This window comes from Halomonas sp. ALS9 (genome assembly GCF_001651035.1).
Taxonomy (GTDB): domain Bacteria; phylum Pseudomonadota; class Gammaproteobacteria; order Pseudomonadales; family Halomonadaceae; genus Vreelandella.
Map to the genome: position 1 here is coordinate 396302 of NZ_LXRG01000110.1, position 57671 is coordinate 453972.

A 57671-nucleotide genomic window follows, 5' to 3' on the forward strand; every position below is an offset into this window, starting at 1 on the left:
CATTCTGGTGCACAGTGCGGTGGGGAAATAGCGCGAAGTTTTGAAACACCATAGAGAAGTGGCGGCGGCGACACTCCAGCAGCGCTTTCTCCTTCAGCGTGGGAATGTTTTCACCGTCGATAATGATCTCACCTTCGGTGGTCTCAATCAGACGGTTCAGGCAGCGGATCAAGGTCGATTTGCCCGACCCCGATAGCCCCATGATAACCAGCAGTTCGCCTTCATAGACATCAAACGAAATATTGGATAGCCCCAGCGTCTGGCCGGTTTTCTCCAGAATTTCGGGGCGTTTCATTCCCTGGTTACGTAGTTCAATGGCTTTTTGTGGTTGCTTGCCAAAAACTTTGCTTAAGCCGCGCACTTTAATTTTGACGGGTCGTGTCTCGTCCATCGGCGATGCCTTTTTTTTCAGTAAAAACGTGTTGAGCTGAATGGGCGTGTGTCGTTGCCATGCCATTCATAAAGAAATAAGAGCTTGAGTCGGATAATTTATTAAAAATTATTATACATAGGTAGGGCCAGTGTGTCACAACGGCTCGCTCAACGGGGCAATTAACGCTACATGTGTCATTTTTTACCCACCCAGGGTGTTTTGTTTAATGCTTATTCTGGCACATTGTTTTGTTTTTAAGATGTTGATTATATTTAATAAAATTAATTATTTTTATTTTTGGCACGTAAAATGAATAGGTTGGGTGTAGGCAACATATTTATATGTATAAGGCTGGTTTGCGATTATCCAGTGAGACATTTAGAAACATACGGTGTTAGCAATGGAGGTGGGTATTATGGACAAGCAGCATGACCACATTGAGAGTAAGCAATTTTCCAATCGCCCACGCTGGTTAACGCTGTGCATGATGGCGACAGCAGCAAGTGTTCTTGTATTAGCCGGTTGCGGTGACAACGAAGAGACAGCACCGCCTGCAGATGAGACCGTGCCATTAGAGCAAGACGCGACTACTCAGCCAGAACCCAGTACGAATGATGAGAGCATGAATGAAGAGCCTATGATGGAACAGGATCCAGGTTTGAATAACGATCCCGCATCAGAAGGCGCGATGTCTGATGACACCATGCCAGATAACACCATGGATGAGCCTGTAGAAGGCACCATGAATCCAGCTGAGGATGAGCCTGGTTTTGGTGAAGGCACAGATCCTATGCCGGGTGCTGAAGATGATGAAAATTCAACCAGCAATTAAAGAGTTAACCGTTATCAGGTAGCTGTTTTTAAAAAATTTTTAAGCAACTGTTTTTAAGCGATTTTTTTAGTAAGTATTTTTGTAAGTGTACCGCTCCCTACGATGGTAAATCGCCTCAGCTGTTTGTTCCCTGCGGCTGCTCCACACGGTTTACCATCCTTTCTGCCCCCGCGCCCGCGGGGGTTTTTTTTGGCTGCCTTTTAGCGCTTCCTTCTAGATCTTACTTCTAGTTACTCTTCATTATTTTCCAGGCGACGATAGAGCGTCCGGCGCGCAATTCCCAATACCTCTGCGGTGCGCCGCTTGTTGCCACCCGTTGCTTCTAATACTTTGTTAATATAGCGCTTTTCAACTTCTTCTAGGCTAGGCCAGCGGATCGGCGGTGGCGTTGGCAACTGGCCTCCTGCCAGCACTTCGCCGCTGACGGCGGGCACCAGGGGCTTGCCGGTTTCCACCGTTGACTGTTCGCGCAGCCGCTCGGGCAGATCTTTATAGCTGAGCGAGCCATCTTCGCTTAGGGTGACGGCCCGCATAATGGCGTTTTCCAATTCGCGGACGTTGCCGGGGTAAGCATAGTTGAGCAGGTTATTAAACGCTTCGGGTTCAATTTGCTCTATTTGTTTACCCTGCGCTTCGGAGTGCTTGTCAATGAGCGCAAACACAAGATTTTCAATATCGGTACCACGTTCGCGCAGTGGGGGAATGCGCAGCGAGAAGGTCTCCAGGCGATAAAATAAATCGCTGCGGAAGTTCTCTTGCTCGATCTCTTTCTCGAGGTTGCGGTGGGTCGCGGCAATGATACGTACGTCCACCGGCTCTTCTCGCTCCCCGCCTACTGGGCGCACGGTTTTTTCCTGCAGAGCGCGCAGCAATTTTGCCTGCAGATTAATCGGCATTTCACCAATTTCATCTAAAAACAGGCTGCCACCCTGGGCACTATGAAATAACCCTCGGCGCGCTTCGTTAGCACCGGTAAAGGCACCTTTGACGTGGCCGAAGAACTCGCTCTCCATCAAATCCGCAGGAATACTCGCACAGTTAACCGGTACAAATGGTTGGTCATGGCGCGGGCTTTCCTGATGAATAGCGCGGGCAAGTAGCTCTTTGCCAGTGCCGCTTTCACCTAAGATCAGAATGGGGGCATCGCTTTTGGCAAGTCGGGAAGCGTCATGAAATAGCGTCTGCATGACCTGACTTTTACCCACAATGCCATGGAAATGACTGATATCCGTGTCGTGGAAAACCGCCAGGCGTTGGCGTTCCAACACACGAAATACAGCTTCGCGGATGGCATCAAGGTCTAACGGCTTGGTTAAAAAGTCGTCAGCTCCAAGTTTTAGTGCTTCAACCGCCTGATCAATAGTGCCAAACGCGGTAATCACAATGATGCCCAGCTCGCTGCCTGCTTGGCGGAGCTGCTGAAGTAACTGAATGCCGGTCATGCCTGGCAAGCGCACATCGGTAATCACCAGTGAGACGGTGGTGTGGCTCAATAAGGCAATCGCCTCTTCAGCACTAGATACGCCGAGCGTTGTGTAGCCTGCATCCTGCAGCTCTTCTTCCAATAACTCACGTATAGCGGCGTCATCTTCCACCACCAACAAAGGTAAAAGGGGTTCCTGTTGGGTCACAAATGTTGTCCTCACGCGGATGCGGTTTCACTAATAGGTAGCGTAATTTCAAATCCAGCGCCGCCTAGGGCGCTGTCAAACACGCCGATCGTACCGCCGTGGTCATTAATAATGCGATGTACCATAGAGAGTCCCAAACCGCTGCCTTGGCCGACCGGTTTGGTGGTAAAAAATGGGTCGAATACTTTATGGTGATGGGCGGTGGGAATCCCCGGGCCATCATCTTCCACCCACAGTGTCAATTCGTGCTCTTGCTGCTGAGCGCGCACCCGAATTCTGCTCACTTCGGGGGCTTGCGCTGCATTGCGCAGCAAATTGGTCAGCACCTGCACAATTTGTTGGCCGTTGGCCAGTAAGTTGGGTGTCGGCGTCGGTAATTCAATGTCTAAACGGATATTGCGTGGTTCTAGCTCATCTTCCACTAGGTCTTTGGCACTTATAACTAGCTGATCGAGCGCCTGTTCGTCTTTTTCTACGTTATGTTGACGGCCTAACTCCATCAGTTGGCGAACAATTTCAACGATGCGCTCCACTTCGCCGCGTATGCGTCCCAATCGTGCACGTTCGTCGTCGCCAATCACATCGCGTCGAGCCAAGCGCTGAGCCTGGCCGTTAATCACCGTTAGCGGCGCGCCTATTTCGTGGGCTACCCCCGCCGCCAGTACGCCCAGTTCAGCCAATTTCTTTGATTTACGCAGGCGCTTTTCAAGCTCAATTTCGCGCCGCTGGCGATTTTCGATCTCTTGGTCTTTCTCGGCCATCGCATCTAGCATGCCATTCAAACCGGAGGCGAGGTGGCGATATTCGATAGGGCCGTCTTCGGTGGCGCGTTGGCTACGATCACCTTCCTCAACCAACTGCATCACGTGCACCAACCGATTCAGCGGGCGCTCAATATGGCGGCGAAACCCCCACCAAATACTAAATACGATCCCGGCCGCGCCAATCACAAACACCAGAACGGCCACAATACTGATAAAACCCGTGTAGTTCTCGATCCCGGTATTTAACCGATTTACCTGCAGCACGCCATAGACAGTGCCATCCTGTGAGCGCAAAGGTGTCAACGCAGAGTAGTAATTCCAACCCTCGTGTTGTCGGTAATTACTGTATAAGTCATCGCGTTCAATGACTTGCTGAATTTCTTCGCGGCTGAAAATATCTTTGCCAAGGCCTAGTCCGTAAATATCACGACCCTGGGTATCGAAGACATAAGCACCGTAAATTCGATGGAAGGAGAACGCCGACTGCAGCGCTTCTTCAAGCGGTGTGTTGCTATCCGGCGTAACCGCGTAGCTGAGTGATGAGCTCAGCGTGCGGGTAATAATCTCAACTTCCGTTTGTAGCTTCGAGCGTACGTTATCTTCAAGCGACTTGATCGCCACTAAGCTAAACACCACCAGGATGACAAACAGCGGCACAATCACCGTTAAAATAATTAAATTGCGTAATCGCATGGGGCATCCATGGTGGTTTTGATACGTTTAGCTAGCGGCGAGTGAGTGAAACGCTATTGGTTTGTTGGCGCCAGGCGATACAAGCTGCCTTGAGGGTCGTCAGTGAGTAAGTAAATGGAGCCATCAGCACCTTGACGAACATCGCGAATACGGCCTACTTCGCCTTGTAAAATCAGCTCTTCTTCGGCGACACGGCCCTCTTCTAAGCGCAGACGCAGTAGCTTCTCGCTACCTAGCCCGCCCGCCAATAAATTGCCCTGCCACTCGCCGAAAGCATCGCTGGTCACTTCAGCAAGCCCGGCAGGCGCAAAACGGCCTTCAAAAACGTACACCGGGTCAACCATCCCTGGTAGTGAATCTTCGCCAATCGGCTCATTAGTCGCGTAATCATTGCCCTGGCTGACGGTTGGCCAGCCATAATTGTTGCCTGCTTGGATATGATTCAGCTCGTCGCCGGTGCGGGGGCCGTGTTCTGACGCCCAGGCCTCGCCGTTACTGAGTACGGTCATACCCTGAATGTTGCGATTCCCCATGGAGTAAATTTCATCCAGAGTGGCGTCATCGTCAACGAAGGGGTTGTCGTCAGGAACGTCGCCCGTGGCGGTAAGGCGCAGGGTAGACCCCGCATGGTCATCGCTGGCCTGGGCGCGGGGTGGTTCGCTGCCGCGGTCACCAATACTCATTAGGAGCGTGCCGTCGGGCAGCCACGCCAACCGGGAGCCGTAGTGGCGGCCAGGCCCAGAAGCACGATCCTGCTCGAATAAGTGTTCGACTTCGCCCAGCTCATCGCCCTGCCATTTTACCCGTGAGAGTGCTGAACGGCTGTCATTACCATCGGGTTTGCTCCAGGTGAAGTAGACCCAATCGTTGTCGCCTTCGCCGTCTCCTCCTTCAAAATCGGGGTGCAACACTACGTCTAACAGCCCGCCCTGGCCCCGAGGACTCACTTCTGGCATGCCTTCCAGCGTACTGGTGTCCCCATTCGTGGGGTCGACGAGCTTCAACTGCCCGCTGCGTTCGCTCACCAAGTAGCGGCCATCGGGTAGAAATGCCACTGACCAGGGGTGTTCAAAACCCTCAGCAACTCGTTCAATGGAAAGCGTTAGGTGGTCGGTTTCCAGTGATTCGTGGACGACCTCTGCTTTTGCCGTACTGATAGCGCTCGCTAGCACTACCCCACTGATCCCCGCCAAAACCGCAGGGGTCAGCCGGGGGTGAGTATGATTGCTCTTGTTGATAGACAGCATAGCGTGCCCTCTGGTGATATTAATCATTGGCATCCTTGTCAGTAGTCTAGCAGTGACCTTTTAGCTATGTTGGGGTTCCACTACTTCATGATGAGCAGGGCAATTAACTACATGAGCAGGGCGAGTAGCACGGGCAGGTAAAACAGCGCTAATAACGTAGAGCAGAAGACCAAACTGGCCACATAGACAGGTTCGCGCTGGGCGCGCTGAGCAAAGAGATAGTTGAATACCGCCACCGGCATGCACATCTGCACCACTAAAATACTTTGAGCCAGGGGCGGCAGGCCTACCCAGCCTGCAATCAACCAGGCGACCCCAGCGGCGAGGGGCACGCGCACTAAGCTAAACCCAAGCCCGGAACGCAGGTTCTTCACCTGAATGCTGGCCAGCGATACGCCTAGGGTAATCAGCATCAGCGGTACCGTGAACCCCGACATTAAATCTACCGTATTCGCCAGCCACGGCGGCAGGGAAGTGTCCGTCAGCAGCAGTGCCATGGAAATCGCGATGGCGTAGACCGTGGGCGTTTTAGCGAGGGTTTTGAGCGGGTTGCCTTGGCTGCTAAGCACGGCGCCTAAGGTGAACTGAAACAGTGAGACGGTCACCATTACGGTAATGCCATAGGCAAAACCGGCACTACCAAAGGCGTAAAGCACCACGGGTAAGCCCATGTTGCCGGTATTAGGGTACATCATGGGGGCAAGCAGCACCCGCCAACTGCGGCGCAACAGTTTTGCTACCACAAAGGTAGCCGCCCCCATGGTGAGAATCACCAACGCAGCGGCTAGCATCGTCTGGCCAAAAGTGTTGGCATCAATATCAGCGCCCGCCAGAGACGCCAACACCAGCGATGGGGTGCCAATGTTAAACACCAGTCGGGTAATGAAGTCGACCGGGTAGGGATGGCCTAGGCGTACCCACAAGTAGCCGAGCCCTGCACCCGCCAGCACGGGCGCCATGACAGCAAAGAGTTCGGCGAGCATTTACAGTCCTTGGCTAATCGTTAGCCGCCTATTGTCGTTAATAAGCGGGCTAACTGGCAAGGTAAACACTCGAATTAACTTACACAGTGGCGGGTGATGCGCGCCACGGAGCGGGCACCTGGCTACGTAAAAACTCTAAGAGCGCGTGGGTGCGGCGGGATTGATGGCCGTAGGCGTAGAGCAGCGTAATCGGTAGCGGCACCGGTTCCCAGCCGGGTAGGCAGTTGATCAGCTCGCCCGGATGATGCTGCTCGCGCTTGGCGGTTAACCAGTGGGAAAGCAAGCCTATCCCCTGGCTGCGCGCGATGGCGTCAATGTGCAGCGTGGTGATATCTACTCGCAGCCGTGAACGGGGTGGATTAAAGGTGTATTGGCCATGCTCTGGGTGAGTGAGCAGCAGCCCATCAGAGGAGGTGCCCAGCAGGTCGATCCAGGCGTGCTGGTTCAACTCATCAGGGTGCTGAGGCGTGCCTGCAGAAGCTAAATAACGTGGGCTAGCATACAGTCCACGGGCTAAGTGTCCCAAACGCTCCTGGTTTAACCCACACTCGTGAGTCGGCCCCAACCAGACATGCACGCTATTGCTGTGCATTTTGGTGGGTGGTGACTCTCGGGTATGCAGTGTCAACTCAACCTTTGGGTGGCGTTGTAAAAATGCCTCAATAGCACTCGCCAGCCAACTGCGCGCCAGGGCACCGTGCACCTCAAGGGTAATCTCGCCGCTAATTTCTTCACGCAGTTCTGCCAGTGCCTCCTGGCTATGCGCCGCCATCGACAGAAGCTCGGTGCAGTAGTTATGAAACAGCAGTCCCGCTTCGGTGGGAATTAAGCGGTTGGCCTGGCGCCGCAGCAGCGGCTGGTTAAGCCGGGTTTCAAGCTGGCTGATGCGGCGACTCAGGGTCGATTTGGCTAACCCAAGCTTTTGCGCGCTGCGTGTCAAACTGCCCGTGGTCATCACATCGGCAAAGGCGGTCAGTTCGTCAAAGTCATACATGGTCAGGCCCACGGGAAAAGGGTGAACGCTAATTGTGCCACTGTTTGGTACGAATGAAAATAATAGGCATTTGTGTTCCGGTATGCTGAACGTACCGTCTCACCCCAATGTGCAAAGAGTGTGTAAAAATATTAATGCTAATAATTCGCATTTGATAGAGCGGATACTTATCCACATTGCTCACACACTTCTCAAACACTATGAAGGACGAAGTTATGTCTCCCTGTTTGCGCCGTACGCTGCTGGCCAGCGCTATCTCTTCGCTTGCCAGTAGTGCTCTTTGGGCACAAGACGCGCCCCGCTTAGACGATATGGTGGTAACCGCGTCAGGCTTTGAACAGCAGATTACCAATGCACCCGCGTCTATCAGCGTGGTTTCCCGCGAAGAGTTGGAACAAGGCCACTATCAGAGTGTTACTGATGCGCTGCGCGATGTGCCCGGTGTGATTGTCACCGGTGGCGGGAGAGGGGATAACGGCCAAGACATTTCTATTCGCGGAATGCCCTCCCAGTACACACTGATATTGGTCGATGGTCGCCCGCAGAATTCCCGCGAGTCTCGCCCTAATGGCGATGCGGGTTTTGAGCAAGACTGGCTGCCGCCGCTACAGGCTATTGAGCGTATTGAAGTAGTGCGTGGGCCAATGTCGACGCTTTACGGCTCTGATGCGATTGGTGGCGTGATCAACGTGATAACCCGTAAAGTCGCCCAGCAGTGGCACGGCAATCTCCAACTCGACACCGTGCTGCAGGAAGACAGCGACTCCGGCGATAGCCGCCAAGCTAACTTTTATCTCAGTGGCCCGCTGGTGGGGGAGCGCTTAGGGCTTCAGCTCTACGGACGCACCTCTCAGCGTGACGAAGACAACATCGTTAACGGCTACGAAGATAAAAGCCTGCAAAGCCTGACTGCGCGGTTGAGTTTTGCGGCGACTGATAACCATGACTTTACGGTTGAGGCCGGTATTACCGAGCAAGACCGCGAATCGCTGATGGGGCGCTCAGCACCCGCTGAAGGCTGTAAAGGGGGCTGCTCCGATAGCTTTAATGAATTCACTAACCAGCATGTTGCTGTGACCCACAGCGGGCGTTTTGACTGGGGCACCAGCGAAACCTATCTGCAGCGAGAAAGTAGCGAAAACAAATCGCGGGATATTGAAATCACCAACACCACCGCCAAAACCAGCGCGGTCATTCCGCTAGGGATGCATATGCTGACGATAGGCGCGAGCTACGAGGAAGAGGCGCTTGACGACAGTACGACGAATCAATTGCCTGGCTCTGATCGTAGTGAAATTGAGAATAGCCAGTGGGCAATTTTTGTAGAAGATGAGTGGATGCTCACCGATGCTTGGGCATTGACCGGCGGTTTACGTGTCGATGACGACGATAACTACGGCAGCCACCTCAGCCCGCGCCTTTACAGCGTATGGAATATGACCCCTGACTGGACGTTGAAAGGCGGTGTCTCTACCGGCTACCGTGCGCCCAACCTGCGCGAGATCACCCCCGACTGGGGGCAGGTCAGCCGTGGCGGCAATATCTACGGGAACCCTGATCTTGAGCCAGAAACCTCGCTCAATAAAGAGCTGGCCCTGCTTTACGCCAATGAAAATGGCTTAAATGGCGGCGTCACGGTGTTCCATAACGACTTTGACGATAAAATTACCCGCATCGCTTGCCCCATCGATATCTGTACGGATGGCGCCAATCAGTTTGGCAGTGATCCCACCTATCGTATTAACGTTGATGAAGCGGTGACCCAGGGCGTCGAGGCGAGTGTGGCTGCGCCGCTAAGCGATACCGTTGAGCTAACGGCCAGCTACACCTATACCGATAGCGAGCAAAAAAGCGGTGAGTATGCAGGCGAGCCGTTAACACAGCTGCCTAAGCACCAGGTATCCGCCTCGTTAGATTGGCAAGTCTCTGCCAAGTTGAGCCAATGGACAAAAGTCACCTACCGCGGCGAAGAGAGCCAGCCGACTACCGGCCCTTCAAGCAGTGCCATTGTGGCTCCTTCCTACACCTTTGTAGATGCAGGCGTTGGCTATCAGTTGAACGAAAGTACTCAACTGAACGCGGGTATCTACAACCTGTTCGACGAAACGATCAACTATGACGAGTACGGCTATGTAGAAGATGGTCGTCGGGTTTGGTTAGGTCTCAACGTTGCCTTCTAAGCGCTAAGTTCCCGCTATAAACGCAACACCGAAGCGGCTATCCAGCGATAGCCGCTTTTTTTGGCGGCTTTTTTTAAGAGCGTGGGAAAAGGGAGGGGGTAAGGAATAAGGGAAAAGGAGAGGGGGGGCGGAAACAAAAAAGCCCCAGCGCATGGCCGGGGCAGAAGGAGAACATCGAAACAGAACATCGAAACAGTAGCGAGCTGAAACCGATTAGAACTCGTAGCGAGCGGAGAGCCACAGGCGGCGGCCTTCTTCGCTATTGGCGTAAACGTTGCCAAAGCTGGTGCCATCGCCGTAGGCGCGGTAGTCGACAAAATCTTTGTCAAACAGGTTGTAGATGGTCGCGCTCAGATTAAGCTGATTGGTAACTGCGTAATTACCGCCCAAGTGAAACAGTGAGTAGGCTTTAAAGTCGCCCAGGTCATCAAACGAGGGTGCACCACGCACGCCGACACGATTACGGTAGCGCTCGCTGCGGTATTCTGCTGAGAGCCAGGTATCAAGCTTTGCTGTTGCCTGCCAGCGCAGCGTGGCGTTAATGGCGTGTTCCGGGGTGTCCGTCAGCGGTTCGCCCTTGTTATCGCCACTCTTCTGTTCGCTATCGGTGTAGGTGTAATTGGCATTGACGCGCCAATCGGGGGCGAACTGGTAGCTGGTAGAGAGCTCAACCCCCTGTGTGATTGCCTCGTCGACATTGACCTGTTGGCTGTAAGTGCCGTCAGGAATTAGCGGGTCATTTTCCACTAGGATATCGCTGCCGCTGGCAATCTTATCGTCAAACTGGTTGTGGAACAGCGTGGCGCTGGCAGTGAAACCCTGTTGGTTATCGTAATGGGCGCCGATCTCGCTGCTGGTGCTGGTTTCAGGCTCAAGACCGGGGTTACCAATAGTGAGTATCGTGCCCTGGCCCGTTACACCGTTAATGCCGTCATGCAGATCATTAAGCGACGGTGTTTTGTAGCCGCGGCTCACACCACCTTTCAATGTCCAGTTAGGCGTTGTGTTCCACACCAAGTAGCCGCGCGGGCTGAACTGGCTGCCAAAGGCGTCATGGTGATCGTAGCGTCCGCCCAGGGTTAGCGCTAAATCGTCGCGCAGCAGCCACTCATCTTCGGCAAACAGCGACCAGGTGGTCTGCTCAAAGGTCTCACCGGCCAAGCCATCGTCAAGCTCTGCCTCCCACCATTGCATACCCACGGTGGCCATATGATTGTCTAACGGCATGATGAATTTGCTGTCGAGCACGGTATTGGTGGTTTCCAACTCCCGCGGGGCTCCGCCGACAATGCTAGGAAAACCTTCATAAGCGACGCCCATATCGCCAGGGATCGTGCGGCCCTTGGTTTCGGTAGTGTTGCGCATCAGGCTAGACTCCAAGGTGCCCGAGGCAAAGCGTCCGGTGTGGCCAATGGCGATTTGTTCGCGCTCAAAACGTAGTTCGTTAGAATAGCCAGTGGCGCTACCAGGGGCCGGCGCGCAGCTACGGGTACGGCCATCCAGGGTGCCTAGCTGGCACTCGTCGTTGTCGTAGCGCTGACGGCTGACTTCACCATCGAGCCATAGGTCGTGGTCGTTGCTAGGCGTCCAGGTCAGTTTGCCGCCCAAACTATAGGTATCGCCTTCCACTGGGCTGGGGCCGCGCTGGTCGACTTCAATCGGGTCGCCGTTGTTGTCGGTATAGGTAAGCGCGGAAGCGTCGCGCTCATACATCCGCCCACGCAGTTGAATGCCCAGCGTATCTTCAATTAGCGGGCCACTGGTGTAGAGGTTAATCTCGCGGCGATCACCGAAGTCGCGATCTTCGTTAAAGGTACTTTCGACCCCAACAGAGCCTGTCCACTCACGGCCCACCCGACGGGTAATAATATTGATGACACCGCCCATGGCATCAGAGCCATACAGCGTCGACATCGGCCCGCGAATCACCTCAATGCGCTCAATGCTGGAAACGGGGGGAAAGAAGCTGGTCGAGGTTTCGCCAAAGCCATTGGGTGTCACGCTGCCCGCTGCATTCTGGCGACGGCCGTCGATCAGAATCAGCGTATAGTCGCTGGGCATGCCACGGATGCTAATGTTACTACCGCCGGTTTTGCCCACCGCGCCGCCTACATCCACCCCTTCAACGTTGCGCAGTGCGTCGGCGATGCTCGTCACCCGCGAACGCTCCAACTCTTCACGAGAGATCACCGAGATGCTGGCAGGCGCGTCGACCATTGCCTGCTCAAACCCACTGGCCGAGACAACGATGTTGTCCAGTTGCTGATTTTCTTGGGCGGAAGCGGTGCCTGCAGAAACAGCGAGCGTAACGGCGCTAGCAAGAACAGAGCGGGTAAAGCGTGGCATATTATTCCCCTTGATGACGATAACTGTTAGCTAATGATACTAATTATCAAATAAGGGCGAGAGTCTAAAAAGAAAAGTTCCCAAATACGAGGCGGTAGCGAGGAACATTGCGTTGCGTAAAGTGAAACGCCGGTGAGGTGTCTGGTTGTACAAATGCGGTTGCACAAAATGGAACACGCTATTCGCAGGAATAGTAGTGCAAGTGTTTTTGAGAATCGTTACTATCCATTTTAATATACCGTATTGAGAGATATCCATAGTGGCTAAAATGCTAGTTAAAACGGCGCGGGTTACAACGGCGATGGCTAAAAAGACGATGGCTAAAACGACCTCAGTGGCCGCTATCCTCACTAAAAGTGCCCGCTTAAGTATGGCAAGCGTGTTACTAAGCGCTTTAGCGATAGGCACCGCGCAGGCACGCACACTAGATACAGCCTTTGGTGAGGTAGACGTAGAGGGAACGCCTGAACGCGTGATAACGCTTTACGAGGGCGCGCTAGACGCAGCCCTTGCGGCTGGCATTACGCCCTTAGGTGCCGTCACCACTCGCGGTGGCGATAATGTCGCCGAGTACGTGGAAGCCTATTTAGGCAATGACCGCCCCGCGATTATGGGGGTGGTGCGCGAGATCAATATTGAAGCCGTGCTGGCGCAGCAGCCGGATCTGATTTTGGCGCCCGCCCAGCTTTCTGATGAACAGTACCAACTGCTTTCACGTATTGCGCCAACCGTTGTTCCGCATACCCAGCCATTAGCCGCGGATAACTGGGAAGCTGAGGCGCGACTTTACGGCGAAGCGTTAAACCGTGAAGAAGCCATTGAGGATGCCATTGCCGCGGTAGATCAGCGCACTGCAGAGCTGGCTGACGCGCTAGCCGCCGCCGACGTAAGCGGCACCGTCTTTTTAGTCCGCTGGATGCCTGGTGGCCCGATGGTAATGTCGGAAAACCTGATTGCCACAGGTCTGCTGGAGCGGGTTGGCCTGGATGTGCAAGGTGCGGATCTGATCGGTGAGCGCGGTGTACACAGCGATGTGCTCAGCCTGGAAAACCTTGCCGAGATAGACGGTGACTGGCTCTTCCTGGCCACCCTCAACGAAGATGGTCAACAGGCCTTGGACGCCGCTAAACAAAGCCCTGCGTTCACTCGCCTCAATGTGGTTCAGCAAGAGCAGGTGGTGCCAGTGAATGGCCAGCTGTGGAGTAGTGCCAATGGCCCGCTGGCCGCGCAAGCGATTCTTGATGATATAGAGGCTGCGCTGTTGCCGTGACGGTTCCACGTTTTGCAACGCCTGCCATCAGGCGTGCCTCACCTCGTCTGCTAATGATGCTGCTACTCACCGCCCTTGTGGCGGTGAGTGGCGTTAGTTTATTGATTGGCGCGGGCAGCGTTGGCCCCGGCAGGGTGTTGGCGCTGCTAAGCGGCGCCCAGGACAGCGAAGCGCGCTTTATTGTTTGGGAACTGCGCGCCCCGCGTACCTTAATCGGCATTGCGGTAGGCATGGCATTAGGCGTTGCCGGGGCGCTGCTGCAAGCGGTTGCCCGCAACCCACTGGCCGAGCCAGGGCTTTTAGGGGTTAGCGCGGGGGCGGCGTTTGCCGTGGCGCTGGCCCTGGTGCTGGGGGCCAGCGCCGCCACTTTGCGCATTTCAGTCGCGCAGCTCGGCGCCTTGGTGGGCTGCGTGTGCGTCTTAAGCGTGGCGCGCTTTCGCGGTGTGGGTAACGACCCGATCCGGCTTGTGCTCGCCGGGGCAGCGTTTTCGGGTCTGCTGGCGTCATTAACTTCATTGCTACTGCTATACGACCAGCGTGCCGCTGACGAAATTCGTTTCTGGGTCATTGGCAGTGTGGCTGGCCGCCGCTTAAACGACTTGTTCGCTGTGTTGCCGAGTATGCTGGTGGCATCGGTTGTTGTGGCGTTGATCGCCCGGCCATTAGCCGCGCTGGCGTTAGGCGAGAGAGTTGCTTCTGGTTTAGGCCACCACCCCAACCTTATCCGTTGGTTGGTCGTGGCCTGCGTGGCATTACTGGTGGGTGCTGCCACCGCTATCGCAGGGCCAATTGCTTTTGTTGGGTTGGTGGTGCCGTTTGTGGCTCGTGCATTCGCCGGGCCGGATATTCGCCGTACGCTACTATTTTGCCTGCCCATCGGGCCGCTGATGGTACTCGCCGCCGATATCATCTCCCGCGTAGTGGTGGCGCCTTCAGAACTACCCCTGGGCGTGCTCACGGCGTTATGTGGCGCCCCCGTTTTAGTAGCGGTTGTACGTGCGCGCCGCTTACCGATGTTATGAGTGGGTTTATGAAAAGCGCATCAAGGCCTTCTGAATCAATGACTGGCTCAACGGGTAAATCTGCTGCCATGCCTTTCTCTTATGCTACCCAAGCGGTTTCGGGAAAAAACGGCAGCGTATCGCCGCCTCCAGGGTACTGGCGTTTAGCCTGGCGACATCAACAGGGTGTGCGCAGCGTCCTGTTTGAACAGCGTGCGGTGGTGGTCAACCTGGGGCTATTGGGCGCGCTGCTGGTTGCCAGCGTTATCTATTTGAGTCTCGGCAGCGTTAAAGTCGCGCCAGTGGCGGTGCTGCAGGCGCTGTTGGGCAATGCGGATATGATGGCGACCTTTGTCGTGCAAGAGCTACGCCTGCCACGTTTGGCCGCTGCCTGTTTCACTGGGGCCGCCTTCGCATTAGCGGGCATCTTAATGCAGACCCTGGCCCGCAATCGCCTGGCAACGCCCGGTATTATCGGTATTGATAATGGCGCGACGGCGTTTGCGGTGGCCTCTATAGTGGGTGTCGGCTTTTCCATCGCGCCGCCCGCCATGGCGTTAGCCGGGGCAACCACCGCAGCGGTACTCACTTTCGGGCTAGCCGCGGGCAGTGGTACCCAAGGCTACCGCTTTATTGTCGCGGGGATTGGCGTGGGCGCGGTGTTTGGCGCGGTGACGCAACTGATGCTGGCGCGAGTCGCGATTGACACCGCCAATGCCGCCTACCCATGGACGGTTGGCTCGCTCAATGCTCGCCCCAGCGGCGCACTTCAATTACTCATGCTTGGGCTAGCGATAGGGCTGGCCACGGCAATGGCGTTAGCCCGCTCGCTCACACTGCTGCGTTTCAAGGATGCCACCGCCAGCGGGTTAGGCGTGAACGTCAAACGGCGCCGGTTGGAAGTGTTGCTGCTGTCTGTCGCGCTAACCGGGCTGGCGGTCGCCGTTGCCGGGCCGGTGGGCATGGTGGGGTTGATTGGCCCCGAGATTGCCCGGTCGCTGTCGAGCTCCCGTAGCGTACCGGTTTTGGCGGCAACGCTGGCGGGGGCGCTGGTCATGGTGCTCGCCGACTTGGCCGGCCGTACGCTGCTGGCGCCTATCGAGATTCCGGTGGGCATTGTTACCGCCGTGGTCGGCGGGCCTTGGTTACTTTGGATATTAATGCGTCCCCAACGGAGTTTTACATGAGCCAACCCCCGGCGTCGCCAATGCCCTCTCTGGCTACCCAGGCACTGGGCATGAGCTATGGCTCACGGCAGGTAATTGATGGCTTGGATATCACCCTGCCTAGCGGTCAAGTCACCGCCATTGTGGGCCCCAACGGGTGCGGTAAGTCAACGCTGCTGGCCGGGCTTGCCCGCCTGCATAAACCCGACAGCGGCGCTGTGTTACTGGATGGCGCTGATATTCAGCGCCTGCCCACCCGCCAACTGGCCACTCAACTGGCGCTACTGCCCCAGGAGGCCGTGGCGCCGGAAGGGCTCACCGTGACCGAACTGATCCGCTTTGGCCGCCAACCCCACCAGGGCTGGCTGCGCCAGTGGTCAGCAGAAGACCAGCGCGTGGTACAACACGCGCTGGCGGCAGCAGGGCTTGAACAACTCGCGGATAGGCCGATTGATGCGCTCTCCGGCGGCCAGCGGCAACGCGCCTGGATCGCCATGACTATCGCCCAACAAACCCCGCTGCTGTTGCTGGATGAACCCACCTCTGCGCTGGATCTTGGCCATCAGATTGAAGTGTTCGAGCTGGTACGTGAGCTGGCCTGTCATGGCCGCACCGTGGTGATGGTACTGCACGATCTTGCCAGCGCCTGCCGCTACGCCGACCATCTCATAGCGATGCGCGAAGGGCAGATTGTAGCGGAAGGGCCGCCCGCTCAGGTGGTGACGCCTGATCTGGTGCGAACGCTCTATCAGGTAGAGTGTACGCTGCTGCTAGACCCCGATACCGGCAGCCCGCTGCTGGCCAATGTGCGACGCAGCACGGCACCCGCTTAACCCCCAAAGCATTAACGCGTTGAGCCCGAGCATTGAATTCATTACGCTAGCGTCTACCTAGTTGGCCTAATACAACCTCAGTAAGGAATGCTCGTGGCTCCTTCTCCGCCCCGTTCTAAGAATCAGAGCTTTCAAGCCCTGGTGCGGCTAGTCCGCTACGCCAAAGGCTATCGACGGCGCATTATTGCCGCCACGACCTGTTCGGTGATCAACAAGCTGTTTGATATTGCCCCGGAAATTTTGATTGGTGTGGCCATTGATGTCGTGGTCAACCAAGAGCAGAGCTTTGTGGCCAGCCTGGGGTTTGAAACACCCCAACAGCAGATCACCATGCTGGCGGTACTAACGTTCTTTATTTGGGCAGGCGAATCGTTGTTTGAGTATCTGTTCCAAATTCTTTGGCGCAACTTAGCCCAACGTTTACAAGCAGATATGCGCCAAGATACCTACGAGCACGCCCAGCGGCTGGATATGGCGTTTTTCGAGTCGAAAAGCTCCGGCCAGTTGGTGGCCACCATGAACGATGACGTCAACCAGCTTGAGCGCTTTCTGGACGGCGGGGCGAATGCGATTATTCAGGTGGTCGTCACCGTGGTGGCGGTTGGCGCGGTCTTCTTCGTGCTTTCGCCACTGATTGCGCTGCTGGCGTTTACGCCGATTCCGCTGATTATTTGGGGCGCGTTCTTCTTTCAGCGTAAAGCCGGGCCGCTGTACAGCGATGTGCGCGAGAAGGTGGGCGATTTGGCCAGCCGGTTATCCAACAACCTTAGCGGCATTGCGACAATTAAAAGCTTTACCAGCGAAGACCGCGAGGCCGAGCGCCTGCGCGATGCCAGCGAAGCCTACGTAGACGCCAACAGAAGGGCGATCAAGGTGAGCTCCGCGTTTATTCCGGTCATCCGCATGGCGATTTTGGCCGGTTTTCTGGCCACCTTTACCGTGGGCGGCATGATGGCGCTCAACGGCTCGCTGAACGTGGGCGCTTACGGCATGCTGGTGTTTTTGACCCAGCGCCTGCTCTGGCCGCTGACCGGCCTGGCCCAGGTGATTGACCTGTTCGAGCGCGCCATGGCCAGTACGCGGCGCATCCTTGACCTGCTCGAAGTGCCGATTACCGTTAAAGACAACAGCACCACACCGCTCACCCAGCCAGTGCGCGGCGAAGTAACGGTTGATAATGTCAGTTTTCACTATGCCACTAGCGGCGTTGGGGTGGATGGTATTCACCTGCATGTGCCCGCAGGCAATACCCTGGCGCTGGTGGGAGCGACGGGGTCGGGGAAATCCACCCTGATCAAACTGCTGCTGCGCTTTTACGACCCCGAAAACGGCCGCGTGCTCATTGATGGGCAGCCCATCAGCGAAGTGAGTATGAACTCACTGCGTCAATCGATTGGCCTGGTTAGTCAGGATGTTTACCTGTTTGAAGGCAGTATTCGCGACAATATCGCTTACGGTAAGCCGGACGCCGACGAAGCCGCGATTATCGACGCCGCCAAAACCGCTGAAGCGTGGAGCTTTATCGAAACGCTGCCCCAAGGCTTGGACACACCGGTAGGCGAGCGGGGCGTGCGGCTTTCCGGCGGCCAACGCCAGCGGCTTTCACTGGCCAGGGCGCTGCTTAAAGACCCGCCTATCTTGGTGCTGGATGAAGCCACCAGCGCGGTGGACAACGAAACCGAAGCGGCTATTCAGCGCTCGCTAAAACGCATCGCCCATGGCCGTACGGTGATTATGATTGCCCACCGGCTTTCCACCATCGTGCACGCCGATGAAATCGTGGTGATCGAGAAAGGCCAAGTGGCCGAGCGCGGCAGCCACTCAAGCCTGCTGGCAGCTAACGGCCACTATGCCGCCCAGTGGCGGGTGCAAACCGGCGAGGCCCAGGCGGGGGATATGGAAGTACTCAGTCGTTAATCTTTAGCGTTTCATTACTACCGATTAACTAACAGCGCATTAAGGGTGACGGGCACATGCTCGTCAATCTCCTGATAGCCCAGCAGCGACATCACGGTACGTACCGTGCTGTTGGCCATCAGCGCTCTGCCATCCATCGCCATGGGCTCGGCGTGGGTCACGCGTATCTCGTTCAAGCCTTCACGGGTAAACCGCAGTGGCACGGATTCCTGCTGGTTAACCATGTCGGACTGCACGCTAAACGTCAGCGTTTCAACCAGCGATTCACCAATATCCAAACCGTCTAACCGCTCTGGGGGCATTTGTGCCTCCAGCGTCACCAAGGTGGTGTTCGACAGCAAACCTATCCACGGCGGAAGCTCACCAAAGCGCTCCAGCACATCCGTTTGGCTGAGTTTTAACGGCAAGCGCAGCGTGCCATCGCTGGAGATATCACCCTGCAGATCGCGCACCTGATGGTGATGGGTTTGCGGCGCCTCGCCGTTGAGCTGGGTAATCGACGCCTGCACCCGCGACTGGGCCGGGTCAAGCTGCCAGTCCGCCTGCACGGGCAGTACCAACAATAAAGGAACTAGAGCAATCAATGCTTTCACAGCGCGTCTCCGCATAAAGAACTACTCACCAGACTGCCCAATCCACATAAAGTGCCGTAATGACATCAAGATAGCGCAATGGGGCTAGCCTCACACCGCCACATTCGCTATGATATGCACGCTTTTCGGGCCTATAGCTCAGTTGGTTAGAGCAGGGGACTCATAATCCCTTGGTCGTAGGTTCAAGTCCTACTGGGCCCACCATTTAAATCAAAGACTTACCCGCCGTAATGCCCTTCCCCGATGTGCCTTTTTTTTTCCAGTGTCCACAAAATGACCACACTTTATGTAAGCGCGCGCCATATTTGGCACTTCCTAGCGCCGCATTTGGCACAACTAATAGAAACACGCTGTCTTAGTTTTTGCGTTATTTTTGGCATTGCGCTTTGAATGAGCATGGATCTATAACGTGAAGGCAGAAGTTGCTTCATAGCGTGACAAGGTGCTCACAAGATGGACATTGATACCAATATTCATCTTCAGTCATGATTGATAAACGATCCTCACTCTTACACTTAACACAGATGGCATGGGCTGGTTGCTCGTCGGATACGCACTCATCCTTCAGTGACATTATGTAGTCACCCGCTGCTACTTGTACTAGACGGTACTGGCTGAATAGACCTCTATTACTCAGACGTTGTTTTAGCTCCCTGTTCTCCTCAATAAGTTGATAGTGATCTGTTATAAGGTCAAGGAGATCGCCCTGCGCTGCTGTGAGCTTGTCCATGATGCCACTCATTGCAGCATTGAGCTGCGCACGGTCGTTTACGTCCTTTGCCGTACGCGCTAGGTCAAGTGCTCCCTTAACAGCGGTTACCGCAGCTCCAATCTCCATAATTCCTCTCCTAAATAGTTAAAACAACCCCGCTGGTTCGGCCTCCAAATCCCAACTAAAGATCAGCACCTCTTTGGCGTTTAATAGGTAGCTGCAAAGCCAGTACCTGCTACGCCGGTAAATATCTAAGCGAGTCGGCACTTTACTGCATTTTGTTTCAATCAACTTCATTTTGGGACATTTTGCTTCATTTCATGGGGTTAGGCCTTGAGTGAAGAAAAATAAAGGAGAGTGTTTGTTGAGCTAATGGCAGGATGTGCATTGTACAGGTACACCGCAAGCGGCTACTGTCCAATGCCGCCTTTCGGGCTCGACGCTTTCCTGCTCTGCGAGGCTGAGCGGCTACTGCCGCTGTGCGTACTGCCAGAATAAGGAGGTCAAAACGTGAAGTATGTTCCCGCTTTGGCGTTGTGGGTTTGTAGACCGTATTCTGAGTGTCGAACAGACCCGCCTCGCTGAATGTTTGCGAGGCTGGAAATGAGGCCAACCGGGACGAGATATTCCACGGCCTCCTCGTCGTTCTCATCAATCACTGGTGCCGTTGAAGAAGGCTTTTGACAGGTTTCGTCCTCTGGCAGTTTAACGGCCTAAGTAGACTTCCCATTGTATCCTTGAAGCGCTAGGCTATTACGCATAATTACGCCCAGCGCAGGTGATGACATGGCTAGCAGCAGGTAAGCTCAGCTCAAGTGGGTATAACCAAAGGCATGACGACCTGCGGGTCGGCGGCTACGGTCATAAGGGAGGTGTCAGCGAGCTTGAGTTGACTCACTACCACCTCACGAAGCGGGAAGAAAAGTGCCTGCGCCTGGATCGTGCTAAGGATTGACTGGTCTTCACCCCGTTCAGCAAGGAGGCCTTAGTCGAGCCCTAATACCCCGAGAAGCAGCGCCCGACCGAGATCATCGATAAACTCAGCGACCTTCAAAGCACGGAGTTCAGAGACGAGGGCAGTCTACGCTTCGCAAATGGCATCGAGCGAGATGAGGCGGTGATTTACTAGGTGTGCAACGAGGGAGGTCAGGTAGTGGCTTTTTTGCTGAGTAGCAATCTACGGAAAGGGCCTATTATGGCTGATCACGACTAAAAGCTAACATGCCGGAAAAGGCGGATAGCAAGTTCGTTGGGGATATGCAATTTGCACAATATTTTGTGTTGTACTGTCAAGCTATACTTAAGCTGAAGGATTGCAATAGAACGCAAGGTAGTCGAACGCGCAGAATAATATTATTGAACGCGCGTTCAGTTTAGTTATCGAGCATGGGCCTAATTCCTGTTATGCGTCTAGTATGTGGCGAAGGAGTATCCTGATAGCATGAGCAGACAAGAATTGTTGCAGAGCATTTGCAACACGACAATGGACTATAGAGCGGGCGATCTTGCTCCTCCGACGCCTGATCATGTTGATAGATGGGTCAATCAATTTGGTGTGGCCGTTCAGTTGCCAATACTCGCCGAGATCGACCATGTGCTGAAAAACACTTATTTCTCAGCAGATGTTGTTGCTCGCTTCTTGCGTGGAGCCCTAAAAACAATGAAGCTTGCTGGCGATGACCCATGCAGTTTTTGGCCGCAAGTGGAACTATTGGAAGTTCAGGGCGGAGGGAATAGCCAGAGAGAAATGAACGCCCTATTCAGAGAAATTCTTCGGACCGAGTGTGGCGTTGAATTTAACCGTGGCGATGAACCTCCTAACACTTTCGTATATCTAGACGACGGAATCTTTACCGGAAATCGAGTGCGTAGAGACCTTGAGGCCTGGATAGAAAATCATGCTCCAAATCGCTGCCATCTTCACGTAATTTGCATAGCTCTCCACAGTGGTGGCCAGTACTACGCCAAGCAGCGACTTGAAAAAAAGATTGCCGAGGTAGGAAAAGAGATCGATATAGATTGGTGGAGAAGGATCGAGCTCGAGGATAGGAGGGCTTATTCGTATTCTAGCGACGTGCTTCGGCCCACATTAGTGCCTGACGATTCCGAGGTTCAAGAATATGTCGCAGAGCTGCGATACTCGCCAACACTTCGGGCAGCGGGGAGCGTAGGCAGTCAGAAAATTTTTTCTAGTGAGGAGGGGCGCGCACTCTTGGAACTGGAGTTCTTGGTCGCTGGCGTCAGAATCCGCGGAATGTGTCCCAATTTGGGCGATACACAGAGGCCTTTGGGGCACATGACTCTGGAATCCTTGGGATTTGGCTCCATGATCGTGACTTTTCGCAATTGTCCGAACAACGCGCCTTTAGCCCTTTGGGCCGGAGACCCTTGGTATCCATTGTTCCAACGTACCACGAACTCACAGACAGCGATGCAAAATCTTATCGCAAGGATTACAGCCGATGGCTTCGGATCGGTCTGAGTACCTTAGAACTTACCACCGGGATGACTGTGTAGTCTTCCTTAAGACCAACGAGCTATATGGTGGCCTGTCGAATATGGCAGGGCGCTATCCAGTGAGAGTCAATGGCATTTGCATTCGATCAGCTGAGGCACTTTACCAAGCTTGTAGGTTCCCGCACCTACCTGACGCTCAAGAGGTGATTCTTCAGCAGACTAGCCCGATGACGGCAAAAATGAAAAGTAAGCCATTTCGCAAAGACAGTCGTCCTGATTGGGAGCGCGTAAGAGTCTCTGTAATGCGATGGTGCCTAAGGGTAAAGCTCGCGTATCATCAGGATTCGTTTGGAAGGCTCTTGCTTGCAACTAAAGAAAAGCCAATTGTTGAAGAGTCACGCAAGGATAGCTTCTGGGGTGCAAAACCAGAATGCGACGACACGCTTGTCGGTTATAACGTATTAGGGCGGCTTTTGATGGAGCTAAGGGAAGTGTTCAAGGAGCGGTCTTCCGACGATTTTCTAACTGTTCAAGTCCCGAATATCAAGGATTTCTTTCTGTTAAGCCGCCCTATCGAGAAGATCTCAGTAGAGAGGGAGGTAAAAAACTCAGGAGTGAACTCGTTGTCGGCAGTAGCTCAGGGGGATCTCTTCAGAGGGTGATGGTTTGATGCGTAACAATTCATCGCAGCGGACGTTCGACCTGTCACGTACTTTTGCTGCCAAAAAGCACGCGTCGCCTCAAACGCCTCTGAACTCAAGTGTTAGCTACAAGGAAACGGAAGAGAATTATGGAAGGTAATTTCGAAAAATATAAAGAGGATATGACCGACGACATCGCAACGTGCCTAGATAGCATGGGCGTTCAACCGATTCTATTCGTTGGCTCAGGGATGTCTCAGCGTTACTTTGGCGGGCCGAATTGGGATGATTTGCTTAAAGCTTTAGCAGAGCAGTGCCCTATCCTCGATAAAAGCTACGCTTACTACAAGCAAAAGAATAACTCTTTAATTGAGGTGGGCGCTGAGTTTTCAGAAGCTTACCGGGAGTGGGCATGGGGTGAAGGAAACGACCAGTTTCCCGAAGAGCTGTTCACAGATTCTCAACCACCCGATATTTACTTTAAGCACAAGGTTTCAGAATACTTTGAAAAGGTCATAAAGCCAGACTTTGATCAGGTTTTCGCAGGTGATTTTTCTGAAGAGATCGAGGCGCTGAAGGGTATTAGGCCGCATGCGTTGATCACTACTAATTATGATCGGTTTTTTGAGCAAGTTTTTTCTGATTATTCAAGCATAATTGGCCAGTCTATACTAAAAGCAAATTACACTGATGTTGGGGAAATTCTCAAAATTCATGGCTGTTCTTCGGAACCTGAAAGCATTGTTATCACGTCCTCAGATTATGAGGACTTTAAAGCTAAGAAAAAATATTTAAGTGCTAAATTATTAACCTTCTTTGCCGAGCACCCACTCGTCTTTCTTGGTTATAGCGCTGAAGATCCGAATATTAGGTCTATCTTGTCTGATATCGATGAAATTCTTTCTCCGGATAATGACTTGATACCAAATATCTACATTGTGGAATGGAATAAGAATGTTTCCAATATGACGTCCTACCCAAGAGAGAAACTCATTGCCATCGACCATGAGCGAAGCGTTCGTGTAAAAAGTATAGTCGCAGACGATTTTACTTGGGTATATCAAGCATTTGGCTCATCAGATGCTATTACTGCTATTAATCCAAAAATACTGAGAGCGCTACTTGCTCGGACTTACTCGCTAGTTAGGCATGATATCCCAAAACGGACTGTGGAGGTCAACTATCAAACTCTTGAGCATGCTGTTTCCGAAGAGGGTCAGTTAGCAAAGCTTTATGGGATAACAACGCTCGACGACCCCACCGCCGTAAATGCAATGTATCCTTTCTCTTTAACTCAGGTGGCAAAATCTCTGGGATATAAAAGCTGGCATCACGCAAATCAACTAATTATGATAGTTGAGCAAGATAAGGGCGTGAATATAAAACAAAGTGATAATAAATATCACGTAGCAATAATGGCGGGACAAGTTATGCAAACACACAAATATTCGCAGGCAGCAATAGATTTGCTGGAGTTGGTCAAAGCTGGTGAGGATTATGAGGTTCAGGTATAAGTAGCTAGCCAGTGATTAAATGCGATAAATTTCCCGCTGCCGCTCCAAGTCGGCGACTTGTTTAAGGTTTTGTATATCAGGAAAACCTCAATAGCCGCTTCTGGCCGATAAAGGTCGTACCAAATTTGGTAGTTTTCTTTACACATAGTGATCGCCCATCAGAGGCCTTGTAAGGGACGGTTTTGAGTAAAGAAATTGCGTAAATATTTCTACTTACAGAACAGGAATGTTTTTAAGCGACTTCAAGTACGCGCATTTCGACATGCAGCCCCGCCGCTACCACCATGTTCACCAGCGTATCGAGACCAAATAGATGGATTTTGCCACACATCAGATCGGATACCCTGGGTTGAGTGACGCCCAGCCGCTTAGCAGCTTCGCCCTGAGTCCAGCCCTGCCGGTTAATGTGCTGCTCAAGGGCCATCATCAGGCCGGAGCGAAGCTTCATATTTTCCGCTTCGGCGGCAGTATCCTCGATGGCGTCCCACACGCTTTCAAAAGTCTCATTACTCATCGTTTCACCTCGCTTAGCAAGGCGCGATATCTGGCTTCGGCCAGGTCGAGATCCGCCTTACTCGTCTTCTGGGTTTTCTTCTGGAAGCAGTGCAGAACATAGACAGCTTCGGCGAGCTTGGCTACGTAGATCACTCGAAATGCACCACTAGCGTCTATGATACGAATTTCCCGAATGCCCTGACCAACGGTGGCCATTGGCTTCCAGTCGTTCGGATCAAGCCCTCTTTGTACCTTGTCGAGCTGGTAACCTGCTTCCTGCCGAACAGTCGCCGGGAAAGCGCGGAGATCGGCGAGGGCGCTGCCTCGGAAATTCAGGGGCTTATATTCTGACATGATGCAAGTATACAAAGTTCTGTATAGTTCGCAATGTAGGTGCTACCCATAGGCATGCTGTTCGAGAAAGGTGAGGACCCCAAATCAGTACAGTAGCGGTACACACACTAGCTTCGCATGCTATCTTCTAACTTCGCTAAATTACTGATTCTAAATAACTGTACCTTTTTCTAAATTACGGCTACTTCCCTTTATTTATCAGTAAGTTATTGTTATAGTGACCAGCTCGTAATCCCTTGATCGTAGGTTCAAGTCCTACTGGGCCCACCATTCTTGCTTGTTCAAGCAAGGGAATGGCTCCCTTGGTGCTCTACGGTACTAAACTGCTCAATTTTCCCTTCATCTCGGATGCTTAGGCTTGATGGCTAATCGCCCCTTGATGGGCATGTATGATATTGGTCTTTAATTGATTATTTATAGCGTTGGTAAGCAAGCCGCTTTGAAGCCGCAAGAGTGGCAGTCAATACTAGTTCAAACTATGTTTCCCAGACGTACCAGTACGACGTTGAATTACCTTTACACCCAATAAGCTTTAGTGCGAAGCAAGCTCGTTGAAAAAGGCTGGGTTGTCCTGAATAGTCGCCAGTACCTTAGCGGCTAGCCCCGAAGGGGTTACGGCGTTTGGTTTCCCAGCTTTTGATGGTGTCCACACTGGTTCCCATAGCTTTAGCAAACTCCGCCTGAGAGAAATGAAGATTGGCCCGGATAGCACTCACATCGGCCACCTCATGGCGTGTGATGCGGCTAGCTTCAGTATTGCCTTGTTTGATCTCAACGGCTTCCTGCAGTGATGCTTGAAGTTCATCAAAAATGCTCATTTGGAAACCTCCGCTTTCAGTTGGTGGGTCAGTGTTTTCAGTGTGGCCTTTTCAGCGGGCGTTAAGCGATCCTTCACGCTCTTGGGGTAGCTCAGTATCAGGTAGATTCTTTCTGTCATCAATAAAAGTAAATAACCCGAGCGCCGTTGCCCTTACTTTTTGGTCTAACGCCATGCGGATTTTCGCGGGCTCCCGTATCAGCATAATAGTGACCTACGAGTATTGTAGAACCGAGAGAATGTTCATCGTGATCGAAGGCGTGGCTTGCAACGCGGCGAGAGTTGTTTGCCACGTGGGTGGTTACATTCCAAGCTTGCTTTTGATGGCTGACAAGTAGGAGGTATTCTGCAGAGTTTTTGCGGCGCTTTAATTTTTAAATTTTACGTTAACTTTTTGATTTTTATAAATTAATAATAATGAATATGATTTTTTTAATGTCGTGTTTTTTGTGTTTTTAAGCCTGAGGGTATAGAGTAAAATTCTGTCATTATCCAGCTGCTGGAGGTGTCACATGGCTACTCAAACGCTTGAGTCACGCATTCGTGACAAAATTCGCAAAAGTCGGCGGACGGTATTTCTACGTGATGATTTCGCTGCACTGGGTGGTTATGACCAAGTTGGCCGTGTGCTTCGTCAATTAGAAGTGCAGGGACGATTATTACGTATTGGAAAGGGCCTATACGCCAAAGCGCGTCAAAATCGTATCACAGGCAAGCCAATGCTTGCGGCGCCCGGTGGCTTTGACCAGGCTGCCAAAGAGGCATTGAATCGCCTAGGGGTGCAGTGGGAGCCAGCCAGTGCAGAAAAGGCTTATCAGGCGGGCCGTACACAAATTCCGGCGCGAGTGGTGGTCAAAGTAAAAGGCCCGTTTAATCGACAGATTGCCTACGGAAACTATCGCTTGGGTATCGAGCGAGCTTCTGCATGAAAATTGATCCTAGCATGTTTTCTGATGTGGCGGATGCGCTGGGTATCGACGGCCCCGCGATTGTGGAAAAAGACGTCTATGCCGTCCATTTATTGAGCCTGCTTTCAACCCTGAATTCGGAGACGTTTGAGCTGGTATTCGCAGGGGGTACCAGCCTAGCAAAAGCCCACCATAAGCTTTTCCGTATGTCCGAAGATATTGATATCAAGCTTGTTGCTCGCGATAGGAAAGCAACAGGCATGTCTAGAACGGCGCTGAAGGTAGAACGAAAGGCGGTGCTGACCGAAATAGAAACAATCATCAGCCGTTCTCAGATCCTAGAACTTGATTCCGATGATGGGGTAGTCAAGCGTAACGAGTACCGGTATGCAGAGTTTACCGTTCGCTATCCTCGGACTCAGAGGAACATTTCAGCGCTTCGACCTGACTTGAAGCTAGACGTCACAGCATCAGAACTTTATGAACCCGCCGTTTTGTGCCCTGTCAGCTCTTTATATGCCGATGTTCTTAAGTTATCCCCAGAGGTAGCTTCCTTTCCGGTGGTTAGCTTACATGCCACGATCAGCGAGAAGCTTGTGGCATTATTGCGTCGCACGGCTCACGTTAATCGTGATCTTTCCCGAAAAGACGATGAAACACTGGTGAGGCACGTCTACGATCTGCACATGGCGACATCCGGCGGATATGACATGGCTGCATTACGTACGCTGGTAGAGGCGGTCATACAGACGGACGTGGCTCAGTTCGGCAACCAGCATGCGCAATTTGTCACTAACCCAGCCGGTGAACTGCTATATGGCCTTGGGTGCTTACAGACCCATCCGATCCATCAGGATCGCTACGAGCGCTTTATCGGCCCGTTAGTTTATCATGATGAGCCCGCCACTTGGGGTGATGCTTTACAGACAGTGGCCGAGTTGGCCCAACAGCTGCTGTCGGAGGGTAGGGCTGAGCGCTAACGTATTCTTTTCCAAGTACCTAACGTCTGTCGTTTACTTATCACGTTGCACCTAAAATAATTTCCTTAGCCGTTTTGTGCGGCTTGTTATGCTGTCAACTGCCTATCTATTAGCCTTATGGCGAATCAACTATCGACCCTTCATCTTGTTGTAGCTGGTGGCCATTTGGTACCTAACAGGGTGGAAGCCATGTAAAGGGTGTAACGTGTGGAAAGCTATAATTATATGAAAAATATACGTTTATGCGTTGCAGGCGCGATCTCGAAGTTTGTTTGATTGCACTCATAATCCCCTGTTTTTAAATAGGCTATATAGAAATGGTGGGCCCAGTAGGACTTGAACCTACGACCAAGGGATTATGAGTCCCTGGAGCTGCGGTATATCTGATTCTAGTTAACCCTGCGCACGTCTGAAATTTTCAAGTCTCCCGTTTTCACACAACATTACCCAACCCACCAGCGCCAACCCGCAGCGCAAAGCATACCCATTGCAATCGATACCAGCGGGCTTCTCAATACTACCGCCACCGTGCCAGCAGCGATGGCCGCGAGCCGAACGCCGCCGTCACCATGCACGATGATGGGCGTAATAACGGCAATCAGGACTGAGCTAGACATGGCATCGACGAACCGCCTAACGCGTGGGCCTAGTGGTACATGTGACATGACCAGCAGCCCCAGCACTCTGGAGCCATAAGCAATCACCACCATTAGCATGATGGCTATTAATGACTGCCACACTGATGATGAGCTCATAAGGCGCTTTCCCTGAACCAGCGTCCAGGCAACAACACGGCCACCACGCCACCGGTAATGGCGCCCACCATCACATGTAGGTAGGGCGGTAACCACCAGTACGCCATTAATGCGCTAGCCGCTGCTGCCAGCCAGGGCAGAACCATGGCTGCTTTGGGGTTGCCACCGACAACGATCATTAGCAGAAAGCACAGCATAATCACATCAAGGCCGAAGCGTTCAGGCTGGGTAATGCCTCCGCCAAAGGCTAGCCCAAGCGCCGTGCCCACGACCCATGCACACCACAGCGCTATTCCGCCGCCTAACAGAATGCCCAGATTGCGCTCGCCGCGCTGATACTCTCCCAGTGCCATCGCCCAGTTGGAGTCGGTCAGCAGCATCACCATCGCGAATTGCTGGCGTCTAGGTAACGGCTTGAGCCAGGGGTAGAGCGCCGCGCTCATTAGCATATGCCGGGTATGGATCGCCAGTGTGACTGCCGCCAATGCCAGTAGCGGTAGCGGCGAATGCCACATCTCCAAGGCCGCAAATTGCGATGGCGCCGCGAATACAAACAGGCTCATTAACATCGCTTCCCAACCGGCCAACCCTTGATGCACTGCGGCAACGCCAAACGCTAAACCAAAGGCAATCGTAAAAACCGCCAAAGGCAGCATCATGCGGATCCCTCGCCAGGTGCCCGCCATATCAAGCCGAGTGGGTTTTTCCTTTGCTTTCATTATGTAACCTTGCTCCGCGGAATCGATCATGTAAAAAACAAACAGGCCTGCTTGTTTTTTTATTATTTGAAGTCTAGATTGAATTACGTACACGCGCCACACCGGGTGACGTGTCAATAAGACTTAGTCATACAACAGAAAAAAACAGCCGATTAAATCGGCACGGGAAACTACATGAACTCCACTCGTAAGACGCTGACACTAGCCGTTGCGACGCTGGCTTTGCCTGCCATGGTCTCATCGGCACAGGCAGCAACATCATTCATCGCCAATTCGTTCTACGATCAACAACACCCTCACTCCCTTAATGGTTATATCGAGTGGGCCGAAATGGTCAAGGAGCTCTCGAACGGCGAACTGCAACCCGAGGTATATACAGGCACCGTGCTGCTGGCACCACGCGCTAACCTGCAGGGTATTCAAGATAATATCGTTCAGGTTGCTCATCATGCCGCAATCTACACGCCTTCCGAAATGCCGGTGGCTAATGCCGTTCAGGAGTTAGGCTTTAACTATGACGATCCGCTGGTTGGCATCCTGGCGGTGACAGATTTCAGTCTGAATAATCCGACCCAGCTTGCCGAGTGGAAGGAGCTAGATATTGTCTATCTAGGCGCCTATAACACGCCTTCCTATGTGCTGTTCTGCCGCGAGCCAGTGCGCAATCTAGAAGAGCTGCGCGGTAAGCGTATTCGTACCGCAGGCTCGACGGTTTCTGCCTGGATTGAGCAAGCCGGGGGTACGCCGGTGAATGTGCCTTCCAGTGAGATGTACAGCGGTCTTGATCGAGGGTCTTTGGATTGTGCATCGAATGCAGCGAATGACTTGATTGATCGGTCTCTTTGGGAAGTTGCCGAGCACACGACGCTGCTGCCGACCGGGATGTATTGGTCTGGCCCTCAGTGGGGCTTCAACTCGGGCTTTTGGGCTAGCCTCAGCGATGAAGAGCGCGATGTCTTCAAAGAAGCAACTGCCAAAGCAATGACACGCATGATCGTCCAGTACCTCGGCGCTTCTGAAGCCGCACTAGAAGAAGCCGCTTCCCATGGCAACAACATCTATGAGCCTGAAGAAGACTTGATGGCGTCCGTGGAGGCTTTCCGCGATGAAGCCTTGGCCAATGTCTACGATAAAGCCCGTGATGAGTATGGCGTTGAAGACCCCGAGGCGCTGATTGATGATTTTATCGCGACCTACGCAAAGTGGGATGCCTTACTTAGCGACGTTGACCGCGAAGACGAAGACGCATTGGCCAAACTGGCCATGGAAGAGATCTACAATAAGCTTCCTGCTGACTACGGCATCTATTAACGCTGCAACACTTAGGCCGTCGCATTGAGGCGGCCTAGGCCAAATAAGGGTTCGCTATGACGAAGCGACAGAATCAAGAAGAACGCTCACGCCAAACCCAGGCTCGGGTTACACAAGCGACGATCGAGTGCATTCTCGAGAAGGGCATTCGTGCTACTTCAACCGTGGATGTTGCTCGTTTGGCGGGCGTTTCCCGGGGCGCTTTAGTTCACCATTACCCTTCTAAGACATTATTGATGCAGGCGGCGCTTGAGGACTTGCTGAGTCGTGAAGTGGAAAGCGTAAGGGAGATGGCCACGCACGTTAAGGCGGGAGAGCTCAACTTTGATAACTTGTTAGAGGCATTGCATGAGCACTTCAAGGGCGACCTTTATATGGTGACCCTCGAATACCTCACTAATGCGCGTACTGACCCCGATATCATGAAAGTGCTTGTGACCCTGGGCTCGAAGTTCAATGACTCTTTGGAGCAAATTTGGGAACAGTTGGTAGCCAGTGCCAGCCACACGTCACATCAGAATCGAGTCGCCCTGAATGCCACTCTGTGCATGATGCGAGGTATGGGGGCGCAAAGCATCTGGCGTGATGATCCTGAACTTTACCGCGATATGCTGCTGTTCTGGAAAGAGACCCTGTTAGAACTGGGCTTTTCTGCTCCGGATTCGAAGAGGGGCGAGCTCGCATGATGGCCAAACACTTCGAATCACTGAGCCAGTGGGTCGCCAAAAGTGCCATGGTGCTAGCGGCACTCTTTCTGGTGTTGATGGCGCTGCATGTCTCGCTTGATGTAGGGCTGCGCTACCTATTCGGAAAGTCGTTTACCGGAACGCTAGAGTTTGTGTCTTTTTACTACATGGTCGCTGTCGTCTTTCTGCCACTCGCCTATGTAGAACTTCAGCGGGAACACATCAGTGTGGATGTGCTGGTGGGTAGGCTTCCGCCGGGTGCCCAGTTGGTGCTTTATCTGTTCGCGAGCTCCCTTGGGCTGCTTTATTTCGGCATGCTCTGCTACCAGAGCTATCTTGATGCGGTTCGCGCCACGGTTCGAATGGAAACTGCCATGGCCAATTTTACCTTCTACCTATGGCCCAGTCGCTGGGCGTTACCGGTTGGCTTCGCGGCAATGTGCCTGGCCATCCTCGCGAACATGATTAAGGCGCTGCAACAACGCCGAGCCCTCTAGGAGTTTCCTAATGAGTAATATCGAGATAGGCGTGGCAGGCATTGCCATCGCCTTGGCCCTTATCGCCCTGCGCGTGCCAATCGGCGTTGCCTTGGGTTTAGTGTCGATTATCGGCATTGGCGAAATGACCAGCATGCGCGTGGCCTGGGGCATGATTTCTGCCACGCCGTTTGACTTTGCGGGCACCTGGGAACTGACCGCCGCACCTATGTTTCTGTTTATGGGTTATTTGTGTACCAGCACGAATATGACCCAAGGCCTGTTTCATGCCATGCGCCTTTATTTGGCGCGCCTGCCCGGTGGTTTGGCAGTTTCCAGCGTTATGGCCTCTGCCTTCTTTGCCGCTGCCTCGGGCTCCAGCGTGGCTACATCGGCGGCCATGTCGCGTATCGCTGTACCCGAAATGCTCAAGCATAACTACGACAAGGGGCTGGCTACCGGCACCGTTGCCGCATCGGGAACACTCGGCTCGCTGATTCCCCCAAGCGTGCTGCTGGTGCTCTATGGCGTTTATGCCCAGGTGTCGGTAGGGCAGCTGTTTATGGCGGGTTTTATTCCCGGGGTACTTTCCGCGCTGCTTTATATCGCCATGATTATGGTGCGCACCAAGCTTAATCCCAGCCTGGCGGGCAACACCGACGTGCGCTCTAGCTGGAGCGAAAAGTGGGATGCCTTTAAGCATATCTGGCCGTTGCCCCTGCTGATCGGCTCAGTACTTGGCGGGATCTTTCTGGGTGTTTTCTCACCTACCGAAGCCGGGGCCGTGGGGACTTCTATCGCTGCGCTGATCGCCTTGGCGCGCCGCACGCTAACTTTTTCAGCCATTCGGGAAGCGTTGATTCGTACGGCGGTGAGCACGGCAAGCATCTTCATTATTCTCATTGGGTCGCTGTTTTTCACCCGTTTTCTAGCCATGAGTGGCGTACCCGCCGCTTTTTCTGAGTTGATTCTTGGCGTCAGTACTGAGACCTGGTGGATCATTCTCGCGGTAGCACTGATTTATCTGGTGCTGGGGATGTTTATCGACTCCATTGGCCTGCTGCTGCTCACTCTGCCGTTAATCCTGCCCTTAATAGAGGGCGCTGACCTTAACTTGATCTGGTTCGGGATCATCGTCGTCAAGCTGCTTGAAGTGGGGCTGGTTACCCCGCCTATCGGGCTCAATGTGTATGTCATCAAAGGTGCCCTGGGCAATAGCGTCACCCTGTCAGAGGTGTTCAAGGGCGTAGCCTGGTTCATCGTCATGGATATTGTCGCCCTGTTATTGATCGTGCTGATTCCAGCGCTTTCGCTCTACCTGCCGCAAAAAATGTTTTAACGCCACTTTCTCAAGAACGCTCACAAGAACGCTCACAAGGAATACTCATGACAACGACACGCTTTATCAATGCCAACGTTATCGACACGCGCAATGGAAAGGTTCTCGCCAACCAGCAGGTGCGCATTCAGGAGGGGCGTATCACCGATGTTAGTGATTCACCGCTAGAGGGCAGTGATGATCAAATCATCGATATTAAGGGCCACTTCCTGATGCCCGGCCTGGTTGATTCGCATGTCCACGTCACGGCTATCACGCCCAATTTTGCCCTGCTTGAAACGCTTTCGCCTTTCTATGTCGGTGCCAAATCAAGCGAGTTGATGGAAGCCATGTTGATGCGTGGATTCACTACCGTACGCGACGCTGGCGGGGCAGATTACGGCTTAGCGAAGGCGGTCGATGAAGGGGCGCTGATTGGTCCGCGCATCATGTACGCAGGCAATGCTCTTTCCCAGACCGGCGGTCATGCCGACATGCGCGGCCCAGGCCAGCAAACCTTTGAAGGCTGCTTCTGTTGCGCGGGTTTAGGTCGCGTTTGCGATGGTGTCAGTGAAGTACGCCGGGCCGCCCGGGATGAAATTCGCAAGGGGGCCACTCAGATTAAGATTATGGCCTCTGGTGGCGTTTCTTCACCCACCGACCGTATCGACAGCACACAATTTTCGCTTGAGGAAATTGACGCCATTGTGGAAGAAGCCACCGCTGCCAATATTCACACCATGGCGCATGCTTATACGGCGCGGGCTATCAACCGGCTTATTCCACGTGGGGTCAAGACCATTGAGCACGGCAATCTTATGGACGAAGAGAGCTGCCGACTATTTCTTGAGCACAACGCCTACCTCACGCCGACGCTCTGCACCTATGATGCCCTAGCAAAAGAAGGTGTGGAGGCGGGGATGGCCGAGCACCTGCAGCGCAAGGTTTATGACGTTTTGGATGCGGGTGGCAAGGCGCTGGAGATGGCACAACGATACGGCGTTAAAATGCTCTACGGCTCTGACCTGCTGGGTCGGATGCAGCGTCATCAGCTCAATGAGTTCAATTTACGTAAAGACGTGGTGCCCACCGACGAGCTGATTCGTGCAGCGACAAGCCACGCCGCCGACGCCTATGGGCACACAGGAGATTTTGGCGAGATTATTCCTGGCGCAAGGGGGGACGTTATCGTGCTCAAAGACAATCCTTTAGATGATATTAATGTTCTTACTCAGCCGGATGATCAGCTCATGCTAATTATGAAAGGGGGAGTGGCTTATAAAAATGTACTCTAGTCAGGGTTAATAGCGCGGAATGAATCGGCCACTAAACGTTGTCAAAGCAAAGCAAAACGAAAAAAACCAAAACAATACGTTTAGTGGCCGTTCAAGGCAGATGCCAATTTGCCACTTACAATATCGAAAAGATCCTGGTGTAGAGTGCGCAATCTCGGCCATCTCAACATCTAGCTGGTTGTCTGTATCGATAATGGTGATCAGTGAAATGACGCTATCGATAGGTTGCACTAGGTTAGTGGACTGGGGTGGGTACTCACGTTACGGCATGATGATTGAGCAGGCGGTCATACTCGTTCTTGACCACTGAGTAGCACTCGCAAACGCGCGCCTCCAGGCCTGGCCTGTCGATTACCGTAATATGACCCCGGTTGTAAGAAATCAGGCCTGCCCGCTGAAGCTTACCCGCCGCCTCAGTGACTCCTTCACGACGAACGCCTAGCATATTGGCAATTAATTCGTGAGTCATGAGCAGTTCATTGCTGTGCAGCCGGTCAAGGCTGAGTAGCAGCCAGCGGCATAGCTGTTTGTCGAGGCTGTGATGACGGTTGCATACGGCGGTCTGCGCCATCTGGGTGAGTAAAGCCTGGGTATAGCGCAGCAGCAGGCGCTGCATAGAACCCGCGCGATAAAACTCGTTTTTAAGCAGTTGCCCCTTGAGCCGATAAGCCTGCCCCGCACTCTGAACGATCGCTCGGCTAGGCGTCGTTTCACCGCCCATAAACAGCGATACGCCAACGACGCCTTCATAGCCGACCACGGCGATTTCCGTCGAGGCGCCATCTTCCATCACGCAAAGCAGTGAAACGATGGCATCAAGAGGAAAGTAGACATGGCTCATTTGCTTGCCTGATTCAGACAGCGATTGTCCCAGCGTGAGCGTCACCTTCTCAAAACTTGGCAATAAATGGGTTAATTCTTCTTCGGTCAGCAGTCTAAGTAGAGAATTCTGCTGCAAATTTTCAGTTTTTAGCATAGAAATCCTCTCTCTATTGCTGGCTGTCGCGCAGTTGCTCAGCGAAATAATATTCATATATATCAAAAGCATATAATTATATGGGTAAATTGTAGAGCACAGCGCAGCCGAGACTGTACGCTACCGAACATACAGGAGTATCACCATACTGAGATAACACGAATCGTATGGTTTAAAAGTAGGTTTTTTTCGAATATTTCATCACCTAATGTACGCCAGCGCACATTCAGTTGCGGAGCAAACGTGTAGCGTTAAATTAACTGAGGCAAGGGATATGCCAGTACAGGATGTTCCACTTTGCGCTGCAATCCACTATGCGATGCAAAGAGCGCAGCGTTTTTATTTTCAAATCTTCAAGCTAAGACCGGCTTCTTCATTGGCCACGAAAAGATTCCTCTCAGTTTTTTAAAAGGGGGAGGCTCCCGTTATAGGGTAAGGAGCGAGTAAATGGCGCTGGAGCATTCCATACTGAGTATTAACTGCCTAAAAGAAGGCATGCACACACACGAAGATACCGCCGAGCAGGATCATATAGACACGCGATTGCATATCGCCGAAGCTGCCCTGCAGGACGCAATGGAGTGGGCTCAAGCGACATTAAACTCAATCGGCGATGCCGTGATTACGACCGACATAGAGTACCGTGTTACCTACCTAAACCGCGTTGCTGAACAGTTGACTGGCTGGTTGAGTCTGGATGCGATTGGCAAACCCTTGTCGCAGGTGCTTACGCTCGTCGATGGCCATACGTTGCTTGCCGCTACTAACCCTGCGCAGCGTGCCATAGATGAAAACCGCACCGTCGGGCTCGCGATGGACTGCGTACTGATTCGCAAGGACGGTAGCCAGTTGAAGATAGAAGACTCTGCGGCGCCCATCCAAGGCCGTGACGGCTGCATCAAGGGGGCGGTGATCGTATTTCATGATGCCTGCCAGTCGCCTGTTCAGTCGTCGCAGCTGGCCTATCAGGCGCAGCATGATTCACTCACCGGGCTGCCCAATCGTGTTCTGCTTTCCGAGCGCCTTTCCTGGGCCATTGGGCTAGCAAAACGGCATCAGCATCAGGTGGCGCTCATATATCTGGATCTTGATGCTTTCAAGCCTATCAATGATTCGCTTGGCCATGCGGTAGGCGACGCTCTATTACAGTCGGTCGCTGCTCGCCTTAGTGAATGTATCCGCGACACAGACACGATATGCCGGCAGGGCGGCGATGAGTTTGTAGTGTTGCTAAGTGAAATTGCAAAGCCACAAGATGCTGCCAAGATGGCAGAAAAAATGCTTAGTGTGTTGGCTACACCCTATCGAATCGATACCCACGAACTGCGCATTACCACCAGTATCGGCATTAGCCTCTATCCTGATCACGGTACCGATGCTCGTACGCTGCTCAATAATGCCGATACGGCTATGTATTACGCCAAGAGTAGCGGCTGCAATCATTACCAGCTTTTCAGAACTGATATGAATGCACAGAGAGAGCAACGTCGCGATATTGAACTTCAACTGCATCGAGCGCTGAAGGAAGATGGCCTGTTTCTCGATTTCCAACCCCGAATAGATATCACAACGGGTTATTTGTGTAGTGCCGAAGCGTTGGTGCGATGGCGCAATCCTATCTTGGGCCTTGTGCAGCCTTTGGCGTTTCTGCCTGTCGCAGAGGCCCGCGGCCTTATCGGCCCTATTGGCCACTGGGTGCTGCTTGAGACTTGCCGACAGTTGCAGGCATGGCGAGCGCAGGGCGTTGAAATCGTCCCTATCGCTGTAAATTTGTCGGCTATAGAACTGCGCGATAAGTCATTGCCTGCGCGTATTGACGGCATATTGTCTGAGACAGGGCTAGCAGCACATTTTCTAGAGCTGGAGGTGACCGAAAGCAGCCTTATGTCTTATGAACACGATGCATCAATAGCAACACTGATAGAGTTGAGTCATCTAGGTATACGCATTGCTATTGACGACTTCGGCTCGGGGAGTGCCAGCCTGAAACGCTTGAAATGCTTTCCTCTCGACACGCTCAATATTGCCCCCTGTTTTGTTAATGACATGCTCGATAGCTTCGAAAATACCAGTTTCATCAATGCCCTTATCAACTTTGGCCAGAACCTGGCCTTACGGGTCATTGCCAAAGGTGTTGAGACTCAAGCACAGCTGGATCATCTCACGCTGCAGGGTTGCGATGGCGCCCAAGGCTTTCTGTTCAGTAAACCGCTGTCGGCAACAGATTTCCGCGCACTACTCAGCCCCGAAAGGCCTAAATGGCCGCTTCGCCATTTGAATGTTGAGCTTACCTAAGGCACTCAACTGCCTACCTCGTAAACACCCGCTCATTTTTATGAGCACTGTGAAGCGTTAAAAACCCCGCACAATGCGATTGAAAGCGACTATTCAAAAGCGCTATCATGAATACTAATAACAACGATTATCATGATTCTTATTGCTCTGCTTTCTCTTTGCTCCCAATTCCAACTGAGATTACATCATGCCTCGTCTGCCGTTTGCTCGTCGTCCTTTGGCGCGCTCAATTTCCGCGCTGATTCCCGTCACCGCAGCGCTGTTTTGCGCATCCGCCTATGCGCAAGAAGAGTCCGTTAACAATGACACTGTTGTCGTTACGGCCACTGCTCTTAAGGTCGATACTCCGCTGGTGGAAACACCACGCCCAGTTTCAAGCGTTGACCGCGAAGAGCTGGAAACCCGCAACGTTCAGCAATTAGATGAAACCTTCCGCTATCGCGCGGGCGTGTTGTCAGGCCATTTCGGTAGCGACAACAACACCGATTGGTTCAAGGTGCGCGGTTTTGATCAGTCCACTTACCAGGACGGCCTGCGTATCTATCGCGAAGGGTTTTATCAGTGGCTGCCGGAGCCTTATGGCCTGGAGCGAGTGGATGTCTTCAAAGGCCCCTCATCGATTCTTTACGGTGAGGCGCCTCCTGGCGGTTTGATTAATGCAGTGAGCAAGCGCCCGACCGAAACACCCCAAGGCGAAGTAAACCTGCAACTCGGCAACCGCAACCATCGTCAAGTTGGGATTGATACCAGTGGCCCGGTGGGTGAGTCAGATGATGTACGCTACCGCTTAGTGGGCCTGTATAAAGAACGCGACGGCGATTTAGACGCCACGGATAATGAGCGCTACTATTTCGCACCGAGCTTGGCGGTGGATTTCAGCGACGATACAACCGTCACCTTCCTGGCCAGCGTGCAAAAAGATGATGGCGTCCCGGTGAACTCGTTCAAGCTGCCCTATGGCACCGTGGAGAACACGCCCTTTGGTCGTGTCGACCCGCAAACCAATCTCAGCGAGCCGGGTTACGATAAAGATGAGCGCACCCAGTGGGCGTTAGGCTACGAACTGCGCCACAACCTTAACGACACTTGGCGTTTCGAGCAGGATTTACGTTACAGCGAGCTGGATTTAGAGCTGCGCAGCACCTACGCCTTCTTTATGGCGGATGAACGGCAGGCAGCTCGTGGCCACGTCTACCGCGACGGCACCATCGATAGCTGGACGGTCGATAACCGTATGGTCGGTAACTGGTACACCGACCGCACCGAAAACACGCTACTGCTGGGGGTGGATTATCAAAACCTCGGCGTGAGCGGCCAAGAAGCGGATCCTTTCCCGTTCGGCGATCCTATCGATATCTTCAACCCCACTTATGGCAATTACACGCCGGTGGGCGCGGATGATTTGCTTACCCGTGAAATCGATAAAGAGCAGACGGGCCTGTATGCTCAAAATCAACTGCGCATTGATGACCGCTGGGTGCTGCTAGGCGGTGTGCGCTATGACCAAGCAGAGACCGAAAACAGTAACCTAACGGCGGGAACGACCCAGCGTTCAGATGACGATCAGGTATCTTGGTCGGGCGGCGCTATGTACTTGGGTGAAAACGGCGTTAATCCCTACATCAGTTACACCGAGTCCTTTGACCCGCTGGGCCGTGTGGATAGCGACGGTGATCTTTATGACCCCCGTGAAGGGCGCCAGTGGGAAGCGGGCGTTAAGGTGGCCCCCTTTGGTTGGGATGGTTACGTGACGGCGGCGCTGTTTGATTTGGAAGAGAGCAATACGCTGGTGAACTCACCAACTGGCTTCCAGGTGCAGGAAGGCAAACGTACTTCTCAAGGTTTTGAGCTGGAAGGCGTTGGCTATATTACTGACGATCTAAAAGTCACCGCGGCCTACACCTACACTGATTCACGTCTGGAAGACGATGACCGTGCGCCGTTAATCCCGCGTCACCAGGCCTCTACCTGGCTGGATTACGCCTTTACTGGCGGCGCGCTGAAGGGTGTGACGCTGGGCGGCGGCGTGCGGTATGTGGGCAGCACCGTTGATACCAGTGTCGCTGATAACACAGAAGTAGATAGCTACACCCTGTTCGATGCCATGGTGGGCTATGAGTTTGCCGACGGCTGGCAGGCCCAGGTCAACGTCAACAACCTAACGGATAAAGAGTACGTGGCCAGCTGTGAATACTGGTGCTACTACGGCGAATCTCGCAGTGTGATAGGTAGTGTCAAATATAGTTGGTAAGGTTTCGATCTAGCTAAGGCTTTCGATCCGCCTAAACACCCACGACCTGTGGTTTGCGCAGGTCGTGGGTGCGTTCATGACCGACTAAACGACCGACTTTAGAAAAGCAGCAGTTTCCGGTTTCTGTGGGTTATCGATTACCTGGTCGGGAGGGCCAATTTCGTGAACTAAGCCTTCACGGAAAAAGGCCACGCGGTCGGATACGTCCCGGGCGAAGGGGATCTCATGGGTCACCAAAATCATCGTCATCCCGTCTTCAGCCAGTAGGCGCATGGTATCGAGGACTTCGCCTACCAGTTGCGGGTCGAGGGCCGAGGTGGCTTCGTCGAAGAGCATATAATCCGGCGACATGGCCAGCGCCCGGGCAATCGCCATGCGCTGTTGCTGGCCACCGGAGAGCTTGCCGGGAAATACCTTGAGCTTATCCGCAAGACCCACATGGGTGAGCTGTTTAACGGCTAACTCTTCAGCTTCAGCCCGGCTCTTGCCCAATACTTTACGCGGCGCCAACATGACGTTTTCCAGCACGTTTAGATGCGGAAAGGCATTCCACTGCTGGAAGACAATGCCTATTTTCTGGCGCAACTTATTGATGTCGGTGCCTTTGGCATGCACCTCGGTGCCATCGACGCGAATCGAACCGCCCTGAATATTTTCCAGGCCGTTGATGCACATAAGCAGGGTCGATTTCCCCGAGCCAGAGCCCCCCACAATAGACACCACTTCGCCCTTTTGGACGGTTAGGTCGACACCCTTGATCACTTCCAGGTCTTTAAACGACTTGTGTACCTTTTCGATCTCAATCATTCTGCTGCCACCTTTTTTCCACTTGGGCACCTAGGCGGGATACCACCAAGCTGATGAGGTAATAGATTAGCCCTGCGATGCACAGCACCAGCAGTGGCTCCTGAATGCGCGTAACGATGGCCTGGGAGGCACGGAGCAATTCAATGATTCCGATCCACATCACCAGCGCGGTATCTTTCATGGCCGAGAGGGAGAGGTTGAGCCAGCCGGGAAAGGCTACCCGGGTCGCTAGCGGCATCACCACGTAACGCAGGTCTTGCCAGTAGGTCATGCCCAGCGAACGGCTGGCCAAGCGCAGATTCTGGGGCACCGAGAGCACACCGCTGCGCACGATCTCGGTGCAGAAGGCGGCCACATAGACCCCCAGCACCACACAGCCAACAGTGAAGGCACTCCAGTCCAGCCCCACAATGCTCTTGAGCGAATTGAACAGCACAAACTGGATAAGCAACGGTACACTGCGAAAGATATCCAAAAACCACCCTAGCGGGATGGTAGCCCGGGGTAGTAGGGCGCGCAGAAATCCGCAGGAGACGCCCATAAAGGTACCGAGTAGCATCGACCAGAAGGTCAGTAGCAGCGTGACCCAGGCCCCTTGAAGCAAAAATAACAGGTCGTTCCAGGTAAAGCTGGTTGAAAACGAAAAGCCGGTTGAAAACATAGTCAGGCCCTCAATAGCGGAATAGCCGCCAGGCCAACAGCCGGGCTATCGCTACGATTAGTTTGGCGATCAGGTAATAGATCACCGCTGCCAGCGCAAATAATTCAAAGGTGCGAAACGTCCTGACGTTGTAATCCTGGGTTACGCCAGTGAGGTCGTTATTCAGGCCAACGATAACCCCCAGCGACGTCATTAATACTGCCCAAACCATCTGGTTCGTGATGGGGTAAAAAACGATCCGCAGGAGTTGGGGCACTACCACCAATCGATACGCCTGGAAGCTGCTCATCCCCAAGGAACGGGCCGCACGGACTTGGGTGTCGGGAATCGCTTTAAGGCCGCCACGGAAATTCTCAGCCAGATAACCCGCGTTGTTGAAGGTGATCCCGGCCAGCAAGGCAGCCCAGGAACTGACATGCAAACCGATAGCGCCCAGGCCGAAATAGACGATGTAGATCTGGAACAGCGCAGGGGTGTTGCGGGCGATTGATACCCAGGTGCCTGCTACTGCCCGCGTGGCAAGGTTGGGGGTCTCCCGCATCGCCAGCAAGGCAAGAGCGATCAAGACACCGAAGATCATCGATAGCGCCGCGGTCTCAAAGGTGACAACAGCGCCTTCGAGCATATCCGGCAGGGCTCTTAAGGCAGTTCGCCACTGGAAGGTATAATCAAACATGGCTCAGTGTGCTCCTTGGCGAGTTGCAGCGGCTGTTAGCCAGGTGGGTAGCCGACCACTGGCTTCTCCGCTGCAGGCGGTCTCGACACACTCGGCGAGGTTGCCGAAATGCACCTGACGACCGACTAGCCCGGGGGCGTAGTGGGCATATTTGCCCGAGTTGGTCATTAGGGTGCGTGCCGTTGTCGGTACTACGGGCTCACCCAGCATGCACCAGCAGGTATCGTTGATAAGCTGGGCACCGAAACGCTCCAGGGTGGTGACGTACCCCGCCGCGCTAGCGTCGGCATAAACTGCCCGCCCCAAGGTGACCGCGATGGCCACATCGGGATGTTTACGGCGTCCTGAACAGAGCGCCGCCAGTGCTGCGCATTCGCTCAATGAGAAGTGGGGATTGCCCAAGCAGACAAGGTCTACCTGGGGCGTTTCAGCGTGATCCAGTTCGTACCAGCTAGCGAGTAGGTCGTCGGGCTCAATGGCCAACACTCGCGAGGGCGGGAGTTCACCAAGGGCTTGGGATTCGCTCATCGCTTCTGGGGTAATCTGGCTAATATGGAACATCGGTGCGGCAGAGGTAGTAGCGAAAGCCGCGCCAAACGCTTTGAGATCATCGCGGCTGGGCGCTGTCTCCTCCAGACCGCAAAGCAACGGTATTTCGCTGCCGCAGAGCAGCCCGACGTGATACCCCAGCAATGGCCAGAAAGCGTCATCCAGTGTATCGAGTGGCTTGATGTCGATACGCAGCGTGGCAAAACGACCCTGGTCGCGGTGTGTCCCAACTAAGGGGGCACGACCCGTTAAGGCGATGCAGATATCCAGATAGTCAGGGTATTTCAGCGTTCGTGCCGCCAGCACACTGTTGGCATAAACGACAGCGTTGGATTCCGCCCAGACGACCTGATCGCCGGCCTTGGGGGCGCTGTCGAGTAAATAGGGTGCGCAGGTGTAACTGAGCTGCGCGCCCATGGCCATGTAGGCATTGCCTAACGCACTGGCAGGCTCGCCGAAAGCGGGGTCGATGCCCTGCGCCCGCCAGCGGCACTGATCAACCGATATAGAATTGAGTGTGGTTGGTACGCGCACTTGCGCGCCCCATTCCACTAACTGCTCAGCGAAGCGCAAACTGGCAGGGCCGGTATAAATACAGCCGTCTATGTGCGCTTGGCTGATGTCTATCAGTTGGTCGGCGCCTTGAAGCTCAGCCATTCGTAACACGATGCGCATCGCCTCCTGAGCTGCCTTACCATGGTGACCACTGAGGAGCGCGTGGTCGCTTTCGCTGAGCGATACGCGGGAGGGTTTTGGGCTGAAGGGCGCTGGTGTAGATGGGTGAGAGTCGGTGTTGTTCACCTTTGCTGCCCAATCGCCCAAAGGAAGAGTGTCGAAAAGACTTATTTTTTCATTTTCAATACGCGCAAAGCGTCTTTGGCGAAGCGTGGTAAACGCCTTTGGGCCGACGCACACTACCGGGATAGAGGATTTAAACAGTGTTTCGGCAACGATGACCCCTAGAGTCAGGATCTCTTCTTGATCGGCGAATATCAGTGCAGCGGGGGCGTTGTCGCCGGTAAGCAGTTCAAGCAACACGCTGCTACCGGTGCAAGAACCGCGTCCACTAGGCAGTGCGAGTATGCGTCCGGCAAGACACTGGCCTCTCAACGGATGATGACAGTCAATAATCTCGCCACTGAACGGATCAACGCCACCCCAGAAGCTCAAGCCAACGTCGGTATACAGTAGTTCGCCCTGGGCTGAACCACAAACCAAACTACGACCGGTGAGCGAAATATTAGACATAACGTCATCTCGTTCGTTGGGAAGGGCGCGCCGCCAGAGCGGCGCGCGGTACATGGTTGTAAGTGGTTAGTTGTGTCACGTGGCGACTAGTAATAAACGCCGGGTACGGTCAGATCGACGGGGTCGCCGCCCACCCACTTGTCGTAGAGTTCCGCATAACGCCCGGTGCGTACTTGCTGGTTAACGAATAGATTTAGGTAATTTAGCAGGCCGTACTCTGTGCGATTGGCGGCTAGGGATACGTAGTCAATGACGTAGGGCGCTTCACCCGCAATTTTCAGCCCCTCATATTTGCCGGATTCGAGAGTCGAGGAAGCAACCGTGTTGGTGACCACGGTGGCGTCGATATGGCCTTGCGCGACGGCCAGAATAGTATCGTTCTGGGTTTGATAAGCGCGGAAGCTGCCATCGCCCCACTCGTCCACATCCTCCTCCAACGCCATGGCCTCATAAGTGCCGCTGGTGTTGCCCACCGGGCGTCCCTGCAGATCATCGTATCCTTCGATACCGGTGTCATCACGGGTCAGGACGACCATCTGGAAGGCGAAGTAGGGAATGGTCATGCCAACGGTTTTGGCACGCCCCAAGGTGTCAGACGTGGAGGCGACAATCACATCAGCGCGTCCGGAGACCAGCGCGGGAATACGGTCGGGGAAGGGGGTTTCAACGATTTCAGCATCGACTTCGAGGACATTGGCCAGGTCGTTACAGTAGTCGACATCGAAACCTGCAGGTTGGTTGTTATCGTCGCGAAACCCCATGGGGGGGAAGTCGAGGGTAACGGCGCAACGTAGGGTTCCAGAGCTAATTATTTCATCGAGTTTGTCAGCCTGTGCCTGACCGATGACGGATACACTCAAGATAGCGGAAAGCGCTAATGGAGCGGTCTTGTTTATCATTCTTGACCTCCTAGGTGGGCTTTGCTTGGCTGTAAGAGACAGCAAACTTAGTATTTATTATTTCGGATACGATTTGCAAGTTTTGCAGTCATTAATTCTGATCTAAAACTAATATGTTGTTTTAATTGCTTTAAATAGAAAATTCGAGCGGTGGTGTGCGATGAAATATTAATAAAAATGTGGGCAGAAGCCGCTATATCACTACTTTAGCGCCTCAGCGTTGAAACAGATCACGCAAGGGGAAAACATAAAATACTGATGGGTTGGGCAGCGATTAGAATATCGCTGCCCTGCATATTGAGAGGGCAGGGCTTAGTGATCTAAGCCCTGTCTGAAAAGTCAGTGGCTTATTCGGAAAGCCGGTTAGGTAGGTGATCGTAGAGTGTCCGGCACACGCCGATAATATGTTGCTCAACCAGCGCTGCCGCCTCGTCGGCGTTGCCTTTGCGGCAAGCGGCGATAATCGCGCGATGTTCAGTGTCGGCGCGGGCTTTGCCTTTTGATAAGCTCAATTGCAAGCGAAGATAGCGCTCAACCTTATCGTGAATAGATCGAATCAGACCCATCATAAAGGGGCGCTGCGCAGGCTCGTAGAGGCAGGCGTGGAGCTCCCAATTCAAGGCGGCCCAGCGGCCAACGTCGTCCTCACGGTTGAACTCGTCGCAGATGCGTTCGGCGTTGTCGAAGGTTTCCGAACCCATGTTGGGTACCGCGAGGCGAATGGCCTCTACCTCAAGCAGAACGCGTACTTCGAACATCTGGGCAAGCTCGGGTTCAGAGATCTTGGTGACCACGGCGCCTTTGTTGCGCTGGAACAGCACCAATCCCTCCGCCTCCAGACGCTTGAGTGCCTCCCGAACCGGGATTTTGCTGACATTGAACTTATTCGCAATGTCATCCTGACGTATCGGCTCACCCTCTTCGATTTGGCCAGCAATAATGGCTTCGCGCAGGTGCTTGACGATCACCTCAGAAGTTGAAGGGGTAATGCCGAGGTTAGGTGCGTTAAACATGGTAAATGACAACTATAAGAATCCGTAGGTGAGAGAAATATACGAGATACTGTATACCAACTCAGCATTTTGCAATTTATTTTTTTGCCTCAACGGCGTCGCTTAATCGTTAAGCTTTTTGGAATGTTGTCGATTTTTTCCTGTCAGCTTTTTCCTGTCAGCTAAAACGGCTTAACCGGTAGGGCGATAAGTCAGCCACCCGCTGAGAGTGAGAGCTCGCTGCTAGGTCGGCAATAATTTCTGCTGTCAGCGCTGCCTGGGTCAAGCCAAGGTGGTGATGCCCGAAGGCCAGTAAAACCTTGCCATCTTTGACACTGTCGATAATTGGCAGGGAATCGGGCAAAGAAGGGCGAAAACCCATCCAGGGCTTGGCATCGCTGCTATCCAGCTCACTTCTAAACAGTCCCTGGCTGAGTTTATGTAGTTGCCAAGCGCGCTGCATATTGGCCTGCCGCTTAAGGCCGGCAAACTCAACTGTCCCCGCCAGGCGTAGCCCTTCATCCATTGGTGTCATAATAAAGCGGCGCTCCAGCGACGTAACCGCCACCGGAAGGCGTCCCCGTTCATTCGGCAGCATCAGGTGGTAGCCCCGCTCGGTATCCAGGGGGGGTCGTATACCCGTTAGCGCGGCGGCCAACTTGGCCGAGTGGGCGCCGCAGGCTAACACTACTTTACTGGCCGTCACGGGTGACGCATTGTCAGTCTTTAGAGTGACTCCCTGATCATTGACATGTCCCGTTAGCACCGTGGACTGCCTGAGCTCTACCCCGTTCGCTTCGGCGGCCTGCACCAGCGAGTTAACTACCTGCCAGGGGTTGATAACATGGGCGGTACTTGGGAAAAACAGGCCCCCTTGAATGTTATCTGACAATTGAGGGGCAACGTCGCGAATGGCATCACCCGTCCAGCCCTCTACCGGGACTTGCTGCTCGACCATTCGTGCCCGCAGCACTTCCAACTCGTCGGCAGCGTCGGCCTTTTCGTATACCAGGAAAGAGCCTTCTTCTTTTAACAAGTGCCTGCTATCGACGCTGTCAAGCAGCCGCTGCCAGGCGGCCAAACTCTGCTCATTGAGTGCGCGAATACCCGCCACGCTAGCTTGATAGGGGGCTGGGCGCAGGTTCCATAGTAACCGAGTGAACCAGGGCAGCGCTTTCGGCATGTAGCGCCAATCCAGCCGCAATGGGCCCATGGGGTCGCGTAGCATCTTAGGCAGTTGCTTTACGATGGCGGCATCGGCAATGGGGAAGACCTGCTCCGTTGCCATATGCCCAGCATTGCCATAGGAGGCCCCCATCCCGGGAGGCTGGCTATCCAGCACCACGACCCGCAGACCTTGTCGACTTAACGCCAGGGCGCAAGCGGTGCCAATGATACCCGCACCGATAACGACGACATCAGCCGCTACATTGGTGGCGCTGGCAGCCGGGGGGTGTGCGCCCGTGGTGTTCTCTGGCTTCATAACGAGGCAGACCAGCCCGCATACCAAGAACGGAACAGCGCGTACTGGGATTCCACGTAGTGACGCTGTGAATCGCTGAGCGCATCGGTTTCATTAAAGTGCAGGGCGTATTCGCTATCGCCGTTGAGTACCATCAGGTGCTTGTAGTAGAGAACCAGATCGCCGCCTTCGTCAAAAGAGGAGAGCACACCCAGTGCTTCCTCTAGCTCCATGGCCAAACGCCGTGCTTTGACGTCCCCTTTGGCGGCCTGTTGGCTGAGCGAGACAAGTTGCAATACTTCTCGCGGCAGCGCGTTGCCGATACCGGTGATAGCGCCAGTGGCACCGCAGTTGACGAAGCCATGGTAAACAGTGGTGTCGACACCCACCATCAGAGTGACATCTTCGTCTTGAGAGGTAATGTTTTCCGCCGCATAACGAAGATCATCGGCGCCGCCAAACTCTTTGAAGCCAATCAGGTTGGGATGCTTGCGGCGTAGCTCAAAGAATAAGTCAGCACGTGTGGCGAAGCCGTAATAGGGGCTATTGTAAATCACTGCAGGTAGCTTGGGAGCCGCGTCCAAAATGGCCGAAAAGTGTGACTTCTGCGCCGCCGCCGAGGTGCCTCGTGAAAGCACGCGTGGAATCACCATCAGTCCTTGGGCGCCTACTTTAGCGGCGTGAGCCGCATGGGAAACAGCCTCCCGTGTATTGATTGCACCGGTACCCACAATCGTTGGAACGCCAGCCTCAACCAGGCGCGCGACGCCCTCCTGGCGCTGCGCTTCGCTGAGTAGCGGCCAATCGCCCATGGAGCCACAATACACCACGCCACTCATGCCCAGATCTACCAATGAACGGCCTTTAGCCACCAGGGCGTCGAAATCAGGTTGCCGGTCAGCGCTGCAAGGGGTCATTAATGCCGGTATGCAGCCAGTAAAAATGTTATCGCTCATCGTTGTTCCTTTTCGTTTGGTGTTATCAGTAATCGGAGTTGGCGCTGGGTTCGAAAGCGGGGCAGTCGATGGTCAATGATTACGAGGCAGTGATTCCCCAGGCGAACGGATCTTGCTCATCAATCAACAGAGTGTTGTCGGCGCTTAAATAAGCGCGACCTTTAATGTAGGGGCGCACCCGATCACCTTCCCATTCGTAGTGCGCTTCGAACTGACTGCCGCAAATACTTGCCTGTACCCAGGGCGTGCTGGGTGCCAGTTTGCCATCCGCTGCTAGACACGCCAGCTTGGCGCTGGTGCCGGTACCACAGGGGGAGCGGTCATAGGCCTTGCCGGGGCAGAGTACGAAATTACGGCTATCGGCCACAGCGTCGTCAGCAAAGAGCTCGATATGGTCAATCACGCCCCCTTCCTCACCAGTGATTGCGGAAGCTTCCAGCGCCTGGCGAACGGCCCAGGTGAAGTTAGTCAGCGCTTCGACGTTATCCAGGGTCAATGATTGGCCATGGTCGCTAATCAGGAAAAACCAGTTACCACCCCAGGCAATATCGCCGTGTACCTGACCGAAACCGGGTAATTCGATGGGAACCTGCTGGCGATAGCGATAGGCGGGCACATTGCGCACCGTAACGGCGCCGTCTTCATGCAGGGTTGCACTGATCGGCCCAACTGGCGTGTCGATCTTGTGATCACCGGGAGATATCAGACCCAGATGATGCAGAGAGGCCACCAAGCCTATGGTGCCGTGGCCGCACATGCCCAGATACCCGGTGTTGTTGAAGAAGATGACCCCGCAGGTCGCATCCGACGATTCAGGTGCACAGTAAAGCGCGCCCACCAGTACGTCGTGCCCCCTTGGCTCTAGCATGCATGCTCGTCGCCACTGGTCATGGGAGGCGTACAACGCATCCCGCTTCTCCGCCATGGTGGTACCCGGTAGATCGGGAAACCCCTCCATGACTAGCCTTGTCGGTTCACCCGCCGTATGGGAGTCAATCACACGTATGCGTTTCATGGGGCACCTGTGGTTTTTGGGTATAGGTGATTAATGGTGAAGATAGCAGCTTGCTTTTTTATCTGCTGTTTTTTATATCTTATACAATATCCAAAAAGCTTTGTGAAGCTACCCAGGTTCCCGACGTGTGGGTTGTCGAGATAACAGAGGGCTGAACGTATCTTTTTCATCAAGTGCTATCATTGCAGTCAAAAATGTCATTGACAGCATTAGGGAGGATGCGCCAATGGCGGCCATCACAGTGCGTAATTTAGATGATGAGCTCAAAGCTCAGCGCCGCGTTCAGGCGGCGAACCATGGGCACTCTATGGAAGAAGAGGTGCGGCTGATTCTTCGCAAGGCGCTGTAAAGCCGCAACAGGGTGGGTTGGGAAGTCGTATTCATCAGCGTTTTGCCGCCGAGGGCGGACGGGAATTACTATTGCCAAAGCGTGAGGAAAAACCAAGGGCAGCAGAATTTACTGATAAATAAAACTGCCGCTATTGGTCAGTAGCACCATATTCAGCTTTCCACTTAAAATGTGAAAGACTTCAAATATTTAGGTTTACCCGTTTTCGACCCATGACGGGTCAGTCAGTGCTTCCGTGATGGGTTTAGATGGACGATTGATAAAGGCCAATCTTGGTTAATGTTGACGATTTGACAAGTATGCAAGATGAGGTGTTTTCACGCCACGTTTCGATATTTTTGAACACAATGTCGAAATTTCTAGGGCATACTAGCTTTACGCCACCCATGCCATATAACAGTTTGGCCACGATGTATTTTTTCTCCGTTTCTTCCTCGGTATTGTGAGCTTGATTGTACTCTGAGTCTTCTGGGGCCCACCATGCAGGACTGCGAAAGATGCCCTTAATATTCTTGTTATCAACATGATATACCCACGGCCTGGAGTCATTTACTCCAATACTTTTAGCTACATTGAACCTCAATGAATCTATAATAAATGGTGTGGTAGTAATGATAATCGCTAGAAACATAAATGTACCAACCCCCGCGCCGATCCATTTTTGAGGCGCTTCCCAGCCTTCCGATAAAAGATAGAATAAGGCTGGGAGAAGTGTGGCCTGCATATTAACCATCACGAGCGACATCGCCAAGAAAGTTGACCAGATTCCCTCTTCCCACTGATTTAATTTCAGTACTATCACGCTGACAAATATACCTGATATAAAAGCAGCGAATGATACCAGTCCGAGAAGTATAGTGGTTGAGGCTTTAAGCCTGACACAATGCCAGCATGAGAATTTATAAGTGTTATCTTGCATGACTCTCTTTCTTGGCTTTACCAATGGTTTAGTGACCGAAAAGAAGAAGAAAATAAGGAAAAAAAATGCCATTAAGCCTATTATTTCACCGGGTCTTATAATCTTCTTATTTATTTCAGTCTCAAGGAATGATATCGCAAAGGTGGAGACAATTAAAAATGCCATACCTCCCGAAGCTAGATATAAGAGGCGTCTCGCCAACAAAGGGTGTTTAGGTTTTACGACGTAGCGCTTCATTTCCTCATGGGCCAATACTAGAAGGTAAGAAGGGACGAGTAAAGAAAGTAGAGCCAGTAATCCAAATAATACACCTATGGAAAGAATGTAACCAACCGCTGATATTGCTCCCAGAGCATCTAAAAACACATCTGATCGTCCCACCATATCTAAGTAGGAATACGCAAACCAAACACTCCAAAGACTGGATGTTCCACCGATAATAGATGCAATTTTCAATAAACTGCTTAACTTAAAACCTTGCTTTTGATAAACGCTATTTTCAAGAGTGTTTTTCATAGATGATAGGCTCTTTTATATGTCAATATATTTTTCATGGTTTTTATCAACGGAGTTTAATGGCTAATTCGATTATCTCTTCCGCTGATACTGATAAAAACTATGCTGCGCTACCTACTAATGGATTGTTCTGATATTGCTCTGCACGAAATAAATACTTCATAGCACGCTGTCTTCTTCGGCAAGGGAGCAAGATTTAGTAATTGAGTGATACCGCTTACGCGGTACACAAATCGGGCTGCCGCTTTCGGGGTCGTGGATGACATGGGCATCCAGATCGAACACGCGCTTGAGATTGGGTGCAGTAAAGACTTCGCTAGGCACGCCGCTGGTTACGATGCGGCCATCGCGCATCATCACTAAATGATCAGCGTAGGCCGCGGCCAGGTTCAGGTCGTGGAGCACCAGCAGTAGGGTGCGGCCTTTTTCATGGGCCAGGCGTGAAAGCAGCTCCAACAAATCCACCTGTACCTTTAGATCCAAAAAAGTCGTGGGCTCATCAAGCAGAATCAGATCGGTTTGCTGGGCCAGTACCATGGCAATCCAGCAGCGCTGGCGCTGGCCGCCGGAAAGCGCATCGACGTTGCGTTCTGCAAACTCCGTCACGTGGGTATACGCCATGGCTTCACGAATGGCCGCGGCGTCCTGCTGAGCATTCTTCTGCCATAGCCCCTGGTGCGGAAAGCGCCCCATCCCTACCAACTGTTTTACACTTAACCCCTCGGGCGCCACTGGCCCCTGGGGCAAAATCCCCAGGCGCTTGGCGACCTCCCGCGTCTTGCTGCGATGAATATCCTTGCCGTCCAAATACACATGCCCGCCGCTAGGCGTGAGCGTGCGGGCAAGGGTTTTCAGCAGCGTCGACTTGCCACTGCCATTGGGCCCCAACAGCACCGTGAGCTTGCCTTCCTCAATGGCGATATCGACACCATCCAGTACACGTCGAGTGTCATAGCCCGCGTGCAGGGCTTTGCCCGTCAAACGAGGTGGCTGATGAGAAGAGTGTGTCATGGAGGTGCCCATCGAGGTTGTTAAAGCAGGCAGAACGGTAAGCCAAAATATTATCATTTTCAATATTGCTCACCGCTAAGTAAGCAATTGCTCTCTGCCTATAAGCGCTAGCAGAAGAGAAAATATGGGGTAAGAGGGGGGGGGAGTGCCGTTATTCCGAACGGTTCGTTCTGCTTGAGTAGACCTTTGTGCTTTATATGCATAAAATAATTATTATCATTTAGATGTAGATTGCGTTTTCAAGGGTAAAATCACTCAAAAGCAAGGGATAAAAACTAGATGTACATTAAGAAACGCCAGGTATTTTGGCCGACGGTGACGCTCGCGGGATTAATAGCAGCCACACAGGGTCACGCTCAGGAAACGGCAACCAACGATGCACAGAGTGGACGAGGTGACTCAAATCAAACAGTCGTGGTAACCGCCTCGCGTACAAATGCAACAAAAGAAGATTCGCCTCAGACAGTGCGGATAATTAGCGAACAAGAGATCAATCAACAGCGGCAGCTGACCAGCGATTCGTCTCAGATACTGAGCAACTTGCTGCCTTCTTACTCACCCAGCCGTCAGAAAATGAGCGGCAGCGGTGAAACCCTGCGCGGCCGCACGCCGCTGATTCTGATCGACGGCATTCCCCAGTCAAACCCGCTGCGCCCCACCGGCCGTGAAGCTCATGCCATTGATTTTTCAATGGTCGAGCAGATCGAAGTGATACAGGGCGCCAACGCCACTAATGGCGTTGGTGCTGCGGGTGGGGTCATCAACCTGATTACCAAGCGCCCCGAGCCAGGCTCATTTAATCAGCACGTGGAGGCGCAGATAACCACGCCCACCAGCGAGCTTGATGGCGATACGCTGAGCTATAAAACCAACTACGGCGTGAGTGGTAACAGCGGTGATGTGGATTACCTGTTCGCGGCAAGTTATGAGGATCAAGGGCTGTTCTTGGATGGCAATGGAAATGCTGTCGGGGTGGATAACACCCAGGGCGATCTCATGGATGCGCGCTCTTTCGATATTCTGGGCAAGCTGGCTTACTGGTTGGATGACAATCAGCGCCTGCAGTTTTCGCTCAACCACTACAATATTGAGGGGCACAACAACTATGTAAGCGTAACGGGTGATCGTGCCAATGGAGTAGTCACGACGTCCGAGCGCGGCACGCCGGAAGGAGATGCGCCTTACAACCGGGTGTGGACGACAGGGCTCAGCTACGACCACTATGATCTTGCCGGCATGCATCTGAGTGCACTGGTTTTCTACCAGGATTATGAGGCGCTGTTTGGAGCGACCAATTCCGCTACCTTCCAGGATCCTGCGATTGCCCCTGTAGGAACTTTCTATGACCAGACCATGGCAGCCACCAGCAAGTTTGGTACCAAGGTCTCGCTAACCAAGGATGATCTGTGGGATGAGCGCCTGAAGATGACCCTGGGTTTCGATACCCTGTTCGATGAAACCGAGCAGTACCTATATCAAAGTGACCGCACCTACGTGCCGCCCACCGAATACACCGACCTGTCGCCCTTTGTGCAGGTTGACCTGCGCCCGGTAGACTCGCTACTGCTTTCCGCTGGCGCGCGCTATGAGTATGCCAAGCTTGATATCAACAACTACCAGACGGTAGCGGCCAACAATGGTGTTACTGTCGAGGGTGGCGACCCCAGTTTCAATGAAACGCTCTATAACATTGGTGCCGTGTGGAAGCCTGTCGACCACTGGAGCCTATTTGCCAATTACGCTGAAGGGTTTTCCATTCCCGATGTGGGGCGTGCATTGAGGGGGATCAGTACCCCTGCCCAATCCGTCAACAGCATCGAAAATCTGAGCCCTATCGTTACCGATAATATCGAGACCGGGGTGCGTTTTGAGAACGGGCGTCTGGCGGCTGAACTTAGCTATTACGAATCATCTTCGGATTTCGGCAGCCGCCTTACGGAGGTTGATGATGTCTTCTACATGCAGCGCCAGGAGACCGAGATTAAAGGATTCGAAGCGTCGGTGGATTATCAGTTTAACGATCAACACTCTGGTCGCTTGGCTTATTCACGCATGGAAGGGCGCTACGATAGCAACGATGACGGTAACTTAGATGCCAAACTATCGGGGTTGGATGTCTCTCCGGATCGCCTGACGGCCAGTTGGTCAGCTAATTGGTCAGATGAGCTCTCTACCTTTGTTCAGGCCAACTACGCCTTTGATGAAACCTTCGATGAAGCCAATCGTGAGTTTGATGGCTATCTGTTGATGGATGCTGCCGTGGGATATCAACTACCCGTTGGTCAGGTCAATGTAGGGGTATCCAACCTGCTTGATGAGCAGTACGTCACGTATTACTCGCAAAGCGCTCTAGTGAATGATGAGCGCTATTTTGCCGGGCGAGGCCGCACCTTAACGCTGGGTTATCGTTTGGATTTCTAATCAGCCGCTTTCTATTTTTATTTTCTATGCTCGATACTGTTTGGCGGCGCCCCGAGGGTGCCGCTTTTTTTCGTCAACAGGCCTTAAGCGCGAGCTCGCGATCTATGCAACAAATAGACAAAAAAGGGCGCGCCTATCCCGGCAACGAAAATGCCCGCAGGCAGGTCTTTGGGTAAAAAGGCCACTCGGCCCAGCAGGTCGGCGTAAAGCACAATCAACGCGCCGACCAGCGCTGATGCGGGCACTAGCTGTGCCATATTACGCCCCACCAACCTGGCTGCCAGATGGGGGGCAATTAACCCAACAAAGCTTAAGCCCCCTGCAAACGCCACCGCTGCACCGGCCAGCACTACACTGCAGGCCAGCAATACTAATCGACTGCGTAGAATCGCCACCCCCAGCCCTTCGGCAACGGTGTCGCCTAGTGCCATGGCATCCGCATGGCGGGTGAAAGCTAGGCTGATCGGCACCGCGACGACTAGCCACGGCAATAGACCCCGAACATCGTCCCACTGTGCAGCGTAAAGGCTGCCGGTGAGCCAGACATAGGCAGTCATGGCGGCGGAGTCATCGCTGATCACGATTAACAGCGTAGTCCCTGCGCCCATGGCCGCTGCAAGGCCAATGCCCACCAGTACCATCCGCGATGGGCTGATGCCGCCTTTCCAGGCGAGGCTGACCACCAGCAATGCTGAAACCAGTGCCCCTAGCATGGCCGCCACGGGCAGCCAGTGAATGCTCAAGGTGGTGCTCAATAGCGCTAAAAACAGCACAGCCGCCAGCGCTGCGCCGCTGGTAATGCCGATCACGTCTGGTGAGGCCAGCGGGTTACGCACAATGCTCTGCAGAATCGCCCCCGCTATTGCCAGGGCGGCACCGACCAGTATGGCCAGTAGAATTCTGGGTAGCCTTAACTCCCAAATGATAAAAGCGATATCGCTACGTTGTGGCGCGGCGAGGGCGTGTAGCACCTGGGTGGGCGATGTGGGAAAGCTGCCTAAACAGAGCGACAGCCCGACGCTGGCGACCAATAAAAGGCTTAGCATTATGAGGCTGCGCAGTAAGCGGTTACTGTCACTCTGCGCCTTGCTATTGAGGGTTAACGTTGCTGTTTGTCTCATTGGCCTGCCATCTTGCGTCGCGCCAGATAGATAAAGAAGGGCGTGCCGATCAGCGCCGTCATTACGCCGACCGGTATCTCCTGGGGAGGCATTAAAAAGCGCGAGCCCAGGTCAGCCAGCAGCAGTAAACAGGCACCCAGCAGGGCGCAGGCAGGCAGCAGCCAGCGGTGGTCAATGCCAAACAGCCCCCGCGCCATATGAGGCACAATCAAACCGACAAACCCAATCATGCCCGCCAGTGCCACGGAGCTACCCGCCAGCACAATCACAATCAGCCCAAGCAGCAGCTTGATAGTGGTGGCCTGCATACCGAGCCCGGTGACCATATCATCGCCCAGTAACAGCGCATTAGCGTGACGTACCAGCAGTGCGCTGAGCAGCAGTGCTCCCCCGAAGAGTGGTAGCAATGGCACTACCAATGAAAGTTCGCGCCCAGACACTGAACCCGCCAGCCAGTAGAGGACACTTTCAAAACTTTGCTGATCGACCACCAGCAGTCCTTGGCTGAACGACACAAACATTGCCGTTACCGCCACACCTGCCAGCACAACCCGCAGTGGGGAGAGCTCACCGTGGCGGCCGCGGCTAAGCAGCACTACCAGTACGGCAGCGATCAGTGCCCCGAATAGCGCGGCCCATACGTAGTGGCCGGGTGTATGCAGCGGCAGTAGGGACACCGCCACCACGACAAAAAACATCGCGCCAGCGTTAATCCCCAAAATGCCCGGCGATGCCAGCGGGTTACGCGTCATGGTCTGCATCAGCGCCCCGGCAATCGCTAGGCTGGCGCCCACCAGTGCGGCGATCACCGCGCGGGGCAGGCGTTCGGTTAAGAGAATGATGTGGGCGATGTTGGTCGGGTCATAATCGGCGAGCGAGCCGAACAGGGAAGATAGGGCAATCTCCGTGGTGCCTAGCATCACGCTGGCGAAAAAGGCGCCTAGCGCCACCAGTGCCCCCAATAGCAGGCCAATACTTTTTGCGGTGGCGCTGTTTAGCATGAAGGTTCCTCGCCGCGGTTTGGTAAGGGGGTGTGGCAAGTTAATTCATAGTGGCTATAGAGATCATCCAGCATGGCGTTGGCCGCTAATATACCGCCGCCCATCATCCAGCTGACCGGATCAACTTCAAAAACACGTCCGCTTTGGACTGCGGATAGCTGCTGCCAAAGAGGGTGGGAGGCCCAGTGCCGGTAATTATCCGCAATCGCGGGGTCATCCGGTTCAAGCAGAATAAACAGGGCGTCGGCATCCAGCACTGGAATATTTTCTGTACTGGAAAGCTTCATTCCCCAGCTCTGGCTCTGCAGGGTATCCGGTTGCGCAAAGCCCAGCTCATCGAGAATCGAGCCCGCAAAGCCGCTGGTATAGATACGTACGTGGTCGCTTTTAAAACGCACTACGGCGACTTTTTGCGGCCACGCATCGCCCAATTTGACGGCGATCTGCTGGCGAAAATCGGCCACCCGTTCGTCCCAGCGCTGGAGTAGCTCCCCGGCCTCGGCTTCTTGGTGAGTGGCATTCGCCACCATCGTGAGGGTGGTCTTGAAGTTAAATACCGTAGGTGCTGATACCGTGGGAGCAATAGCACTTAATAGTGGCGCTATGCGCGCGTGGCGAAAATTGCTGGCAATCACCAGGTCAGGCTTCAGCCAGGCAATCTTTTCCAGGTTGGGTTGAGTTTCCAGCCCCACATGCTCGACGCCATCAAGCGGATCACGCAGGTAGCGGTACATGGGCTTTTCCAACCAGGAGTCGACCACGCCAATCGGCGTCAGCCCAAGTGCCACGGCGCTGTCGGTGGCGCCCTGGTAAAGTGTCACAATGCGCGGCGAGTCAGGGGGGCTGTGTAGCGGGTTGGCGGTCAACATCGCGGGCGTTAGCGCCGCCAGCGTTATCAGCAACACACGCATTAAAACCTTTTTGCCATGGGTGTGTGCTTTTAACATTAAGGTCACTTTACGACTGCCCTGGAGTGAAAAGTCAGGATGATGGCATGGCGTAAAAGCTAATGCAAAGCATTACCAAATGAGGGCCGCGACCTCCACCAACCCAAACACCCCAACTCCAGCAGCGACCGGCCAGCCCAATGAGCGCACCCGCGACCACACCAGCAGCGTAACGGCAAGCCCGATGGCGGTGGCGATCCAGGAAACAGCGTTGGGGTTAACCGGCACAATGGACACCCCCAGCACGGCGGCAATCATCAGCGGGCCAAGAATACCCAACCACTGTGGCATATTATTAAGGCCGGTCGTGCTGTTGAGTCGTCGCTGCATCCATAAAA

Annotated in this window: 51 protein-coding genes and 1 tRNA gene (2 of these 52 running past the window's edge); 22 read left to right on the forward strand and 30 right to left on the reverse strand. The window is 53.5% G+C overall.

Going from position 1 to position 57671, the window contains the following annotated elements:
* Nucleotides 1–391, reverse strand: partial view of a quaternary amine ABC transporter ATP-binding protein gene (locus A6R74_RS10030; RefSeq protein ID WP_064234365.1) — the 5' portion only. It extends 812 nt beyond the left edge of the window; the window shows 391 of its 1203 coding nt (coding positions 1–391); the start codon lies at nt 389–391; the stop codon falls past the left edge of the window.
* Between the two features lie 397 nt (nt 392–788).
* Between A6R74_RS10030 and A6R74_RS10035 the strand changes: the two genes are divergently transcribed.
* Nucleotides 789–1205, forward strand: coding sequence for a hypothetical protein (locus A6R74_RS10035; protein ID WP_240488197.1), 417 nt, complete (start codon nt 789–791; stop codon nt 1203–1205).
* 230 nt (nt 1206–1435) lie between these two features.
* Here the strand turns inward: A6R74_RS10035 and A6R74_RS10040 are convergent, their stop codons facing one another.
* The 5 genes from A6R74_RS10040 to A6R74_RS10060 all read right to left on the reverse strand — a co-directional run bounded on the left by A6R74_RS10040 (nt 1436) and on the right by A6R74_RS10060 (nt 7517).
* Nucleotides 1436–2836, reverse strand: coding sequence for a sigma-54-dependent transcriptional regulator (locus A6R74_RS10040; RefSeq protein WP_064234367.1), 1401 nt, complete (start codon nt 2834–2836; stop codon nt 1436–1438).
* A gap of 11 nt (nt 2837–2847) precedes the next feature.
* Nucleotides 2848–4293, reverse strand: coding sequence for an ATP-binding protein (locus tag A6R74_RS10045; protein WP_064234368.1), 1446 nt, complete (start codon nt 4291–4293; stop codon nt 2848–2850).
* A gap of 53 nt (nt 4294–4346) precedes the next feature.
* A complete protein-coding gene (locus A6R74_RS10050; protein ID WP_064234451.1) occupies nt 4347–5540 on the reverse strand; it encodes a PQQ-dependent sugar dehydrogenase in 1194 nt (397 codons plus the stop codon).
* Between the two features lie 107 nt (nt 5541–5647).
* Nucleotides 5648–6523, reverse strand: a complete 876-nt coding sequence (locus tag A6R74_RS10055) for an AEC family transporter (RefSeq protein WP_064234369.1) — start codon at nt 6521–6523, stop codon at nt 5648–5650.
* A gap of 79 nt (nt 6524–6602) precedes the next feature.
* Nucleotides 6603–7517 carry a LysR family transcriptional regulator gene (locus A6R74_RS10060; protein WP_064234370.1) on the reverse strand — a complete coding sequence of 305 codons (915 nt, stop codon included), beginning with the start codon at nt 7515–7517 and terminating at the stop codon, nt 6603–6605.
* A 215-nt stretch (nt 7518–7732) separates the two neighbouring features.
* On the opposite strand from A6R74_RS10060, the gene A6R74_RS10065 reads away from it, so the two are divergent.
* A complete protein-coding gene (locus A6R74_RS10065) occupies nt 7733–9697 on the forward strand; it encodes a ligand-gated channel protein (RefSeq protein WP_064234371.1) in 1965 nt (654 codons plus the stop codon).
* Between the two features lie 213 nt (nt 9698–9910).
* Here the strand turns inward: A6R74_RS10065 and A6R74_RS10070 are convergent, their stop codons facing one another.
* Complete coding sequence (locus A6R74_RS10070; RefSeq protein WP_064234372.1) at nt 9911–12043, reverse strand: TonB-dependent receptor domain-containing protein; 2133 nt, start codon at nt 12041–12043, stop codon at nt 9911–9913.
* A gap of 316 nt (nt 12044–12359) precedes the next feature.
* On the opposite strand from A6R74_RS10070, the gene A6R74_RS10075 reads away from it, so the two are divergent.
* The 5 genes from A6R74_RS10075 (at nt 12360) to A6R74_RS10095 (ending at nt 18230) form a co-directional block, all read left to right on the forward strand.
* The gene (locus A6R74_RS10075) at nt 12360–13313 is read left to right on the forward strand and encodes an ABC transporter substrate-binding protein (RefSeq protein WP_082906647.1); all 954 of its coding nucleotides are present in this window, start codon (nt 12360–12362) and stop codon (nt 13311–13313) included.
* Nucleotides 13314–13366: 53 nt separating this feature from the next.
* Nucleotides 13367–14335: a FecCD family ABC transporter permease gene (locus A6R74_RS10080; RefSeq protein WP_064234373.1), complete on the forward strand. Its 969-nt coding sequence runs from the start codon at nt 13367–13369 to the stop codon at nt 14333–14335.
* Between the two features lie 68 nt (nt 14336–14403).
* Nucleotides 14404–15501 carry a FecCD family ABC transporter permease gene (locus tag A6R74_RS10085; RefSeq protein WP_064234452.1) on the forward strand — a complete coding sequence of 366 codons (1098 nt, stop codon included), beginning with the start codon at nt 14404–14406 and terminating at the stop codon, nt 15499–15501.
* Nucleotides 15498–16313 (forward strand): ABC transporter ATP-binding protein, encoded by an 816-nt coding sequence (locus A6R74_RS10090; protein WP_064234374.1) that lies wholly within the window; start codon nt 15498–15500, stop codon nt 16311–16313. The genes A6R74_RS10085 and A6R74_RS10090 overlap by 4 nt, the downstream gene beginning before the upstream one ends.
* A gap of 87 nt (nt 16314–16400) precedes the next feature.
* Nucleotides 16401–18230: an ABC transporter ATP-binding protein gene (locus A6R74_RS10095; protein WP_064234375.1), complete on the forward strand. Its 1830-nt coding sequence runs from the start codon at nt 16401–16403 to the stop codon at nt 18228–18230.
* A gap of 17 nt (nt 18231–18247) precedes the next feature.
* Here the strand turns inward: A6R74_RS10095 and A6R74_RS10100 are convergent, their stop codons facing one another.
* On the reverse strand, nt 18248–18838 hold the full coding sequence (locus A6R74_RS10100) for a hypothetical protein (protein WP_064234376.1): 591 nt from the start codon (nt 18836–18838) through the stop codon (nt 18248–18250).
* Between the two features lie 112 nt (nt 18839–18950).
* Here A6R74_RS10100 and A6R74_RS10105 point away from each other — a divergent pair.
* A tRNA-Ile gene (locus tag A6R74_RS10105) sits at nt 18951–19027 on the forward strand.
* Nucleotides 19028–19250: 223 nt separating this feature from the next.
* Here A6R74_RS10105 and A6R74_RS10110 read toward each other — a convergent pair.
* Nucleotides 19251–19661: a hypothetical protein gene (locus A6R74_RS10110; protein WP_064234377.1), complete on the reverse strand. Its 411-nt coding sequence runs from the start codon at nt 19659–19661 to the stop codon at nt 19251–19253.
* Between the two features lie 1315 nt (nt 19662–20976).
* Between A6R74_RS10110 and A6R74_RS10115 the strand changes: the two genes are divergently transcribed.
* The 3 genes from A6R74_RS10115 to A6R74_RS10125 all read left to right on the forward strand — a co-directional run bounded on the left by A6R74_RS10115 (nt 20977) and on the right by A6R74_RS10125 (nt 24147).
* Complete coding sequence (locus tag A6R74_RS10115; RefSeq protein WP_064234378.1) at nt 20977–22017, forward strand: phosphoribosyltransferase-like protein; 1041 nt, start codon at nt 20977–20979, stop codon at nt 22015–22017.
* On the forward strand, nt 21998–22654 hold the full coding sequence (locus tag A6R74_RS10120) for an NADAR family protein (RefSeq protein WP_064234379.1): 657 nt from the start codon (nt 21998–22000) through the stop codon (nt 22652–22654). The genes A6R74_RS10115 and A6R74_RS10120 overlap by 20 nt, the downstream gene beginning before the upstream one ends.
* Nucleotides 22655–22782: 128 nt before the next feature.
* A complete protein-coding gene (locus A6R74_RS10125) occupies nt 22783–24147 on the forward strand; it encodes an SIR2 family protein (RefSeq protein WP_064234380.1) in 1365 nt (454 codons plus the stop codon).
* Nucleotides 24148–24379: 232 nt separating this feature from the next.
* Here the strand turns inward: A6R74_RS10125 and A6R74_RS10130 are convergent, their stop codons facing one another.
* The 3 genes from A6R74_RS10130 to nadS all read right to left on the reverse strand — a co-directional run bounded on the left by A6R74_RS10130 (nt 24380) and on the right by nadS (nt 25814).
* A complete protein-coding gene (locus A6R74_RS10130) occupies nt 24380–24661 on the reverse strand; it encodes a helix-turn-helix domain-containing protein (RefSeq protein ID WP_064234381.1) in 282 nt (93 codons plus the stop codon).
* Nucleotides 24658–24996: a type II toxin-antitoxin system RelE/ParE family toxin gene (locus tag A6R74_RS10135; protein WP_064234382.1), complete on the reverse strand. Its 339-nt coding sequence runs from the start codon at nt 24994–24996 to the stop codon at nt 24658–24660. The genes A6R74_RS10130 and A6R74_RS10135 overlap by 4 nt, the downstream gene beginning before the upstream one ends.
* A 590-nt stretch (nt 24997–25586) precedes the next feature.
* On the reverse strand, nt 25587–25814 hold the full coding sequence (gene nadS, locus A6R74_RS10140) for a NadS family protein (RefSeq protein WP_240488200.1): 228 nt from the start codon (nt 25812–25814) through the stop codon (nt 25587–25589).
* Between the two features lie 511 nt (nt 25815–26325).
* Here nadS and A6R74_RS10145 point away from each other — a divergent pair.
* Both A6R74_RS10145 and A6R74_RS10150 read left to right on the forward strand, forming a co-directional pair.
* Nucleotides 26326–26742 carry a DUF6088 family protein gene (locus A6R74_RS10145; RefSeq protein WP_064234383.1) on the forward strand — a complete coding sequence of 139 codons (417 nt, stop codon included), beginning with the start codon at nt 26326–26328 and terminating at the stop codon, nt 26740–26742.
* Nucleotides 26739–27701, forward strand: coding sequence for a nucleotidyl transferase AbiEii/AbiGii toxin family protein (locus tag A6R74_RS10150; protein ID WP_064234384.1), 963 nt, complete (start codon nt 26739–26741; stop codon nt 27699–27701). The genes A6R74_RS10145 and A6R74_RS10150 overlap by 4 nt, the downstream gene beginning before the upstream one ends.
* Before the next feature lie 443 nt (nt 27702–28144).
* On the opposite strand, the gene A6R74_RS10160 is transcribed toward A6R74_RS10150, so the two are convergent.
* Nucleotides 28145–28456 (reverse strand): AzlD family protein, encoded by a 312-nt coding sequence (locus tag A6R74_RS10160; RefSeq protein WP_064234385.1) that lies wholly within the window; start codon nt 28454–28456, stop codon nt 28145–28147.
* Nucleotides 28453–29175: an AzlC family ABC transporter permease gene (locus A6R74_RS10165; RefSeq protein ID WP_064234386.1), complete on the reverse strand. Its 723-nt coding sequence runs from the start codon at nt 29173–29175 to the stop codon at nt 28453–28455. The genes A6R74_RS10160 and A6R74_RS10165 overlap by 4 nt, the downstream gene beginning before the upstream one ends.
* A gap of 174 nt (nt 29176–29349) precedes the next feature.
* Between A6R74_RS10165 and A6R74_RS10170 the strand changes: the two genes are divergently transcribed.
* Genes A6R74_RS10170 through A6R74_RS10190 form a run of 5 tightly spaced genes read left to right on the forward strand, consistent with a single transcriptional unit; the run spans nt 29350 to nt 34261 of the window.
* The gene (locus A6R74_RS10170) at nt 29350–30486 is read left to right on the forward strand and encodes a C4-dicarboxylate TRAP transporter substrate-binding protein (RefSeq protein ID WP_064234387.1); all 1137 of its coding nucleotides are present in this window, start codon (nt 29350–29352) and stop codon (nt 30484–30486) included.
* A gap of 56 nt (nt 30487–30542) precedes the next feature.
* Entirely contained in the window at nt 30543–31172 is a 630-nt protein-coding gene (locus tag A6R74_RS10175) for a TetR/AcrR family transcriptional regulator (protein ID WP_064234388.1), read from the forward strand.
* The gene (locus tag A6R74_RS10180; RefSeq protein ID WP_064234389.1) at nt 31169–31669 is read left to right on the forward strand and encodes a TRAP transporter small permease; all 501 of its coding nucleotides are present in this window, start codon (nt 31169–31171) and stop codon (nt 31667–31669) included. Before A6R74_RS10175 ends, A6R74_RS10180 begins: the two co-directional genes overlap by 4 nt.
* A 10-nt stretch (nt 31670–31679) precedes the next feature.
* Entirely contained in the window at nt 31680–32987 is a 1308-nt protein-coding gene (locus tag A6R74_RS10185) for a TRAP transporter large permease (protein ID WP_064234390.1), read from the forward strand.
* A gap of 47 nt (nt 32988–33034) precedes the next feature.
* Nucleotides 33035–34261: a metal-dependent hydrolase family protein gene (locus tag A6R74_RS10190; RefSeq protein WP_064234391.1), complete on the forward strand. Its 1227-nt coding sequence runs from the start codon at nt 33035–33037 to the stop codon at nt 34259–34261.
* A 256-nt stretch (nt 34262–34517) separates the two neighbouring features.
* On the opposite strand, the gene A6R74_RS10195 is transcribed toward A6R74_RS10190, so the two are convergent.
* Nucleotides 34518–35237: a Crp/Fnr family transcriptional regulator gene (locus tag A6R74_RS10195; RefSeq protein WP_064234392.1), complete on the reverse strand. Its 720-nt coding sequence runs from the start codon at nt 35235–35237 to the stop codon at nt 34518–34520.
* A 447-nt stretch (nt 35238–35684) separates the two neighbouring features.
* On the opposite strand from A6R74_RS10195, the gene A6R74_RS10200 reads away from it, so the two are divergent.
* Nucleotides 35685–37532: a putative bifunctional diguanylate cyclase/phosphodiesterase gene (locus A6R74_RS10200; protein WP_064234393.1), complete on the forward strand. Its 1848-nt coding sequence runs from the start codon at nt 35685–35687 to the stop codon at nt 37530–37532.
* Between the two features lie 187 nt (nt 37533–37719).
* Nucleotides 37720–39783: a TonB-dependent siderophore receptor gene (locus A6R74_RS10205; RefSeq protein ID WP_064234394.1), complete on the forward strand. Its 2064-nt coding sequence runs from the start codon at nt 37720–37722 to the stop codon at nt 39781–39783.
* 84 nt (nt 39784–39867) lie between these two features.
* On the opposite strand, the gene A6R74_RS10210 is transcribed toward A6R74_RS10205, so the two are convergent.
* The 9 genes from A6R74_RS10210 to A6R74_RS10250 all read right to left on the reverse strand — a co-directional run bounded on the left by A6R74_RS10210 (nt 39868) and on the right by A6R74_RS10250 (nt 49048).
* Nucleotides 39868–40590 carry an amino acid ABC transporter ATP-binding protein gene (locus A6R74_RS10210; RefSeq protein ID WP_064234395.1) on the reverse strand — a complete coding sequence of 241 codons (723 nt, stop codon included), beginning with the start codon at nt 40588–40590 and terminating at the stop codon, nt 39868–39870.
* Entirely contained in the window at nt 40583–41251 is a 669-nt protein-coding gene (locus tag A6R74_RS10215; protein ID WP_064234396.1) for an amino acid ABC transporter permease, read from the reverse strand. Before A6R74_RS10215 ends, A6R74_RS10210 begins: the two co-directional genes overlap by 8 nt.
* 10 nt (nt 41252–41261) lie before the next feature.
* Nucleotides 41262–41927: an amino acid ABC transporter permease gene (locus A6R74_RS10220; protein ID WP_007113595.1), complete on the reverse strand. Its 666-nt coding sequence runs from the start codon at nt 41925–41927 to the stop codon at nt 41262–41264.
* A gap of 3 nt (nt 41928–41930) precedes the next feature.
* On the reverse strand, nt 41931–43724 hold the full coding sequence (lhpI, locus tag A6R74_RS10225; protein ID WP_064234397.1) for a cis-3-hydroxy-L-proline dehydratase: 1794 nt from the start codon (nt 43722–43724) through the stop codon (nt 41931–41933).
* Between the two features lie 86 nt (nt 43725–43810).
* Complete coding sequence (locus tag A6R74_RS10230) at nt 43811–44623, reverse strand: ABC transporter substrate-binding protein (protein WP_064234398.1); 813 nt, start codon at nt 44621–44623, stop codon at nt 43811–43813.
* Between the two features lie 347 nt (nt 44624–44970).
* Nucleotides 44971–45648: a GntR family transcriptional regulator gene (locus tag A6R74_RS10235; protein WP_240488201.1), complete on the reverse strand. Its 678-nt coding sequence runs from the start codon at nt 45646–45648 to the stop codon at nt 44971–44973.
* A gap of 145 nt (nt 45649–45793) precedes the next feature.
* The gene (locus A6R74_RS10240; protein ID WP_064234400.1) at nt 45794–47098 is read right to left on the reverse strand and encodes an FAD-dependent oxidoreductase; all 1305 of its coding nucleotides are present in this window, start codon (nt 47096–47098) and stop codon (nt 45794–45796) included.
* The gene (locus A6R74_RS10245) at nt 47095–48033 is read right to left on the reverse strand and encodes a dihydrodipicolinate synthase family protein (RefSeq protein WP_064234401.1); all 939 of its coding nucleotides are present in this window, start codon (nt 48031–48033) and stop codon (nt 47095–47097) included. Before A6R74_RS10245 ends, A6R74_RS10240 begins: the two co-directional genes overlap by 4 nt.
* Before the next feature lie 79 nt (nt 48034–48112).
* Entirely contained in the window at nt 48113–49048 is a 936-nt protein-coding gene (locus A6R74_RS10250; protein ID WP_064234402.1) for a 4-hydroxyproline epimerase, read from the reverse strand.
* Between the two features lie 226 nt (nt 49049–49274).
* Here A6R74_RS10250 and A6R74_RS23215 point away from each other — a divergent pair, with 226 nt between their 5' ends.
* Nucleotides 49275–49397: a FitA-like ribbon-helix-helix domain-containing protein gene (locus tag A6R74_RS23215; protein ID WP_276204783.1), complete on the forward strand. Its 123-nt coding sequence runs from the start codon at nt 49275–49277 to the stop codon at nt 49395–49397.
* Between the two features lie 244 nt (nt 49398–49641).
* On the opposite strand, the gene A6R74_RS10260 is transcribed toward A6R74_RS23215, so the two are convergent.
* Both A6R74_RS10260 and A6R74_RS10265 read right to left on the reverse strand, forming a co-directional pair.
* Nucleotides 49642–50832 carry a hypothetical protein gene (locus A6R74_RS10260; RefSeq protein WP_064234403.1) on the reverse strand — a complete coding sequence of 397 codons (1191 nt, stop codon included), beginning with the start codon at nt 50830–50832 and terminating at the stop codon, nt 49642–49644.
* 159 nt (nt 50833–50991) lie between these two features.
* The gene (locus tag A6R74_RS10265) at nt 50992–51843 is read right to left on the reverse strand and encodes an ABC transporter ATP-binding protein (protein ID WP_064234404.1); all 852 of its coding nucleotides are present in this window, start codon (nt 51841–51843) and stop codon (nt 50992–50994) included.
* Nucleotides 51844–52122: 279 nt separating this feature from the next.
* Here A6R74_RS10265 and A6R74_RS10270 point away from each other — a divergent pair, with 279 nt between their 5' ends.
* Entirely contained in the window at nt 52123–54264 is a 2142-nt protein-coding gene (locus A6R74_RS10270) for a TonB-dependent receptor (protein WP_064234405.1), read from the forward strand.
* Nucleotides 54265–54347: 83 nt separating this feature from the next.
* Here the strand turns inward: A6R74_RS10270 and A6R74_RS10275 are convergent, their stop codons facing one another.
* The 4 genes from A6R74_RS10275 to A6R74_RS10290 all read right to left on the reverse strand — a co-directional run.
* Nucleotides 54348–55385: a FecCD family ABC transporter permease gene (locus tag A6R74_RS10275; protein WP_064234406.1), complete on the reverse strand. Its 1038-nt coding sequence runs from the start codon at nt 55383–55385 to the stop codon at nt 54348–54350.
* Nucleotides 55382–56386 (reverse strand): FecCD family ABC transporter permease, encoded by a 1005-nt coding sequence (locus A6R74_RS10280; protein WP_064234407.1) that lies wholly within the window; start codon nt 56384–56386, stop codon nt 55382–55384. The genes A6R74_RS10275 and A6R74_RS10280 overlap by 4 nt, the downstream gene beginning before the upstream one ends.
* On the reverse strand, nt 56380–57333 hold the full coding sequence (locus tag A6R74_RS10285) for an ABC transporter substrate-binding protein (RefSeq protein WP_064234408.1): 954 nt from the start codon (nt 57331–57333) through the stop codon (nt 56380–56382). Before A6R74_RS10285 ends, A6R74_RS10280 begins: the two co-directional genes overlap by 7 nt.
* 72 nt (nt 57334–57405) lie before the next feature.
* A protein-coding gene (locus A6R74_RS10290; RefSeq protein WP_064234409.1) for an AzlD domain-containing protein crosses the window boundary here: on the reverse strand, nt 57406–57671 show its 3' portion. 70 nt of this gene lie beyond the right edge of the window; the window shows 266 of its 336 coding nt (coding positions 71–336); the start codon falls outside the window, past its right edge; it ends in the stop codon at nt 57406–57408.

Excerpts from the sequence above, each read along its gene's own strand:
- A6R74_RS10035 (WP_240488197.1), top strand. The coding sequence starts at position 789 with ATGGACAAGCAGCATGACCACATTGAGAGTAAGCAATTTTCCAATCGC.
- A6R74_RS10045 (WP_064234368.1), bottom strand. The coding sequence starts at position 4,293 with ATGCGATTACGCAATTTAATTATTTTAACGGTGATTGTGCCGCTGTTT.
- A6R74_RS10050 (WP_064234451.1), bottom strand. The coding sequence starts at position 5,540 with ATGCTGTCTATCAACAAGAGCAATCATACTCACCCCCGGCTGACCCCT.
- A6R74_RS10055 (WP_064234369.1), bottom strand. The coding sequence starts at position 6,523 with ATGCTCGCCGAACTCTTTGCTGTCATGGCGCCCGTGCTGGCGGGTGCA.
- A6R74_RS10060 (WP_064234370.1), bottom strand. The coding sequence starts at position 7,517 with ATGTATGACTTTGACGAACTGACCGCCTTTGCCGATGTGATGACCACG.
- A6R74_RS10065 (WP_064234371.1), top strand. The coding sequence starts at position 7,733 with ATGTCTCCCTGTTTGCGCCGTACGCTGCTGGCCAGCGCTATCTCTTCG.
- A6R74_RS10070 (WP_064234372.1), bottom strand. The coding sequence starts at position 12,043 with ATGCCACGCTTTACCCGCTCTGTTCTTGCTAGCGCCGTTACGCTCGCT.
- A6R74_RS10075 (WP_082906647.1), top strand. The coding sequence starts at position 12,360 with ATGGCTAAAACGACCTCAGTGGCCGCTATCCTCACTAAAAGTGCCCGC.
- A6R74_RS10080 (WP_064234373.1), top strand. The coding sequence starts at position 13,367 with ATGATGCTGCTACTCACCGCCCTTGTGGCGGTGAGTGGCGTTAGTTTA.
- A6R74_RS10085 (WP_064234452.1), top strand. The coding sequence starts at position 14,404 with ATGCCTTTCTCTTATGCTACCCAAGCGGTTTCGGGAAAAAACGGCAGC.
- A6R74_RS10090 (WP_064234374.1), top strand. The coding sequence starts at position 15,498 with ATGAGCCAACCCCCGGCGTCGCCAATGCCCTCTCTGGCTACCCAGGCA.
- A6R74_RS10095 (WP_064234375.1), top strand. The coding sequence starts at position 16,401 with ATGCTCGTGGCTCCTTCTCCGCCCCGTTCTAAGAATCAGAGCTTTCAA.
- A6R74_RS10100 (WP_064234376.1), bottom strand. The coding sequence starts at position 18,838 with ATGCGGAGACGCGCTGTGAAAGCATTGATTGCTCTAGTTCCTTTATTG.
- A6R74_RS10110 (WP_064234377.1), bottom strand. The coding sequence starts at position 19,661 with ATGGAGATTGGAGCTGCGGTAACCGCTGTTAAGGGAGCACTTGACCTA.
- A6R74_RS10115 (WP_064234378.1), top strand. The coding sequence starts at position 20,977 with ATGAGCAGACAAGAATTGTTGCAGAGCATTTGCAACACGACAATGGAC.
- A6R74_RS10120 (WP_064234379.1), top strand. The coding sequence starts at position 21,998 with ATGGCTTCGGATCGGTCTGAGTACCTTAGAACTTACCACCGGGATGAC.
- A6R74_RS10125 (WP_064234380.1), top strand. The coding sequence starts at position 22,783 with ATGGAAGGTAATTTCGAAAAATATAAAGAGGATATGACCGACGACATC.
- A6R74_RS10130 (WP_064234381.1), bottom strand. The coding sequence starts at position 24,661 with ATGAGTAATGAGACTTTTGAAAGCGTGTGGGACGCCATCGAGGATACT.
- A6R74_RS10135 (WP_064234382.1), bottom strand. The coding sequence starts at position 24,996 with ATGTCAGAATATAAGCCCCTGAATTTCCGAGGCAGCGCCCTCGCCGAT.
- nadS (WP_240488200.1), bottom strand. The coding sequence starts at position 25,814 with ATGAGCATTTTTGATGAACTTCAAGCATCACTGCAGGAAGCCGTTGAG.
- A6R74_RS10145 (WP_064234383.1), top strand. The coding sequence starts at position 26,326 with ATGGCTACTCAAACGCTTGAGTCACGCATTCGTGACAAAATTCGCAAA.
- A6R74_RS10150 (WP_064234384.1), top strand. The coding sequence starts at position 26,739 with ATGAAAATTGATCCTAGCATGTTTTCTGATGTGGCGGATGCGCTGGGT.
- A6R74_RS10160 (WP_064234385.1), bottom strand. The coding sequence starts at position 28,456 with ATGAGCTCATCATCAGTGTGGCAGTCATTAATAGCCATCATGCTAATG.
- A6R74_RS10165 (WP_064234386.1), bottom strand. The coding sequence starts at position 29,175 with ATGAAAGCAAAGGAAAAACCCACTCGGCTTGATATGGCGGGCACCTGG.
- A6R74_RS10170 (WP_064234387.1), top strand. The coding sequence starts at position 29,350 with ATGAACTCCACTCGTAAGACGCTGACACTAGCCGTTGCGACGCTGGCT.
- A6R74_RS10175 (WP_064234388.1), top strand. The coding sequence starts at position 30,543 with ATGACGAAGCGACAGAATCAAGAAGAACGCTCACGCCAAACCCAGGCT.
- A6R74_RS10180 (WP_064234389.1), top strand. The coding sequence starts at position 31,169 with ATGATGGCCAAACACTTCGAATCACTGAGCCAGTGGGTCGCCAAAAGT.
- A6R74_RS10185 (WP_064234390.1), top strand. The coding sequence starts at position 31,680 with ATGAGTAATATCGAGATAGGCGTGGCAGGCATTGCCATCGCCTTGGCC.
- A6R74_RS10190 (WP_064234391.1), top strand. The coding sequence starts at position 33,035 with ATGACAACGACACGCTTTATCAATGCCAACGTTATCGACACGCGCAAT.
- A6R74_RS10195 (WP_064234392.1), bottom strand. The coding sequence starts at position 35,237 with ATGCTAAAAACTGAAAATTTGCAGCAGAATTCTCTACTTAGACTGCTG.
- A6R74_RS10200 (WP_064234393.1), top strand. The coding sequence starts at position 35,685 with ATGGCGCTGGAGCATTCCATACTGAGTATTAACTGCCTAAAAGAAGGC.
- A6R74_RS10205 (WP_064234394.1), top strand. The coding sequence starts at position 37,720 with ATGCCTCGTCTGCCGTTTGCTCGTCGTCCTTTGGCGCGCTCAATTTCC.
- A6R74_RS10210 (WP_064234395.1), bottom strand. The coding sequence starts at position 40,590 with ATGATTGAGATCGAAAAGGTACACAAGTCGTTTAAAGACCTGGAAGTG.
- A6R74_RS10215 (WP_064234396.1), bottom strand. The coding sequence starts at position 41,251 with ATGTTTTCAACCGGCTTTTCGTTTTCAACCAGCTTTACCTGGAACGAC.
- A6R74_RS10220 (WP_007113595.1), bottom strand. The coding sequence starts at position 41,927 with ATGTTTGATTATACCTTCCAGTGGCGAACTGCCTTAAGAGCCCTGCCG.
- lhpI (WP_064234397.1), bottom strand. The coding sequence starts at position 43,724 with ATGTCTAATATTTCGCTCACCGGTCGTAGTTTGGTTTGTGGTTCAGCC.
- A6R74_RS10230 (WP_064234398.1), bottom strand. The coding sequence starts at position 44,623 with ATGATAAACAAGACCGCTCCATTAGCGCTTTCCGCTATCTTGAGTGTA.
- A6R74_RS10240 (WP_064234400.1), bottom strand. The coding sequence starts at position 47,098 with ATGAAGCCAGAGAACACCACGGGCGCACACCCCCCGGCTGCCAGCGCC.
- A6R74_RS10245 (WP_064234401.1), bottom strand. The coding sequence starts at position 48,033 with ATGAGCGATAACATTTTTACTGGCTGCATACCGGCATTAATGACCCCT.
- A6R74_RS10250 (WP_064234402.1), bottom strand. The coding sequence starts at position 49,048 with ATGAAACGCATACGTGTGATTGACTCCCATACGGCGGGTGAACCGACA.
- A6R74_RS23215 (WP_276204783.1), top strand. The coding sequence starts at position 49,275 with ATGGCGGCCATCACAGTGCGTAATTTAGATGATGAGCTCAAAGCTCAG.
- A6R74_RS10260 (WP_064234403.1), bottom strand. The coding sequence starts at position 50,832 with ATGAAAAACACTCTTGAAAATAGCGTTTATCAAAAGCAAGGTTTTAAG.
- A6R74_RS10265 (WP_064234404.1), bottom strand. The coding sequence starts at position 51,843 with ATGACACACTCTTCTCATCAGCCACCTCGTTTGACGGGCAAAGCCCTG.
- A6R74_RS10270 (WP_064234405.1), top strand. The coding sequence starts at position 52,123 with ATGTACATTAAGAAACGCCAGGTATTTTGGCCGACGGTGACGCTCGCG.
- A6R74_RS10275 (WP_064234406.1), bottom strand. The coding sequence starts at position 55,385 with ATGAGACAAACAGCAACGTTAACCCTCAATAGCAAGGCGCAGAGTGAC.
- A6R74_RS10280 (WP_064234407.1), bottom strand. The coding sequence starts at position 56,386 with ATGCTAAACAGCGCCACCGCAAAAAGTATTGGCCTGCTATTGGGGGCA.
- A6R74_RS10285 (WP_064234408.1), bottom strand. The coding sequence starts at position 57,333 with ATGTTAAAAGCACACACCCATGGCAAAAAGGTTTTAATGCGTGTGTTG.